The 57,671-nt window shown below is 37.0% G+C and carries 60 protein-coding genes and 3 pseudogenes (2 of these 63 only partly in view); 25 read left to right on the top strand and 38 right to left on the bottom strand.

The features are described from left to right. Positions 1-249, bottom strand: partial view of a carboxyl-terminal processing protease CtpB gene (gene ctpB / locus FJR04_RS03930; protein WP_168492002.1) — the 5' portion only. It extends 1,086 nt beyond the left edge of the window; the window shows 249 of its 1,335 coding nt (coding positions 1-249); the start codon lies at positions 247-249; its stop codon lies off the left edge, out of view. Between the two features lie 319 nt (positions 250-568). Here ctpB and FJR04_RS03925 point away from each other — a divergent pair, with 319 nt between their 5' ends. Further along, the gene (locus FJR04_RS03925) at positions 569-1,267 is read left to right on the top strand and encodes a YdcF family protein (protein WP_168492001.1); all 699 of its coding nucleotides are present in this window, start codon (positions 569-571) and stop codon (positions 1,265-1,267) included. A 98-nt stretch (positions 1,268-1,365) separates the two neighbouring features. Here the strand turns inward: FJR04_RS03925 and FJR04_RS03920 are convergent, their stop codons facing one another. Both FJR04_RS03920 and FJR04_RS03915 read right to left on the bottom strand, forming a co-directional pair. Continuing rightward, a complete protein-coding gene (locus FJR04_RS03920) occupies positions 1,366-2,619 on the bottom strand; it encodes a hypothetical protein (RefSeq protein WP_168491999.1) in 1,254 nt (417 codons plus the stop codon). A gap of 386 nt (positions 2,620-3,005) precedes the next feature. Next, complete coding sequence (locus tag FJR04_RS03915) at positions 3,006-4,019, bottom strand: LysR family transcriptional regulator (protein WP_168491997.1); 1,014 nt, start codon at positions 4,017-4,019, stop codon at positions 3,006-3,008. A gap of 227 nt (positions 4,020-4,246) precedes the next feature. Here FJR04_RS03915 and FJR04_RS03910 point away from each other — a divergent pair, with 227 nt between their 5' ends. The 3 genes from FJR04_RS03910 (at position 4,247) to FJR04_RS03900 (ending at position 8,199) form a co-directional block, all read left to right on the top strand. Next, positions 4,247-4,963: an NnrU family protein gene (locus FJR04_RS03910; RefSeq protein WP_174763497.1), complete on the top strand. Its 717-nt coding sequence runs from the start codon at positions 4,247-4,249 to the stop codon at positions 4,961-4,963. A gap of 384 nt (positions 4,964-5,347) precedes the next feature. Then, entirely contained in the window at positions 5,348-5,734 is a 387-nt protein-coding gene (locus FJR04_RS03905; protein ID WP_168491996.1) for a co-chaperone YbbN, read from the top strand. A 386-nt stretch (positions 5,735-6,120) separates the two neighbouring features. Beyond that, positions 6,121-8,199, top strand: coding sequence for an NAD(P)H-quinone oxidoreductase subunit 5 (locus FJR04_RS03900; RefSeq protein WP_168491995.1), 2,079 nt, complete (start codon positions 6,121-6,123; stop codon positions 8,197-8,199). Between the two features lie 149 nt (positions 8,200-8,348). Here FJR04_RS03900 and FJR04_RS03895 read toward each other — a convergent pair whose 3' ends face one another. Continuing rightward, on the bottom strand, positions 8,349-10,343 hold the full coding sequence (locus FJR04_RS03895; RefSeq protein ID WP_168491993.1) for a hypothetical protein: 1,995 nt from the start codon (positions 10,341-10,343) through the stop codon (positions 8,349-8,351). Between the two features lie 576 nt (positions 10,344-10,919). Between FJR04_RS03895 and FJR04_RS03890 the strand changes: the two are divergent. The 3 genes and pseudogenes from FJR04_RS03890 to FJR04_RS03880 all read left to right on the top strand — a co-directional run. Then, positions 10,920-11,174 (top strand): annotated as a pseudogene (locus tag FJR04_RS03890) (DUF4258 domain-containing protein); the annotation flags it as partial. After that, complete coding sequence (locus FJR04_RS03885) at positions 11,174-11,398, top strand: type II toxin-antitoxin system MqsA family antitoxin (RefSeq protein WP_168491989.1); 225 nt, start codon at positions 11,174-11,176, stop codon at positions 11,396-11,398. The pseudogene FJR04_RS03890 and the gene FJR04_RS03885, both read left to right, overlap by 1 nt. A gap of 197 nt (positions 11,399-11,595) precedes the next feature. Continuing rightward, complete coding sequence (locus FJR04_RS03880; RefSeq protein ID WP_168491987.1) at positions 11,596-12,534, top strand: DUF4351 domain-containing protein; 939 nt, start codon at positions 11,596-11,598, stop codon at positions 12,532-12,534. An 84-nt stretch (positions 12,535-12,618) separates the two neighbouring features. Here FJR04_RS03880 and FJR04_RS03875 read toward each other — a convergent pair whose 3' ends face one another. After that, positions 12,619-12,942, bottom strand: coding sequence for a hypothetical protein (locus FJR04_RS03875; protein ID WP_168491674.1), 324 nt, complete (start codon positions 12,940-12,942; stop codon positions 12,619-12,621). Positions 12,943-12,988: 46 nt separating this feature from the next. Next, positions 12,989-13,570, bottom strand: coding sequence for a hypothetical protein (locus FJR04_RS03870; protein WP_168491985.1), 582 nt, complete (start codon positions 13,568-13,570; stop codon positions 12,989-12,991). 306 nt (positions 13,571-13,876) lie between these two features. Between FJR04_RS03870 and ndhD1 the strand changes: the two genes are divergently transcribed. Further along, entirely contained in the window at positions 13,877-15,451 is a 1,575-nt protein-coding gene (ndhD1, locus tag FJR04_RS03865; protein ID WP_168491983.1) for a photosynthetic/respiratory NAD(P)H-quinone oxidoreductase subunit D1, read from the top strand. 186 nt (positions 15,452-15,637) lie between these two features. Here the strand turns inward: ndhD1 and FJR04_RS03860 are convergent, their stop codons facing one another. From FJR04_RS03860 to FJR04_RS03850, 3 genes are all read right to left on the bottom strand, one after another. Continuing rightward, a complete protein-coding gene (locus tag FJR04_RS03860) occupies positions 15,638-15,880 on the bottom strand; it encodes a DUF4327 family protein (RefSeq protein ID WP_104387094.1) in 243 nt (80 codons plus the stop codon). Between the two features lie 424 nt (positions 15,881-16,304). Continuing rightward, positions 16,305-16,694 carry a 30S ribosome-binding factor RbfA gene (rbfA, locus tag FJR04_RS03855; RefSeq protein WP_168491981.1) on the bottom strand — a complete coding sequence of 130 codons (390 nt, stop codon included), beginning with the start codon at positions 16,692-16,694 and terminating at the stop codon, positions 16,305-16,307. Positions 16,695-16,819: 125 nt separating this feature from the next. Next, positions 16,820-17,026 (bottom strand): DUF751 family protein, encoded by a 207-nt coding sequence (locus FJR04_RS03850; RefSeq protein WP_168491979.1) that lies wholly within the window; start codon positions 17,024-17,026, stop codon positions 16,820-16,822. A gap of 197 nt (positions 17,027-17,223) precedes the next feature. Between FJR04_RS03850 and FJR04_RS03845 the strand changes: the two genes are divergently transcribed. Beyond that, positions 17,224-18,051 carry a DNA adenine methylase gene (locus FJR04_RS03845; RefSeq protein WP_168491978.1) on the top strand — a complete coding sequence of 276 codons (828 nt, stop codon included), beginning with the start codon at positions 17,224-17,226 and terminating at the stop codon, positions 18,049-18,051. Between the two features lie 132 nt (positions 18,052-18,183). Here FJR04_RS03845 and FJR04_RS03840 read toward each other — a convergent pair whose 3' ends face one another. Beyond that, positions 18,184-19,404: a HetZ-related protein gene (locus tag FJR04_RS03840; RefSeq protein ID WP_168491977.1), complete on the bottom strand. Its 1,221-nt coding sequence runs from the start codon at positions 19,402-19,404 to the stop codon at positions 18,184-18,186. 387 nt (positions 19,405-19,791) lie between these two features. Continuing rightward, complete coding sequence (locus FJR04_RS03835; RefSeq protein ID WP_168492144.1) at positions 19,792-20,451, bottom strand: L-threonylcarbamoyladenylate synthase; 660 nt, start codon at positions 20,449-20,451, stop codon at positions 19,792-19,794. A 212-nt stretch (positions 20,452-20,663) separates the two neighbouring features. On the opposite strand from FJR04_RS03835, the gene larC reads away from it, so the two are divergent. Beyond that, positions 20,664-21,968: a nickel pincer cofactor biosynthesis protein LarC gene (gene larC / locus FJR04_RS03830; protein WP_168491975.1), complete on the top strand. Its 1,305-nt coding sequence runs from the start codon at positions 20,664-20,666 to the stop codon at positions 21,966-21,968. Between the two features lie 214 nt (positions 21,969-22,182). Here larC and FJR04_RS03825 read toward each other — a convergent pair whose 3' ends face one another. The 3 genes and pseudogenes from FJR04_RS03825 to FJR04_RS03820 form a co-directional block, all read right to left on the bottom strand. Next, entirely contained in the window at positions 22,183-22,785 is a 603-nt protein-coding gene (locus tag FJR04_RS03825) for a hypothetical protein (protein ID WP_168491973.1), read from the bottom strand. Positions 22,786-23,388: 603 nt separating this feature from the next. Next, positions 23,389-23,493 (bottom strand): annotated as a pseudogene (locus FJR04_RS26590) (VapC toxin family PIN domain ribonuclease); the annotation flags it as partial. A gap of 499 nt (positions 23,494-23,992) precedes the next feature. After that, positions 23,993-24,586, bottom strand: coding sequence for a Uma2 family endonuclease (locus tag FJR04_RS03820; RefSeq protein ID WP_168491971.1), 594 nt, complete (start codon positions 24,584-24,586; stop codon positions 23,993-23,995). Between the two features lie 250 nt (positions 24,587-24,836). Here FJR04_RS03820 and FJR04_RS03815 point away from each other — a divergent pair, with 250 nt between their 5' ends. Both FJR04_RS03815 and FJR04_RS03810 read left to right on the top strand, forming a co-directional pair. Next, positions 24,837-25,073, top strand: a complete 237-nt coding sequence (locus FJR04_RS03815) for a DUF2281 domain-containing protein (protein WP_168491970.1) — start codon at positions 24,837-24,839, stop codon at positions 25,071-25,073. Then, a complete protein-coding gene (locus FJR04_RS03810) occupies positions 25,070-25,489 on the top strand; it encodes a type II toxin-antitoxin system VapC family toxin (RefSeq protein WP_371717166.1) in 420 nt (139 codons plus the stop codon). Before FJR04_RS03815 ends, FJR04_RS03810 begins: the two co-directional genes overlap by 4 nt. 223 nt (positions 25,490-25,712) lie before the next feature. Here FJR04_RS03810 and FJR04_RS03805 read toward each other — a convergent pair whose 3' ends face one another. From FJR04_RS03805 to FJR04_RS03765, 9 genes and pseudogenes are all read right to left on the bottom strand, one after another. Further along, positions 25,713-26,054 (bottom strand): hypothetical protein, encoded by a 342-nt coding sequence (locus FJR04_RS03805; protein ID WP_168491968.1) that lies wholly within the window; start codon positions 26,052-26,054, stop codon positions 25,713-25,715. Positions 26,055-26,077: 23 nt separating this feature from the next. Next, a complete protein-coding gene (locus FJR04_RS03800; protein ID WP_168491966.1) occupies positions 26,078-26,446 on the bottom strand; it encodes a papain fold toxin domain-containing protein in 369 nt (122 codons plus the stop codon). 288 nt (positions 26,447-26,734) lie between these two features. Next, positions 26,735-26,953 (bottom strand): annotated as a pseudogene (locus FJR04_RS26585) (type II toxin-antitoxin system HicA family toxin). Beyond that, positions 26,954-27,172 (bottom strand): type II toxin-antitoxin system HicB family antitoxin, encoded by a 219-nt coding sequence (locus FJR04_RS03790; protein WP_168491964.1) that lies wholly within the window; start codon positions 27,170-27,172, stop codon positions 26,954-26,956. A 264-nt stretch (positions 27,173-27,436) separates the two neighbouring features. After that, a complete protein-coding gene (locus FJR04_RS03785; RefSeq protein ID WP_168491962.1) occupies positions 27,437-27,850 on the bottom strand; it encodes a PIN domain-containing protein in 414 nt (137 codons plus the stop codon). After that, on the bottom strand, positions 27,840-28,076 hold the full coding sequence (locus tag FJR04_RS03780; protein WP_168491960.1) for a hypothetical protein: 237 nt from the start codon (positions 28,074-28,076) through the stop codon (positions 27,840-27,842). Before FJR04_RS03780 ends, FJR04_RS03785 begins: the two co-directional genes overlap by 11 nt. 247 nt (positions 28,077-28,323) lie before the next feature. Continuing rightward, positions 28,324-28,530 carry a YgiT-type zinc finger protein gene (locus tag FJR04_RS03775; RefSeq protein WP_168491958.1) on the bottom strand — a complete coding sequence of 69 codons (207 nt, stop codon included), beginning with the start codon at positions 28,528-28,530 and terminating at the stop codon, positions 28,324-28,326. Between the two features lies 1 nt (position 28,531). Beyond that, positions 28,532-28,852, bottom strand: a complete 321-nt coding sequence (locus FJR04_RS26440) for a DUF4258 domain-containing protein (RefSeq protein WP_217359211.1) — start codon at positions 28,850-28,852, stop codon at positions 28,532-28,534. A 60-nt stretch (positions 28,853-28,912) separates the two neighbouring features. Further along, positions 28,913-29,176 carry a type II toxin-antitoxin system ParD family antitoxin gene (locus FJR04_RS03765; protein ID WP_168491956.1) on the bottom strand — a complete coding sequence of 88 codons (264 nt, stop codon included), beginning with the start codon at positions 29,174-29,176 and terminating at the stop codon, positions 28,913-28,915. Positions 29,177-29,372: 196 nt separating this feature from the next. Here FJR04_RS03765 and FJR04_RS03760 point away from each other — a divergent pair, with 196 nt between their 5' ends. Together FJR04_RS03760 and FJR04_RS03755 are read left to right on the top strand one after the other, a co-directional pair. Continuing rightward, positions 29,373-29,588, top strand: a complete 216-nt coding sequence (locus tag FJR04_RS03760; RefSeq protein ID WP_168491954.1) for an addiction module protein — start codon at positions 29,373-29,375, stop codon at positions 29,586-29,588. A 7-nt stretch (positions 29,589-29,595) separates the two neighbouring features. Then, the gene (locus FJR04_RS03755; RefSeq protein WP_168491952.1) at positions 29,596-29,892 is read left to right on the top strand and encodes a type II toxin-antitoxin system RelE/ParE family toxin; all 297 of its coding nucleotides are present in this window, start codon (positions 29,596-29,598) and stop codon (positions 29,890-29,892) included. A gap of 151 nt (positions 29,893-30,043) precedes the next feature. Here FJR04_RS03755 and FJR04_RS03750 read toward each other — a convergent pair whose 3' ends face one another. The 4 genes from FJR04_RS03750 to FJR04_RS03735 form a co-directional block, all read right to left on the bottom strand. Beyond that, positions 30,044-30,385 carry a hypothetical protein gene (locus FJR04_RS03750; RefSeq protein WP_168491950.1) on the bottom strand — a complete coding sequence of 114 codons (342 nt, stop codon included), beginning with the start codon at positions 30,383-30,385 and terminating at the stop codon, positions 30,044-30,046. Positions 30,386-30,486: 101 nt separating this feature from the next. Then, entirely contained in the window at positions 30,487-31,044 is a 558-nt protein-coding gene (locus tag FJR04_RS03745) for a hypothetical protein (RefSeq protein WP_168491948.1), read from the bottom strand. Continuing rightward, complete coding sequence (locus FJR04_RS03740) at positions 31,044-31,592, bottom strand: hypothetical protein (protein ID WP_168491946.1); 549 nt, start codon at positions 31,590-31,592, stop codon at positions 31,044-31,046. The genes FJR04_RS03745 and FJR04_RS03740 overlap by 1 nt, the downstream gene beginning before the upstream one ends. Positions 31,593-31,709: 117 nt before the next feature. Then, the gene (locus tag FJR04_RS03735; RefSeq protein ID WP_168491944.1) at positions 31,710-31,925 is read right to left on the bottom strand and encodes a hypothetical protein; all 216 of its coding nucleotides are present in this window, start codon (positions 31,923-31,925) and stop codon (positions 31,710-31,712) included. Positions 31,926-32,327: 402 nt separating this feature from the next. Between FJR04_RS03735 and FJR04_RS03730 the strand changes: the two genes are divergently transcribed. Then, positions 32,328-33,869: an ABC transporter substrate-binding protein gene (locus tag FJR04_RS03730; protein WP_168491943.1), complete on the top strand. Its 1,542-nt coding sequence runs from the start codon at positions 32,328-32,330 to the stop codon at positions 33,867-33,869. A gap of 323 nt (positions 33,870-34,192) precedes the next feature. Here FJR04_RS03730 and FJR04_RS03725 read toward each other — a convergent pair whose 3' ends face one another. Then, positions 34,193-36,406 (bottom strand): phosphoketolase, encoded by a 2,214-nt coding sequence (locus tag FJR04_RS03725; protein ID WP_168491941.1) that lies wholly within the window; start codon positions 36,404-36,406, stop codon positions 34,193-34,195. 606 nt (positions 36,407-37,012) lie between these two features. Between FJR04_RS03725 and FJR04_RS03720 the strand changes: the two genes are divergently transcribed. After that, positions 37,013-38,395, top strand: coding sequence for a cytochrome P450 (locus FJR04_RS03720; protein WP_168491939.1), 1,383 nt, complete (start codon positions 37,013-37,015; stop codon positions 38,393-38,395). A 265-nt stretch (positions 38,396-38,660) separates the two neighbouring features. On the opposite strand, the gene FJR04_RS03715 is transcribed toward FJR04_RS03720, so the two are convergent. Together FJR04_RS03715 and FJR04_RS03710 are read right to left on the bottom strand one after the other, a co-directional pair. Next, complete coding sequence (locus FJR04_RS03715) at positions 38,661-38,918, bottom strand: hypothetical protein (protein ID WP_168491937.1); 258 nt, start codon at positions 38,916-38,918, stop codon at positions 38,661-38,663. A gap of 126 nt (positions 38,919-39,044) precedes the next feature. Beyond that, entirely contained in the window at positions 39,045-39,305 is a 261-nt protein-coding gene (locus tag FJR04_RS03710; RefSeq protein ID WP_168491934.1) for a hypothetical protein, read from the bottom strand. Positions 39,306-39,984: 679 nt separating this feature from the next. On the opposite strand from FJR04_RS03710, the gene crtO reads away from it, so the two are divergent. The 5 genes from crtO (at position 39,985) to folP (ending at position 44,920) form a co-directional block, all read left to right on the top strand. Beyond that, a complete protein-coding gene (gene crtO / locus FJR04_RS03705; protein WP_168491932.1) occupies positions 39,985-41,679 on the top strand; it encodes a beta-carotene ketolase CrtO in 1,695 nt (564 codons plus the stop codon). A gap of 578 nt (positions 41,680-42,257) precedes the next feature. Next, positions 42,258-42,653: a hypothetical protein gene (locus FJR04_RS03700; RefSeq protein ID WP_168491930.1), complete on the top strand. Its 396-nt coding sequence runs from the start codon at positions 42,258-42,260 to the stop codon at positions 42,651-42,653. Between the two features lie 15 nt (positions 42,654-42,668). Further along, positions 42,669-43,094, top strand: coding sequence for an HNH endonuclease signature motif containing protein (locus tag FJR04_RS03695; protein ID WP_168491928.1), 426 nt, complete (start codon positions 42,669-42,671; stop codon positions 43,092-43,094). 172 nt (positions 43,095-43,266) lie between these two features. Further along, on the top strand, positions 43,267-43,992 hold the full coding sequence (tpiA, locus tag FJR04_RS03690) for a triose-phosphate isomerase (RefSeq protein ID WP_168492135.1): 726 nt from the start codon (positions 43,267-43,269) through the stop codon (positions 43,990-43,992). A gap of 85 nt (positions 43,993-44,077) precedes the next feature. Further along, positions 44,078-44,920, top strand: a complete 843-nt coding sequence (folP, locus tag FJR04_RS03685) for a dihydropteroate synthase (protein ID WP_168491927.1) — start codon at positions 44,078-44,080, stop codon at positions 44,918-44,920. Between the two features lie 6 nt (positions 44,921-44,926). Here folP and FJR04_RS03680 read toward each other — a convergent pair whose 3' ends face one another. The 6 genes from FJR04_RS03680 to miaA form a co-directional block, all read right to left on the bottom strand. Further along, positions 44,927-45,787 carry an SPFH domain-containing protein gene (locus FJR04_RS03680; RefSeq protein WP_168491925.1) on the bottom strand — a complete coding sequence of 287 codons (861 nt, stop codon included), beginning with the start codon at positions 45,785-45,787 and terminating at the stop codon, positions 44,927-44,929. A 352-nt stretch (positions 45,788-46,139) separates the two neighbouring features. Next, on the bottom strand, positions 46,140-47,414 hold the full coding sequence (gene iscB, locus FJR04_RS03675) for an RNA-guided endonuclease IscB (protein WP_168491923.1): 1,275 nt from the start codon (positions 47,412-47,414) through the stop codon (positions 46,140-46,142). Between the two features lie 371 nt (positions 47,415-47,785). Further along, complete coding sequence (locus FJR04_RS03670; protein ID WP_168491921.1) at positions 47,786-48,028, bottom strand: hypothetical protein; 243 nt, start codon at positions 48,026-48,028, stop codon at positions 47,786-47,788. 187 nt (positions 48,029-48,215) lie between these two features. Next, a complete protein-coding gene (locus FJR04_RS03665; RefSeq protein WP_168491919.1) occupies positions 48,216-48,698 on the bottom strand; it encodes a hypothetical protein in 483 nt (160 codons plus the stop codon). Positions 48,699-48,889: 191 nt separating this feature from the next. Further along, entirely contained in the window at positions 48,890-49,198 is a 309-nt protein-coding gene (locus FJR04_RS03660; protein ID WP_168491917.1) for a hypothetical protein, read from the bottom strand. Between the two features lie 42 nt (positions 49,199-49,240). After that, entirely contained in the window at positions 49,241-50,137 is an 897-nt protein-coding gene (gene miaA, locus FJR04_RS03655; protein ID WP_168491915.1) for a tRNA (adenosine(37)-N6)-dimethylallyltransferase MiaA, read from the bottom strand. A 215-nt stretch (positions 50,138-50,352) separates the two neighbouring features. On the opposite strand from miaA, the gene gyrB reads away from it, so the two are divergent. The 3 genes from gyrB to rpoD all read left to right on the top strand — a co-directional run bounded on the left by gyrB (position 50,353) and on the right by rpoD (position 54,628). Beyond that, entirely contained in the window at positions 50,353-52,290 is a 1,938-nt protein-coding gene (gene gyrB, locus FJR04_RS03650; RefSeq protein WP_168491914.1) for a DNA topoisomerase (ATP-hydrolyzing) subunit B, read from the top strand. A gap of 846 nt (positions 52,291-53,136) precedes the next feature. Then, positions 53,137-53,331, top strand: coding sequence for a hypothetical protein (locus tag FJR04_RS03645; protein ID WP_168491913.1), 195 nt, complete (start codon positions 53,137-53,139; stop codon positions 53,329-53,331). 121 nt (positions 53,332-53,452) lie between these two features. Continuing rightward, positions 53,453-54,628 (top strand): RNA polymerase sigma factor RpoD, encoded by a 1,176-nt coding sequence (gene rpoD / locus FJR04_RS03640; protein ID WP_168491911.1) that lies wholly within the window; start codon positions 53,453-53,455, stop codon positions 54,626-54,628. A gap of 53 nt (positions 54,629-54,681) precedes the next feature. Here the strand turns inward: rpoD and FJR04_RS03635 are convergent, their stop codons facing one another. Together FJR04_RS03635 and FJR04_RS03630 are read right to left on the bottom strand one after the other, a co-directional pair. Beyond that, positions 54,682-54,915, bottom strand: coding sequence for a DUF1198 domain-containing protein (locus FJR04_RS03635; RefSeq protein ID WP_168491909.1), 234 nt, complete (start codon positions 54,913-54,915; stop codon positions 54,682-54,684). Positions 54,916-55,124: 209 nt separating this feature from the next. Next, entirely contained in the window at positions 55,125-56,033 is a 909-nt protein-coding gene (locus FJR04_RS03630; RefSeq protein WP_168491908.1) for a lipopolysaccharide assembly protein LapB, read from the bottom strand. 276 nt (positions 56,034-56,309) lie between these two features. Between FJR04_RS03630 and FJR04_RS03625 the strand changes: the two genes are divergently transcribed. After that, positions 56,310-57,671, top strand: the 5' portion of a protein-coding gene (locus FJR04_RS03625; RefSeq protein WP_168491906.1) for an elongation factor G. Its footprint extends 669 nt past the window's final position; only the first 1,362 of its 2,031 coding nucleotides appear in the window; its start codon is at positions 56,310-56,312; its stop codon lies off the right edge, out of view.

Below are 57,671 nucleotides of genomic sequence, written 5' to 3'. Positions count from 1 at the left end.
GGTATAATCTTTACTTAATAAACTCTGTCTGATTGCTTGCCAATCTTGTTGATTAAATTTTCCATCAACATATTCACGATTTACAACCTGCCAAACTTCGTCAACTAATACTTTGGGACTATCTTGCAAAGCCGCATGAACGTAGCGTGTCCAACCTTGACTGAATACAGATAGAGTCGCAGTTGTGGCGATCGCTCCACCAATCAAAGCTGCTTGGAGGGGTGAGTAACGTTTCGCAGATTGGTTCATATATATATCAGATGAAATAGTTGTGTTTTTGACAGTTTATCCATCAGGAAATCCTGATCTCTTGTAGTTTTTCTATTCTAATCATCTCTACACTTGATCCATGTTTTAGCCTTTTGTGAATGATGAGTAGTATATTCTCTTTGGATGTTAACAAATATGGTTTGAGTTGATCACTTTTCTATATAACAACACAACCAAATGTATGAAAAAAGCATTAGTAACATTCGTAAATGCTTAATTATCCTTTCTAAGATACCACTTTCTTTTTTTTGTAGCTGTGATTTCTATCAATAGATAATTAAAGTTTTATTAGTTATTTATGAAACATAAATTAACCCTGAACTTATTAATTACTCGTCTGAGCAAATTTCATAAATTGTGGCGCTTGTTACAGAAATTATTGTGGGGTTTAAGACTACTCCTAATTAGTTGGCTGGTTTTTACTACTATAACCTTAGTTTCTGCTTCTTTAAAGCCAGTAGACGCGTTTTTTGTGTTGGGTGGTAGTATTCGTCGAGAAATTCATGTCGCTCAACTAGCTAAACAATCTCCCCACATCCCTATTTTAATTTCTAGTGGCTCTCAAGATCCTTGTATTTGGTTGATTTTTCAGCGTGAAGCCGCAGGTTTTCAACAGGTCAGTTTAGAAAATTGCGCTAATTCTACTTTTGATAATTTTTACTATGGAACACCTATTTTACGGAATTGGGGAATACATAAAGTAAAATTAATTACTTCTGGTACTCATTTTTTTCGAGCTAATTTAATGGCGCGGATTATCTTGGGTTCTCATGGGATTTGGGTAGAATCGGCAGTTGTCAAAGAAAAAGGCGTTCCTGCTAATCAGGAATATTGGTACAAAACTATTTTAGATGTTATTCGTAGTTTGATTTGGGCGATATTAAGTCAATTTATATATCCCCAATGTTCACATATTATTAAATTAGTAGATGTTGATATGTCTTTTTGGGAACAAAAGGGGTTTCGCTGTGAACATCAAGGGGGATTAAATAAATAAGCGATCGCACAAATATCTCTTTATCAATCTGAGAAACTGTGATTATGCTTCTTTCAGTGGTGGAGGCGATCGCTCTAAAACTTAGTTTAATGTCATAGTTATAATGTACTACAACTAGGACCTGTAATGACACCTCTAGCAACATCAGGACCTTTAGCCGCTACATCAATTATTCCCTCAGAATATCTTCTATCTAGTGTTACAGAAAATACTCCTTTTTTAAAGCTCTTGCCTGGTTGCCATTTAATCCCGCCAATTTTTGCATTGGGATCTAATCTCACAAACTCGGCTTTTGGAGTTGCACCGATAACTTTAACGCAACTTGGTAAACCTAATACCCAATTACTTAAATCCCTAGAACGTGGTAATTCTTCCATATAATAAGACCAAGTAGAAGTATTACCTCTGTAATTTACCCCTAAATAGTTAATACGGAAATCATTCATCAAAGTAATTGATTTATTATTTGTGGATGTGGCAACTGTTGTTCCTGTTGTTGAAGTGTTGGTCGTGTTGAAAGTGGAACTGTTAACAGTTTCTGTAAATGTCGTGTTTGTATAGCTAATATTAGTTAACTCACTAATACTACGAATTTCAGTAATATCTCTAGCATTCCAGATATTTTCAAATACTACTGTTTGATCCCTTTGGTTGGCTAAGTCATAACGAATTTGAGCTACAACTTTCAATTCTGTATTTGATAAATCAATATTACGTGATTGCAGTTGGTTAAATTCAATTATTTCCGGTTGTAAAATGAATTTTCCTGCTTGCTTTTCAATTAGTCTTGCGCCTGTATTGCTATAAACTTGTACCCACCTATTTTGTCTTTGGGCATATACAGTGTAAACTGCATTTGCATATCTAGTCACGGGTTTTTCGAGAATATCCATTTGGATAACTAAAGCCCTTTGACGCGAGTTATTTAACTTTCCACATTTCAGATATGTACTCCAATTGTTCTTCCGAAAATATTTGGTTGAACGATTTTTTTCTCTACGATATTCTCTGTGACGCTGGTTATTTCTTCTCTTCTTATCATCATCGTCATCGTTATAACGCTGGTTATTTCTTCTCTTTTTGTCGTCATCGTCGTCATCGTCATCATCGTCATCACGATTCCTATTTCTATCCTTATCTTTATCTTTATCCTTATTTTTTTTCGCAAGTAATAAATTTAATTCTTGCTTTTCCTGTAACTGAGGTGATGATGAGTTAGCTTCTTGTAGATTCTCTAATTGAGAAGTGACAGAAAAAACCTCAGAGGGAAAAGACACAGCAGCTAAAATAGACACACTGGTAAGGGTAAAAGTACCTTTACTCAAGAAAACTAACAAAGTTTTAAGCGACATAGAAATCCTTATGTATGTGAATTGACATTTGTACTGCTATATCAAGAAATACAGTACACAGAGTTTACGGAGTTTCTATTGAAACGACTGCCTATCACAGACATAAGTTCCTCAGTCTATTGCATGGCTAACTCTTCGAGAATCCTGTCTTTTTAGAACTAGGGAGTATTAACAATGGATAATTGTCAATTGGTTAATTTGGCTTGAAACCTCTTTTTTCCCTTACTTTCAAGCCTTTAGTACATAACGACGTAAGTAACCCAACCATTAAAAATTTGTATAAAGCTTTTTTTAATCTGCTTTTTAATTTTTAATTGTTAATTCCGCCCTGCGCTATAGTCTTTAGGGATGGGTAATTATCCATTGTCAATTGTTAAACAAGATGTTTAACTGAGGTCAGAAGAGTTAGATGTTGCTATATCCAATGTATTGACTACAAGATTCATTTGTGACAACTTCAACATATCCTGAGTCCAGCCGGGGTTAGCAAACTGGGGTAATATTTCTTGACTAAAGGCTTCTGCCGCTTTGGATCTATAGCGGTTAGGGTTCAATATTAACCAAAGTGTGCGCTTCACGACAACACCTTCAATAGGAGTACGGTGGAGAACACCCATTTGTAATTCTTTAGCGATCGCCGAAGTAGAGACAAAAGCAGCACCTAGTCCCGATTGGACAGCGTTTTTAATAGCTTCGATGGAATTTAGTTCCATTTCAAACTTAAACCGCCTCGTGTCAATATCACAACGAGCTAAAACCTGATCAATAACTTTGCGGATAGTTGATTGGGAGTCTAGCGCAATGAATTGTAGTTTATATAGGTCTTCTTTTTGGATTGTTTCTAATTTAGCAAAGGGATGGGAAGTCGGTAAAATCAGTGCTAATTCATCTTCAGCATAAGGAACAGTTTTTAAAGATTCCCCTAATTCAGCGGGAATTTCCCCACCAATTATCGCCAAATCAACCTGTCCATTGGACACACTCCAAGCCGTGCGTCTAGTAGAGTGGACGTGCAGTTGTACCGCTACATCTGGATATTTTTGTCGGAATAAGCCAATCATTTTTGGCAACAGATAAGTGCCAGTAGTTTGGGAAGCACCGACAATCAAAGTCCCACCTTGGAGATTTTGTAAATCCTCAATAGCGCGGCAGGTTTCCTGACATAAACTGAGGATTTTTTCCCCATAGTTGAGGAGTAGATGTCCCGCTTCAGTCAATTGAGCGCGACGGCCACCTCTATCGAATAGGGGGACATCCAGTTGCCGTTCCAGGTTTTGAACTTGCAAACTGACAGCAGGTTGGGAGACGTAAAGACTATCAGCAGCACGCTTGAAACTCCCTTCTTGGGCGATCGCTTTGAGAATCCGTAACTGATCTAAAGTAAAAGGAAGGTCAGACATAAGGCTTAACCTAGAAACGGGAACAGGAGCAAATTTAAAAATAAATCACGGTGAATAGCTTTCTGGCTAGGCATGATTTATGGCATTGTTAACATTTGAAGACTAAATCCAAAAAAGACATTATCATAACATCTTGACAAAAATTCTCCTATGTATAATCTGTTAAAAGTCAAGATGTTTACCAATAGTAGCTTCTTCCTCACAGAAATTTGAATTGAGTTTTATTTATGATGCCCAATCCTTGGTTTACCTCCAGTCATTTTGTCATGCTGGGGTTGCAATTAGCTTTTGTGATCGCCCATAGTGGAGGTGCGGCTGTGCGTCCTTGGGCAGAAAAATATATTGGACCGAGGCTTTATCGCATTGTCTTTGCATTAATCAGCCTCCCCTTGGCTGTGTTATTAATCGTTTACTTTTTTAATCATCGGTATGATGGCTGGCAACTTTGGCAAGTACAAGGTATACCGGGTGTGGGAACATTAGTGTGGGTACTATCAGCAATATCTTTTTTGTTTTTATATCCTGCTACCTTCAATCTACTAGAAATTGCGGCTATTCAAAAGCCCCAAGTTCATCTTTATGAAACAGGGATTATCCGTATTACCCGTCATCCCCAAATGGTAGGACAGGTTATTTGGTGTATAGCTCATACCCTGTGGTTAGGTACTAGCTTTACCCTTGTCACTTCCATGGGTTTGATACTACATCACTTATTTGGAGTATGGCATGGCGATCGCCGTTTAAGTCAACGCTATGGAGAAGCCTTTGCAGTCGTCAAACAGCGGACTTCTATTATCCCCTTTCAAGCAATTATTGATGGCCGTCAATCTCTCAATTGGCAAGAATTTCTATGTCCTGCTTATGTAGGCGTTATCATTTTCACTGGTTTGTTATGGTGGTCTCACCCCTTGTTATTAGTGGCAACAAGTAGGATAATATGGTAGTTTAGTGTGATCCCCATGATCTACAAAAAATATAAATTTAACAAAATTTTGTGCTGATCACTTGCTACCAAAACAATGTACGATAAACTTAAACATCTATCATTAGACTGTTTTTCACCGGGATTAGGAAAAAAATTTGTTCATTAAACTCTGGCGAAATCTACACCCGTAAACAAAAAGTAGCCTTCTACCTTGGTGAAAACGGGAAACAAAAATCAATCAGGATCTGAACATTGAAAACAGCCACCGTGAATGTCGCGCTGGCTTTTTTGTCAGCAGGAAAACATACTGACTTTAATTTTGGTACTCAGTAATTGGTAATTTGTCAATTACTCCTGCTGACAGCTAATTTTGATATAAAAACCTTATAACTCAAGAGGCGTCATGGTGTTGTCGGTTAGTGAACAAACATTTATTCAAGAAGTTTTAGAATCTCCAGTTCCCGTTTTAGTTAATTTTGAAGCGCCCTGGTGCGGACTATGCCGAATTATTCACCCGCTTTTACTAAAATTTCAGACCCAATGTGGTAATGAAATCAAGTTAGTGGGAGTCAACGCTGATCAAAATTTCAAGTTGTCCACTACTTATAGACTCAAATCACTACCGACTTTACTATTAATTGAAAAAGGTATAGTCAAACAACGTTTAGAAGGGTTTCGTAGTAAAGAAGATTTACGTCTAGCCTTAGAAGCAATTAAACTCAATTATACGAGTTACGAAAAAATTGATATAGCAGAAGTCAGGAATCAAGAGTCAGGAGTTAGGAGGTAAGAGCAGGGGAGCAGGGGAGCAGGGGAGCAGGGGAGCAGAGGGGCAGGGATGCGAAAGAATTTTGCCACTGACAACGGACAACTGACAACTGACAACTGACCAAATCTAAAACCATGCTTAATACCCCACCCAAAGGGTATCGGGTGGGGTATTTTATCCTCAAGGGTGTGTGTCACAATTATTAACAGTTCTGAATGATTTCAGTTAACTGGAGGTTGAAGTGCGAAAATTCAAGTTAACTAGAAGGTACTGGGCGATCAGAAGCAGTGGAGGTTAGTAAATAATTCCTAGTCTCTAATTCCCAGATCCAAAACCTCACCCAATTGAATTTTCATTTTTTAACCTTCTCATTTCTTAGTACAGAATTCTAAAAGTAGGCGTTAGTGATGGAAGTAATCTATCAGTATGCCTGGCTGATTCCAGTATTACCTCTCTTGGGAGCAATGCTAGTCGGTCTAGGGCTAATCTCGATCAATCAGGTGACAAACCGCCTGCGACAGTTGAATGCTGTGGTAATTATCTCCCTAATGGGAGCAGCTATGGGGCTGTCGTTAGCTTTGCTGTGGAGTCAATTTCAAGGCCATGCGCCTTATCTTTGGACGATAGAATGGGCAGCAGCAGGCAATTTTCACCTGACGATGGGCTACACTATTGACCACCTGACAGCCCTAATGCTGGTGATTGTAACAACAGTAGCCGTTTTGGTGATGATTTACACCGATGGCTACATGGCGCATGACCCAGGTTACGTGCGGTTTTACGCCTATCTCAGCTTATTTGGCTCTTCCATGTTGGGTCTAGTGGTCAGCCCCAACCTAGTACAAGTTTACATTTTCTGGGAACTGGTAGGGATGTGTTCCTACCTCCTAGTGGGCTTTTGGTACGATCGCAAAGCCGCAGCAGATGCCTGTCAAAAGGCATTTGTCACCAACCGGGTGGGTGACTTCGGTTTACTATTGGGGATTTTGGGGCTGTTCTGGGCGACAGGCAGCTTTGATTTCATGATTATGGGCGATCGCCTCTCCAACCTAGTAGAAACCGGTTCTATTAGCAATTTCCTCGCCATTGTCTTAGCGATTCTTGTCTTCCTGGGACCTGTGGCTAAATCTGCCCAATTCCCCCTCCATGTCTGGCTACCAGACGCAATGGAAGGTCCTACCCCCATTTCCGCCCTGATCCATGCGGCAACAATGGTGGCGGCGGGTGTATTCCTAATCGCCCGGATGTACCCAGTCTTTGAAAATATCCCAGCAGCAATGAACGTAATTGCTTATACTGGGGCATTTACCGCGTTTTTGGGGGCAACTATCGCCATTACCCAAAACGACATCAAGAAGGGTTTGGCTTATTCCACCATTTCCCAACTTGGTTACATGGTGATGGCTATGGGTGTGGGTGCTTACAGCGCCGGTTTATTCCACCTGATGACCCACGCTTATTTTAAAGCGATGCTTTTCTTGGGTTCTGGTTCGGTAATTCATGGCATGGAAGCAGTTGTTGGTCATGACCCTGTATTAGCGCAGGATATGCGTTTAATGGGCGGACTGCGGAAATATATGCCCGTGACAAGTTTCACCTTTTTGATTGGTTGCTTGGCGATCGCGGGGATTCCTCCCTTTGCTGGTTTCTGGTCAAAAGATGAAATTCTCGGTGCGGCTTTTGCTGCTAACCCCTTCCTGTGGTTTATTGGTTGGGTGACAGCAGGGATTACAGCTTTTTATATGTTTAGAATGTATTTCTCAACATTTGAAGGTAAATTCCGGGGTAATGATGAGAAAATCAAAACCCAACTCAAAAATGCTGCGGCTGCTTTAGCTGAGAAATCAGGGACAGCAGAACTAGTACCTAATTTTGGTCCTGGGGCGATGAAAAAAGGTGAATTGGAAAGTCATTCCCATGACTCCCACAGCCATGAGCCTCATGAGTCTCCTTGGACGATGAGTTTACCGTTGGTGGTATTGGCTATTCCTTCAATGTTGATTGGTTTGGTGGGGACTCCCTACGCCAATTATTTTGAGCAGTTTATCTTTCCTCCTAGCGAAACTTTAGCGGAAGTTATGGAAAAGGCTGCGGAGTTTGACCCCCATGAGTTTTACGTGATGGCGGGTAGTTCTGTGGCGGTTTCTGTAATTGGGATTACTTTGGCTGTGTTGATGTATTTGGCTCGCAAAATTGATCCGAGTGCGATCGCTAAAAACATCCAACCGCTATACGATCTATCTTTGAACAAGTGGTACTTTGATGACATTTATCATCGTGTCTTTGTTCTCGGTTTGCGTCGTGTGGCTAGACAAGTGATGGAAGTTGATTTCCGTGTTGTTGATGGTGCTGTCAATCTCACGGGGTTCTTTACTCTTGTCAGTGGTGAAGGTTTGAAATACCTAGAAAGCGGTCGGGTTCAATTCTATGCCTTGATCGTTTTTGGGGCTGTTTTGGGCTTGGTGATTGTTTTTGGTGTTACCTGATTTTAATGGGGCGGTTTGTCCGCCCCTGGATAAGGTTTCGCGCAAAGTCGCTAAGGAGCAAAGTTAATGAACCACGAAGGAGCGAAGGAAGCGAAGGAAGAGACAAAGAGAAATTTGGGTTGGGGTTGAAAAGAGGGTGCTAAAATTATTTACGATAAAGCCCAATTTCTAAACTTATCCATTTGATTATTTTTTACGGCTTCTAAGGCAATATTTGCATCAATTACCATTTCTCGAAAATAAAATTCCAAAGGCATAATTTCATCATCGTTAGAAGTCTGATAAATTTTATATTCAATAGCATATAACAAGGAGTGACAATATTCTCGGCTACGTTTTGCATAATAATCTAAGAGCTTACTTTTGGTACTACTAGAATGAACAAGCATATTACGAATACGATAAATGTTATAAACATCATCTTTGAGTTCAATAATTTTTTCAATTAAGTATTTTTCACAATCATCATTGTTATAAAAGATTTTATTTAATTCATTTAATCCTGGAAATACTTTGTTTTTAGTATCTAGTTGTCTTTTTATTTCGGGAAGTTTTTCTATAAACTTAGCTAAAAAATCTATTGTATCTTTATGAGCAGATAGATATTCTCGTAATTCATTATTTATAGACTTTCCTATTTCCAATTCATCAAATGAAAAAGGTGAAACAAAAATAAGTGCAGCTTGTCTTACTTGATGAAATAAATGAAATTTTAATTCACTCAATACAAGGAGTAATTGCACTGTTCTAATACCATCACCCTCAAGCCATAAATCTATAGTTTCTTTAAAAGTCTTATTTTTTGATAGTTTATCAGATATTTTAGGAAGTCGTTTAGAAAGTATTTTAGAATCTTCAGAAAATTTTTCTACAGCAAACCATGAATTTAATATTTCTTGAGGACTTTGTGAAGTTTCAGTTGCTTGTCTGTACCAGTCAGTAGAAGATAACCATTTTGCTATAGTTGGATGACATCTATTTTCAGAAGATATCCACTGACCAACTCTTTGTAGATTATTTTGTTCGTCAATAGATTTAGGTGTAATAGTTTGTGTCCTATCCATCCTTGGAAATTTCAAGCTAAAACCTCGAATTTCTCCTTCTGGAGTATTACAAATAATCCAGTCCTTTGATAAAATGATGGCTTGCTCTTTCCTTTCTCGATGTGAAAGGACAGCTATAGTTCTTTCAGCCATTTGTTGAGCTTTAATTCTCATAAATTTACTATCCACACCTCTCATATTAACTGCAACACAGTAATTAGAATTACTTTCTAGACTTAGAGGGTCTTTAATATATGTTCCATCTATTTTAGGACGGTAAAATTCAACATTACCTATCTTAATTTTTTGTTTAAAATCTACACCTTTTATGCTGAAAATAACTTTATATGCTTTAGGTTCTAGACAATAAATTTTTTGTAAAAAACTCACCCTTTGTTTAACAGTTAAATTCTCATAATAATTTATAATTTCTTCCCTATATTCATCAATATATTTTGTATCTCTTGATGGTGATCCAAATACCATTGGATACAAAATATCTTTATCAGAGGAGGTTAATATCTCTTCAAATTTTTCAAATTGCTCATCTAATTGTGTTCTTAAATCAGACATCCCCTTGGTATTAAATAATATAATTATTGTATCTACAAGAAATTCTATGTGATTAGAATTTAATTTTTCTTCAATCAATTTTTCATATAAAATTTTAATAATTTCTCCAAAACTATCTTCTGATGTTAATTTATTTTCTATACGTTGAATTAATATTGGAATATCGTCTAATTCAAATTTGTGATTATCATCAGAAGATAAAGCTTCAGCAAGAAAATATAATTCTTGGTTGACTTCTTGCGTCCATTGTCTTTTGATTTTGTCTAATTCTTCAATCTGCTCTTTTTTAAAAATACAATAACTAGCAATTTGCATTTTAAAAAACTTTTTAGCATAAGCATTTTTAGAAACCCTATTTTTATTATTATCTATTTCTTCATGTAGATCGTTTAGAACAAATAATAAATGACGACTATAATCTCCTTTTATGTTGTTTTCAATAGCATCACATCTTTCTTTCCATATTTGTTTTAAAATTTCAATATTTTTGATGACGTATTCAGGTGCATCTGATAAAGTCCAATCCATAGTTTTAGTTAAGATGAAAATAGAGTACGGACAACATTCTACTACTTTATTTTGAAATAACAAAAATTGTTACAAAATATCATATTCCTTTGGTTCTGCAAGTTATTTTGGTTTTTAGTCTGTAGGGTGCGTTAGGAGCGCGAAAATATTATAAAATATACATTAAATTATGAATGCGACGTAACGCACATTAATTCATGAGATTAGATATAATTAATTTTGGTGCGTTACGTAACGCTTCCACACCCTACTGTCTGAATCAGGATTTCCAGGATTTAAGGATGTTCAGGATGTATAAAAAAACTAATTTTTAAAACCTGAAATATTCCCAGATAAATATTCATAAAAAATCCTGTAAATCCTCTAATCCTGGATATCCTGATTCAGACAATTAAGCATTTTCAGGATAAAGAAAAAAACTTATCTTTAAAATCTGAAACATTCCCAGATAAATATTCATAAAAAATCCTGTAAATCCTCTAATCCTGGGTATCCTGATTCAGACAAAATAATTTATAATTAATTAAGATTAAAAAATAATTCATGTATTGTTAAAATACCAACTTCTCCCGTCATGCTATCCAACAAATGTTTTATCGTCGCATTAGCAAAAAAGAAGTAGAAACTGTAATTGCTTATGGACAAATAATAGAAGAAAATCCTGATGATACACCATACCCCAGTTATTTAATATTAGATTTTGTAGAAGGTAAACCGCTTCATGTTGTATTTTCCTACGATGAAGCTACAGATACAGGATATGTAGTAACAGCTTATATTCCTGATGTTAATATTTGGTTAGATGGTTTTACAACTAGGAGAAAAATATAATGAAATGTGTAATTTGTAAACATGGAGAAACTAAACCCGGTTTAGTCACCGTCACCTTAGAAAGAGATGAATGTATTATTGTCTTAAAAAAAGTTCCCGCAGAAATTTGTGATAACTGTGGTGAATATTATTTAAGTGATGCAGTTACAGAACAAGTTTTAGAAAAAGCAGAATTAGCAATTACTAAAGGAGCAGAATTAGAAATTATTAGATATGCAGCTTAAATTTCTTCTTTGCTTCTTTGCTCCTTTGCTCCTTTGCGTATTTGCGCGAAACTAAATCTTAGAAATCTCAACAAAGTCTCACTCTGAAATTATTAACAATAAATAAACATAAATAAACATCCTGTAAATCCTAAAATACTGGATATCCTGATTCAGACAAATATGATATTAAAAATATATCATCTACCACGTCAACAATGACTAAAAAACCAGAAAGATCAGATCAAGATAGTCCTTGGAAAGAAATATTAGAAGCATATCTTCCCCAAGCTATCGAATTTTTCTTCCCAGAAACATCTGCATTAATTGACTGGAATAAACCCTATGAATTTCTCGATAAGGAATTTCAACAAATATCCCGTCATGCAGAACAAGGAAGAAGATATGCTGATAAATTAGTTAAGGTGTTCGCTAAAAAAGGTGGCGAAATTTGGCTATTTATCCATTTGGAAGTACAAGGTACATCAGAAGACATCTTTCCTCAAAGGATGTTTACCTATAATTTTCGCATTTTTGACCGTTTTGGTAAACCTGCCATTAGTTTAGCAATTTTATGTGATCCCGATCCCAAATGGCGACCGACGGTATATAGTTATAATTATCCTCACACCAAATTAAACTTTGAGTTTGGGATAGTTAAATTATTAGACTATCAAAATCGCTGGGAAGAGTTGGAAAGGAGTAATAACCCTTTTGCTATAGTGGTAATGGCACATCTCAAAACCCAAGCAACAACTAAAAAACCACAGGAACGGAAAAACTGGAAATTTCAACTCATTAGAAGACTGTATGAAAAAGGTTTACAGGAAAAAGACATCCGTAACCTTTACCGCTTTATAGACTGGGTAATGTTATTACCAAAACCATTAGAAAGGGAATTTTGGCAAGAATTTAAAGCGTTTGAACAGGAGATCACTATGACTTATGTTACCACCGGTGAACGCATTGGTTATGAAAAAGGTGAGCAAAATTTAGTTCTGAAACAACTTAAAAAACGTTTCGGAGAAATCTCAGAAGATATTCACCAAGCAATTACTGAATTATCTATTGATCAGTTAGAATCTCTGGGAGAAGCTTTATTAGATTTTACTGCTGTTGATGATTTAATCAACTGGTTGCAACAAAATCAGGAGTAATAAATAATAGTGTTGAGGTAGATGATTAATATTTTTCTGTATTTCATTCTACCCAACCCATCAGGATTTTAGATAAAAAGCAAATCACCAAATTACCTCGCATCCTGGAACATAATCACGGATATTTCCCCAAACTTCATCAGGATTAATTGCTATTTCTTCCTCTATTAATTCTTGCCGAAATTGTACTATAGATTCCCAAAAACTTGATTCTTTATCCATTGGTTTTCCAAGTTCTTCCAAAAACTTGCTTTTACCATCTTTTGGAGTACCTGGAATCACTAGAAATTGTTTTTTAGTTTGCAAACCTTCCAGATATTCTCTCAAATGTTCTGCAACTTTATTTTGTAAATCTTCAGATAAAGATTCCATCATTTTAACTACAGTCATAATTGCTGGAGATGACATAATCGAATTTCCTTTTCAACCTTACCAATCTATTTTAATAAAAAACCTAACTGCATCCTTCTATATATTCCACTTCTGGTAGTTTACCTGCTCTGTATCTAGTCACACGCTGACCATCAGTTTCAAAAATAACTCGATATTTTTGTTCAGCTTTATTTCTGGGTATAAAAGTTAGATAATGTCCCTTTTGATTATATTCATGGGGTGTAACTTGAATTTGTCCAGGGTAAAGTGATTTAATTCGCGCTTCTGTATCACCAATTTTTGCACCAGAAACGGTAGTAATTTTGGGGTTGTCTACATCTACTCTAGCAATAACATCGCTAGTAACATATTTCATCCGACTTTTAACATCATCTTTTGTCACCATAAATGACACACCTGTGAGTTCTCCCTCTGTTTGTAGGTAGTAACAACTATCACTACCAGCGTAACTAACCGATAAACGAGTATTAGCAGCAACAGCAGCTTCAGGAAGATTCATCCCTATTTTTACTGAACCAATACCATTGATAGTTACTTTAGCTTGACTGGTGAGTTTTGTCTGGGCGATGACTGTTCCCACCGTGACAGCAAAAACTGTGAGGGTGATAGTCGCAAAAGTTAGTAATTTGGTTTTGTTCTTCATTTATTTCTCTATTTATGCTGGTGGTATCAAGAGTCTGACTTTCATCGTGTATTTTTAGCGATGCCTGTATTCCATCGCATAAATACCAGTTTAGCGGCTTTTGGAGGGTAAATTTTTGACTTGACTGGGAGTATTCCAATCCAGATTCTCCACACCTAACTGTCAAAAAAGACTCCTCAACAAAAAAACAGGGTATTGCCAATTTAATTAAATCAACCTAACAATGAAGGGAAAATTGCCAAAAAGCTGTTAGTTAATAACTAGTGACTTTTTGCCAAACATGATTTTAATTGCAGATTGATTGTGATGAATATAGCTAATTTCCCGTGGCTGACAACGATTATTTTGTTCCCAATAGCCGCATCACTACTACTTCCTATCATTCCAGATAAAGACGGCAAAACAGTACGCTGGTATTCCCTCATTGTCGGGCTGATAGATTTCGCGCTGATTGTTTATGCTTTTTATACTGGGTATGATTTCTCTAACCCCGATTTGCAACTGGTGGAGAGTTATCCCTGGGTTCCCCAATTGGGTTTGAATTGGTCTCTAGGGGCTGATGGCTTATCTATGCCTCTGATTCTCTTGACTGGATTCATTACCACCTTGGCGATTCTAGCAGCTTGGCCTGTGACACTAAAGCCAAAATTATTTTTCTTTTTGATTTTGGCCATGTATGGCGGCCAGATTGCTGTGTTCGCTGTCCAGGATATGCTGTTATTCTTCCTGGTGTGGGAATTGGAACTTGTACCAATTTACTTCCTACTGTCAATTTGGGGAGGTAAAAAGCGCCAATATGCAGCAACCAAGTTTATTTTATACACTGCTGGCGGTTCGCTGTTTATTTTGCTGTCTTCCTTGACAATGGGATTTTATGGCGATACGGTGACTTTCGATATGCGATCGCTCGCCTTGAAAGACTATGCCCTCAATTTACAACTTTTACTCTACGCTGGCTTCCTCATTGCCTACGCTGTCAAGTTGCCAATCATTCCCCTCCATACCTGGCTACCAGATGCCCACGGTGAGGCTACAGCGCCTGTGCATATGTTACTAGCGGGTATTTTGTTGAAAATGGGTGGTTATGCCTTAATTCGCATGAATGCCCAAATGCTCCCTGATGCTCACGCTTATGTTGCCCCTGCATTAGTGGTTTTGGGGGTAGTAAATATTATCTACGCTGCTTTAACGTCTTTTGCCCAGAGGAACTTAAAACGGAAAATTGCCTACTCTTCAATTTCTCACATGGGCTTTGTTCTCATTGGTATTGCCTCTTTCACCGATTTAGGGTTAAGTGGGGCAGTTTTACAAATGGTTTCTCACGGATTAATTGGGGCAAGTTTGTTCTTTTTAGTCGGTGCAACTTACGATCGCACACACACCTTGATGTTAGATGAAATGGGTGGTGTCGGTAAAAGAATGCGGAAGATTTTCGCCATGTTTACAACTTGTTCAATGGCATCTTTAGCATTGCCAGGAATGAGTGGTTTTGTCGCAGAATTAATGGTATTCGTCGGTTTTGCCACAAGCGATGCTTATAACCCAACATTCAAAGTAATTGTCATTTTCTTGATGGCGGTTGGTGTAATTCTCACCCCAATTTATCTACTTTCAATGTTGCGCGAAATTTTCTACGGTCAAGAAAACGAAGAGTTAGTTTCTCACCAAGCTTTGATTGATGCTGAACCCCGTGAAGTCTTTATCATTGCTTGTTTGTTGATACCCATTATCGGTATTGGTTTTTATCCCAAGTTGCTAACACAAATGTACGATGCTACAACTGTACAATTGACAGCAAGATTGCGTGATTCTGTCCCAACTTTAACCGCTGGGAAAGCATTGGAAACTGTTTCTTTAAATGCACCAATAATTGGTAATTAATTCGTAACTCCAGCTACGAATTATGATCAGGGTGGGTTTAATACCTGCCCTTTTTTATCTTTAAAATTCAATTAATATTTTGGGCTTGCTGAATTAAAATAGAAAAAAATATACCTGTCTATAGTTAGGATCTACAAACAAGTATGGTAAAAAAAATAACAGCAGTTTATTAAATAAACAAAATTATTAGTCGTTGTCCCATTCTTCGCGTCCGATTAGATCACCAATGCGATCGCGTAGTAAAAAATCACACTTTTCTAATTCACATTCCACACAAACCCACTCTCTAGCTGGAATAAACTGGCAAAGAGTATATATTGGTTGCTGACGACCAACCATTCCCCTTTCCACTAACCGACGTGCTTCATCCTGAATAACGTCCAGAGAGTAGTAATTGTAATTGATAGAAGGCACCGTATTCACACTCATGGTTTTTACTCACAAAATTACATTTAGATAGCGTTCCCGTTATTAACTAGGAACAAAGATGGCAATAATTAAACCTGTCTCCAGGGTTTTGTAGTTTGCTATACGGAACTATTATCATTTTGACGCTATACATCTCTAAATTATCTAAAGAAATGTTAAGTTTGTCAAGAAAACATGACAATTATGCTATTTGAGCTTCATATTCCGAATATTAGAGGAGCTAATTCTACAATTATCCAGCCTAAATATTGCCATTTTCAACATTTTTCATATTAACCTGTGTAAAAACCATTAAAAGGATTTATCTTTGCTGTAACGCTACCTGTAATAATATATATGGAGTTACAGACTTCAACATCTATCCTAAGATACAAGATTTATAACACCCATAATTATCTCAAAACAACCAGAAAATCACCGGAAATTAATCAGCCATATCTTCATCCACCTTTAACGATGTTCGTTCCTGTTCCAGTTGATTTAGCAAGTTCAGCACTTTAGTACCTCGTTCGATAGAGTGATCTTCCAGAAACTGCACTTCTGGAGTGCGACGTAATCTCACTCTAGCTCCTAGTTCACTGCGAACGTAACCTGTAGCTGACTTTAAACCAGCCATTGTTTCCGCCTTAGCTTCTTCTGTCCCATAAATGCTGACGAAGATTTTGGCGTGTTGTAAATCCCCAGAAACATCTACATCAGTGACACTGACCATTCCTGTACCCACACGGTCATCTTTAATACCGTTGAGTAGCATTTGGCTAACTTCCCGTTTAATTAATTCAGCAACGCGGGAAACGCGGCGATTTGTAGCCATATAAATTCCGCCTTCTCACAGAGGTTAAACAACATGATTCTAAATGCAAGTTAGAGCGGACAGTGCTTGAGATTGATAAAATCAACAGCAACAGTCCACTAGACTAAACCTTTTCTGGTGCTAGTCTAGATTGTATTCAACCCCAACATTGCCCGGAGGGTAAGTGTTACGAAAAAAAGACCGCCGGCAAAAAAGCCTATAATAGCAATTAGCGTTAGTGGACGTTTCAGCAGTGGAAACAGCGGCTCAAGGGTGTTTAGAAAAATGCCCAAGACGATACTAATCAAGTATCGAGGGTAGCGAAAGACGTTATCCCAAAATCCATCAAACATTTGAATTTAGACTGCCTTATTATAGAGTTTAGGTTTGTTTACAGTTTTTTGTTTAACCTAATTGTAATATATAGCCATCCTATTTGATTTATGATACTTTACAAAGTAGACAACAGAAAAAAATAATCAGTAAGTCATTCTGGCAAGAAGCAACTGGAGTTATATAACAGATAATTTTTCAGCTTAACTGCAATTAGATGGTAAGTCAAATCCCCAAACAAACTTACCCCCGGCCATTTTTAAAGTGGGCTGGGGGTAAAACTAGACTGATTTCACAATATAAAGACTATTTTCCCAAGCATTATCATACCTACTATGAACCATTTTTAGGTGGTGGCGCAATTTTTTTCTCTATGCAACCATCCAAAGCAGTTTTAAGTGATATTAATGCAGATTTAATTACTACCTATCGGTGCGTTAAAGATAATATTGAGGAATTGATTACTCTGCTACAAAAGCATAAACAAGAACATAACGCAGAATATTACTATGATGTCAGAAATAATCATAGTAGTAAAGATTTAGAAATAGCAGCTCGATTTATTTATCTCAATAAAACTTGTTTTAATGGACTATATCGGGTTAATTCCCAGGGAAAATTTAATGTACCTGTGGGAAAATATAAAAATCCTGGTATTTGTCAGGAAGAAGTTCTGCAAGTCGCATCTCAAGCACTAAAAGGAGTAGAGATAAAACACGCTAATTTTGATGAAGTGCTAAATTATGCAACTGGCATTAATGACTTTGTTTATTTTGATCCCCCATATTATCCTGTCAGTAAAACTAGTAATTTTACAGCTTATAGTCATTTTTCCTTTGATGAGAATCAGCAAATAAAACTCAGGGATATCTTTGCAGAATTAGCTGATAGGGGCGTAAAAGTTATGTTATCTAATTCCGATTGTCCATTTATTCGTGACCTTTATAGTGATTTTTCTGTTCACACAATATTAGCCGCTAGATCAATTAATTCTAATGCTCAAAAGCGAGGAAAAATTACTGAAGTATTAGTAACTTCTTATTAAAGATTATTGTAGGTTGGGTAGAACGAAGTGTGGCGAAGCCATAACCTAACATTGTAATATCTAACATTTTCATGAAAATGTTGGGTTTCCTTACGTCAACCCAACCTACTGAATTGCTGAATCTCCTTAACTTTAATTGCTTTTGGCTTCAGCATGACCGTTACGAATAGACCATGCTAATTCTAACATTTGCGTCCAGCGTTTTTGGAGTTGTTTAGGAGTACACTGAACAGCTTTAGAGATAAGTTGATCACTTTGACAAGCAGTTTTCAATTCAAAAATTTGCTGTTGTTGTGGTGTGAGTTGATTCCAAAAAATATCCCATTGCTGGGAAGTTAAACCTAACTTGTGTTCCAAACCAGCACCCAACCATTGATGCACTAATTGCCATTGGTGTTGTTTAGCAAACTTCTCAACATGATACTTAAATCTTTGTTGTAAATAATCGCGTTGACGACTAGTTAAACCCAGAATTTGGTCAATTTCCGGTGCTGAAAGGTCTTGGAGTTTGAGAGTCAAGTAATCCATGCAATCAGATTGTCCTTGAGACTCCAGGTATTTCATCAATTCGGTAATCACACGATTGCGTTCCGACTCCTCGGAGGGGTCAAAAGTAGGCTTGGCAATCATTTGTGAGCGAATTTGCTGCACTGCTACATTACGTTGATAAGATTCTGCTTCTTCTGTTTTAGCAGAATCCACAGCCATTTCAATATCTACAGTAGTTTCTTGAGGTTGACGACGGGCAAAACCTTGAGCGCGTAAAACAATTAACTGTTGATTAGCACCACCAGGTAAATTAATCCGGCGTTTGGCATACTGTTCTGTAAACGCCATATACTCCGCTAATTGTAGCTGAGTCCGGGGGGTGTAGTCTTCAGGTAATTCAGTTTCTCGACGAAAAGCTTTAATAGCTTCGATATAAAAAGCCTGTAAAAAATCTTCAATGAGATTGTAACGAGCCTCAAAGCCTAAATCTGAGCCAGCAACAGTAACGTGACGATAAACGATCGCGCCCAAACTGCTATGTAATTCCACACGTCCTTGTTTAGCACCGAGTTGGTAGTAACGCAAGCACTTTTGTAAACGATGTCTTCCTAAAGTAATTTGCCAAGACTGAATTTGTCCTGAGTTTTGAATGCGGGAACTTTTATCACATATCCGTTCTACTTCTTTGGCTATCCGCTGGACTACAGCTTGCACACCAACTGATGTAGGTTTGACTTGAGATTGCATTTCATCGGATAAAAGTTGCACCAATGTATCGGTGTTAGCAACAGACAATTCTTCAAGAGAAATATAGCTATTAAAAGCAGATGTAGAATTAGGCAGATTGGCGATGTTAGCTTTCATGACTTTTCTGTAAAATTGGTATTGCACCTTAACTCAAACGCAGATACAGCATTTAAGGCCAGTCACATTAGCGAGAATCTTTGAGAATTTATTCTGTGAAGATTCATCACCTGGACTGCTGATATGTAAACACTGTAGGAAATTTCCAAAGTTAAGGGCTTGTTAATTGTGTCGCTTTTTTCTTTAGCAACTAAATCAAAGATGGGATAGAAATATTCACTCTTAGGTAAAAATAACCGAAAGCCTAGTCATGATTAGGTTTGCTGGAATTTCATGACTGGGGATTCTCATGCCTGTGAGTATGACAATTTCAAAATTGGAGTAAGGTAATCATAAATTAGCGCAACCGAGTCCAAAACAAAGGGTTGTACGCATAAAGCTTTATTCTTAAACCCAAGCAGCTACAGCTTCCCAACCTAAACCCCTCCGTATAATGACTGGTTCTTCGTCCGTCAAGTCTAAAATGGTAGACACTTGATATGTCGGTTCTTCAGCAGTGTCAATAATGATATCTACCAATTTATCCAAATGGTCATATAAATCTACCCGTGACAAAATTGGTTGTGGTTCGTCTTCAACTATTTCCTGGTCTTCGTCATTGACTCTGACATGAGCCGAAGTGGAAATAATTGGGTTTCCTAACGCTTCCAGTAATGCCAAGCAAACGTTATGATTTGGCACTCGAATTCCTGTGGTTTTGCGTTTGGGACTTTGCACCAGTCGTGGTACTAGTTTGGTAGCAGGGAGCAAAAATGTGTAGGGTCCTGGTATTAACCGCTTCATAATCCGGTAGGCTGTATCACTTACGAAGGCATAAGTCGCCACATTGGAAAGTGAGGGACATAAAAATGTCAAAGGTTTATCATTTGCTAACTGCTTAATTTGCCGCACTCTTTCCACCGCTGACTTCGCATTCAAATCACAACCAATTGCATAAACTGTATCTGTAGGGTAGAGCATGATAGCGCCACCTAATAGCGCCAACTTTATCTCCTCTATTCGGCGGCTTTGAGGATTATCAGGATGAATCGTGAAAATTTTGGCCATAATGGGGTTGGTGATTGGTGATTGGTAATTGGTGATTGGTGATTGGTGATTGGTGATTGGTGATTGGTGATTGGTGATTGGGTAAGAGTTTTCTTCTTCCTGACAACTGACAACTGACAACTGACAACTGACGACTGACAACTGACAACTGACAACTGACAACTGACAACTGACAACTGACAACTGACAACGAACGACTAACAAATAAATTTATGAATAAAATCGCTTATATTCAATGTCCGACAGGGGTTTCTGGTGATATGTGCCTGGGGGCGTTAGTTAGTCTAGGTGTGCCTTTGGAGTATTTGACAGAAAAACTCAATGGCTTGGGACTTGAGCAGGAATACCGATTACGGGCAGAATTGGTTCACCGTCAAACTCAACAAGCGACTAAAATTCATGTGGATTTGGTTGATCATCACCATCATGATCACCATGAACATAATCATCATCACGGCCGACATTTGCCAGAGATAGAGGAGATGATTCTCAAGGGGAAATTGCCAACAAGAGCGGAAGCTTGGAGTTTAGCTGTATTCCGACAGTTAGCAGTAGCTGAGGGGGCTGTTCATGGCATTGCACCTGAAAAAGTTCATTTCCATGAAGTGGGGGCTGTAGATGCGATTGTGGATATTGTTGGTACTTGTTTAGGGTTGGATTGGTTGGGTATTGACAGCGATCGCCAGGGTTGGCCTTTGCTATACTGTTCTGCTTTCCCTACGGGAGGTGGAACTGTTCATGCTGCACATGGACTCATGGCAGTACCAGTACCAGCAGTGTTAAAGCTGTGGGAAATGCGGGGTTGTCCAGTTTATAGCAATGGTATTGACAGAGAATTGGTAACACCAACGGGGGCGGCGATCGCTACTACCTTAGTTCAAAACTTTGGTTCACCTCCACCAATCACTATCAAACAGGTAGGATTAGGCGCAGGTTCTCTAGATTTACCCATCCCCAATATACTACGGCTCTGGTTTGGTGAAAGTGAATCTTTACAGACTGATAACTGTGATCTGGCGGAATATTCCCCAAATTTAGAAACCATTACTGTACTCAAAACTCAAATAGATGACTTAAATCCCCAAGTATTCGGTTATGTATCTGAAGCTTTATTTGCTGTTGGTGCTGTGGATGTCTTTACCCAACCAATAGGAATGAAAAAGTCACGTCCCGGAATTTTGTTAACTGTTATATGTCATCCAGGGAAGTTAGCTAGTTGTGAAGAGGTGTTATTTCGAGAAACTAGCACTTTAGGGATTCGCCGCACTACTGAACAACGGGCAATTTTACAACGGGAAATTCAAAATGTGGAAACTGGTTATGGGACAATAGCTGTAAAATTTGCCTGGACAGGAACAGCTACAGAAAAGGTAATTACTAATGTCCAACCGGAATATGAAGATTGTGCAGTTTTAGCACGAAAACATAATATTCCTTGGCGAGAAATTCACAGATTAGCACTTCAGAATTGGCATTTATTACAAAAAAAGGGAACAGATAAGAAATTTCAGTTATGAGTTGAAAGCTCAGTCAAAAAAGATGTTTTTAAAAGATGCGATTTCCATCTCATGTTTAAAAACATGAAATTTTCTGTTCCTTATTGTCCAGTCCCTGTTCCCTCTCCTCACAGATAACTTTTTCAGCAAACCCTAATTATGCAAAAATGTAGATAATAATATAGGGTGAGCAATGCCCACCCTACAAATGATCTCCCTTGTTTTGAGATAAATTTTAATCAGCGTTTCTCATACTCCTTTTGAATACATCTGTCGTATCCTCTCCTGTTCGCTGAATATTTTTACCCATATCTTCAGCACCTCGCTGCACACTCTTTGTTAAATCTTTAGTAGCATTCGTAACATTTTCCTGGAGGTTTTCAATTCCTCTTTGAGTTCCCTTAGTTACACCTTCTCGCAATTCTTCCGCTGAACTACCTATATCCTCACCTAGACGTTTCACTCTTTCATCTAAGGGTGTTCCTTCCTGATAATTACGAACAAATTGCTCTCGACTATCAATTCCTTTTGTTTCTACATTTCTTTTAGCCTGGTTTATTAAATCTTCTGCTCTATCTCTAGCTTCTTCTTCTGCTCTTTTTGCTCTGGAATCTATATCACTAAACTTATCAGTTCCCACTGGATAAGAAGGAATTGGATAATTTACTGCGGGATCATATCTTTGTGCATTTGGTGGTTGTCCTGGCGGTTGGTTTGGCTGTGTAGCTATTCCTGGACGATTACAAGCTTGTACTAAAAATAGGAAAGTTACTGCCAAAAAAACTGTCAAAACTTTGAGGGGGCGTAGGTTTTGCAACCAAGCAATTACTGTTTTCATATTCCTCTCCTTTTCTGGTTTTGACCTAATTCACAATTAATCAATATTAAATTGAACAGCATATTTTCGCTGATTTTGATTGAATTTAAAAACAATCTTAATCACAGAAAAGATATTTATCTTTGCATATATCGCATTGTATAGCAGTTAGATTCAAAGTTTTATCTAACTATAGGGAGAGATTTTTATTGATTTTGATAAGCTTGATATATGTATGTGGCTATTCGGTAGTTGCTATGCCAAACTATTAGCTAGACTCACTAAGTAATATTAAAATATGTATCAATAACTGACTAAAAATATTGTATGGGTTGACATATAACGAGCATTTATTATTATCTATAAATACAATTCAAATTATTTTTAGATAAACTTAAACTTACGAACTAGATGCTTATTAAATTGGCATTTTGTTGAATAGTTAGCCAAGAGTATTAACTTGCATACTGGCAATTTTGTGAAAAGGCTTATTTACTAATTTTAGCCTATGGGTAGGAGATTTGATTTAGTTCGGGTGATAATTCTTAGGTGTATCAGTTTCTAACAAAACAGCAGATTTTCAAAAGGATAAGTTTGCTTCCAACGATAGGTATTAAAGTCACGCTAATCTACTGAAAAAATGCGTCCATGTCCTAAATCTTCTGCTAAAATTACTAGGGAAGCATCAGATAAATCCATTGGTAGATTAGCATATTTTTCGATTAATTGAATAATTTGCGGAGTATGATGAGGTTATAAATTATAGCGGTATGCACTTGAGTGAGATACAGTCAGCAAATCGCAAAGCCTGTAGGGGCGCAGGGTCTGCGCCCTCGATTGTATTGCATCCTAGCGATAACCGCTATAAAAACTGTAAATAATTCTTGTTCCAGACTATTTAAAAAAGTAACTTGAGCTTTAACTCCTAATTTGAGTAAAATTTTTCGGTATGATTATATTATAAACTACGCACCAAAGATCCCCGACTTCTTTTCAAGATTTTTCTATCATATCCATAACCAATCTTAGAAGTCGGGAATCTAAATCTGGTGAGGTGAATGTTTCCAGGTATATCTGTGATGGTTCTATTGTCTTCTCTTATTTACATGATAGTTGGTGATGGTTGGGTGAGATGATGTGGATAGATACAGGGTTTTTGGGTTGTAATTTAGTGTTATTAATCGTGGGTATTGTTGGGTTTCCTTGTGTCAACCCAACCTACAAATTACTATTTTTTAATACCTTTAATAAATGCTGTTCTTGCATCAATAATGGAAGGCATTAAAACACAACTTGCCAATAAATTTATATCTAAAGATGGCAATAATTCACTTTGATTAATTTGCTCATAATTATCATTTTTGAGATGATAGAGAGACAATTGATTATTTTCCCAAAACCAAACTTCAGTAATATTAAACCGCTTGTATTTTTCTAATTTATCAATACTGCCACTTGTAATGTTAATTTCAATTGCTAAATCTGGATTTTCTTTTTTTTCTCCGATGTAATAAGATTCGTCAGGTTCAAAAGAAGCATTCTTTTCTTTTGCGCGACGAGTAGCACTACCTACTGGGATAAAGTTTATCCCTTTTTCAAAAAGATATGCTTCTATCAAAATAGCGATAATTTTTTTGATATTTTCGTGTTGTTCACCAAGTGTCATAAATTCGATGTACCCATCAAGATAAGTTATCCGCAAATTTCCTGCGTCTGCGGTTAAGGTTTCTATTATTTCAAATTCCTTCCAGGTGTAATAACCAGGTAGAAGAAATCGCTGTTCGGAAATTGTGGTGGTTTTGTCTAGGATTTGGAGAGTCATAGTAATTTTATGGTTATGACTTTAATCTTGATTATAACTCATGGTCAGGTGATAATTGTCAGGTGAGGTGAATGTTTCCAAGTGTATATGTGATGTTTCTATTGTCTTCTCGTATTTACATGATAGTTGGTGATGTTTGGGTGAGATGATGTAGACCGATACAGGATTTTCGGGTTGTAATGAGTGAGGGATGTGATAAAATATAAAAAGCAGAGCAGTAAATATTAATTTATTCTCAAGGACAAATCAAATGACCGTTGAAGAAATAATTATAGATAAGGTAAAAATATTACCTCCTGATAAACAACAAGAAGCCTTAGATTTTGTAGAGTTTTTGTTAGCTAAAATGCAAAAACAAGGGGTATCTAATCAACCCAAAAAATCAGGTATTTCAGCTTTAGCTATGGCTCAAGAATACGTTGGTTGTGTGGAAGCAGCCGAGGATTTATCTACTAATAAAGATTATATGAATGGTTACGGTGCATGATGAGGGGATGTGTTTTACTAGATACGGATCCATTGGTGGCTATAATTAATCGTCGTGATCAGTTTCATGGTTGGGTAACATCACAATGGGATAATATTGAGCCTCCTTTATTAACTTGTGAAGCTGTAATTTCTGAGGCTTGTTTTTTGTTGCGAAATGTTTATGGTAGTCAAGATGCTGTGATAAATTTGGTGAGGAATGGAGTTATTAAAGTACCTTTTAATTTGGATGATGAAGCTGTAATTATTGGTGAACTTCTCAAGATTTATCAGTCTGTACCGATGTCTTTCGCTGATGCTTGTTTGGTGAGGATGTCTGAACTTTATAATGATAGTTTTTTGTTAACTTTTGATAGTGATTTTCTGATCTATCGGCGCAATAAAAATCAAGTTATTCCTGTAATTATGCCAGAATAAGAGGATTTGATTTAGTTTGAATGATAATTCTCAGGTGAGATGAATGTTTCCAGGTGTATTTGTGATGGTTCTATTGTCTTCTCTTATTTATATGATAGTTGGTGATGGTTGGGTGAGATGATGTGAACAGATACAGGCTTTTTGGGTTGTAATTTAGGATTATTAATAGTGGGTATTGTTGGGTTTCCTTGTGTCAACCCAACCTACGCCGTAATTTTTATGGTCATGAAACTAGTTCATCAATTTTTGCTATTTCGTGATTTTTCTGATTTTGATAAAATTCTTCAAACAAGGTAAAAAATCTATCTACTGCGCTTTTTTCATCGGCTGAATGGAAGAGAAGAATACTTGACCATAATTGACCTGTTTCTACATTGAATTTCTGTCTTATCCATTGTAAAAAAGTTTGAAATTCTGTTTCTTCTGCTGTTAAGGGAATACCAATTTCTCGACGGGCAAAATAGTATCCATCTAAAAATGCTTGGAGGCTAAAAATAGAATTTTTACCTATATACATTGCAGGTCTTTTTTTGATTTTTTGCAGTAAGTTGTAGAGATTATCCATGTTTAACTCACTAAGTTTCTAGGTTAAAAGTAAGTTTCTGTGATTTGAAACTCTAATCCTGCATCTAATATAGGTGAATAGAGATTCTGTATCCAGTTTAATCGGGTAATGCCTTGATGGTGAATATTGTCAAAAACAAGTTCTCCGTCATTTATCTCAATTATAACACCTTCATGATGACCAGTGGTGGCAATCAATTCTCCAATACTATCATTATAAATTCTGCCATAAATTGGATCTTGAGAATTTGTATTTATTTTAATATGTTTACCATGAATATTTTGTCTGATTAAAAACTCTTTGATTGCTCTAGCACAGGGTATACAATCAAATATTCCGTAACTACTGGCAATTGCTATAATTTGTTGATAGATGATATCCTCTTTATTCAAAATCACTCCGGTTGTCAAATTTTAATATTTCTACCCTAATTACTACTGATTGATAGTTAAGGGAGTATTAAGTTATTTTTTATATTGTAAACCAGAAGATGCACAAAATAGGATTTGATTTTGTTTGGGTGATAATTCTCAGGCGAGGTGAATGTTTCCAGGTGTATCTGTCATGGTTCTATTGTCTTCTCTTATTTACATGATAGTTGGTGATGGTTGGGTGAGATGATGTGAACAGATACAGGGTTATTAATGGTGGGTTATGTTATTGCTAACCCACCGAGAGTATTACTTATTTCCTAAAAATTCATCTACGGTAATTCCTGCTTGTCTAATTAAACTTCTGAGTAAACCTGGTGCTAGTTCTTTATGATTAGGAACTGATAAAATGGGTTTTGATTCGTGCTACAGTATGATATGACTTCCGGTTTGATGATCTACAGCATAGCCAAATTTTTCCAAGATTTTGACTGTTTGTTTACCGGAAATATTTGATAAGCGTCCCATTTATACTACTACTTCCCCTACAAATGATTGAGATTCTTTGGTTAAATAGGGTTTACCATGTTTTTCTAATACGTGAAGATAGCCTTTGATAGCATCTTTGATATTTTCTATTGCTTCATCTAAGCTTTTACCTTGACTGACACAACCAGGAAGTTCTGGTACTTCAGCAACGTAACCTAGATATTCTGAATCATAGGTGAATATTACTTGAAATTTCATACAGGAGGGGTTTGTATATTTGTGTGCTGATTATTAATATATCTAATTTTCTTGGCTAGTTGTTCGAGGATTTGATTTTGTTCGGGTGATAATTCTCAGGTGAGGTGAATTTTTCGGTGGTGTATCTGTGATGGTTCTATTGTCTTCTCTTATTTACATGATAGTTGGTGATGGTTGGGTGAGATGATGTGAACAGATACAGGGTTCTTAATGGTGGCTTATATTGTTGTTAAGCCACCCTACAGGAATTAAAAAGATATGAAATCAAACAAATGGATTGATAATTCTTACTTTATTCTCTATTAGTTGATTATGTTGCATATCTTCTGAGTAAATAATGGAACATTGACTTAATAAAGCTGTAGCTATAATCAAACTATCCCAATAAGAGTAGTTATATTTTGCATTGATTTCTAATGCTTGTATAACTTCCGTTGTGTTAATTGCCTGAACTGGAAAAGTATTCACTATATCTGATATGATTGTAATAGCATCTGTTTTTGATGCGAATTTCTTTCTAGTTAAAACATGAAATAATTCTCCTAAAACCTGAGTGCTAACTAACAGGGATGAAGAATTATGTTTGATGATTTCTACAACTTGCTGGGATTTTTCTGGCGGATTTTTAGCATAGAGATAAATCCAGAGATTGCTATCGAGAAAAATTTTATCTGTCATAAATTTCTTCTCGATTAAATTTGTAGTCTGCGGGAAGTGGGAAAGAGTAGTTATTAACTCGCGCTAAGAATTGCTGTATTTTCGATTCTTGAGAATCTATTGGTTCTGTAGATTCGCTGGGTTCAAGAATCATAATTTGTATGGTTTTACCTTCTAATTCAGAACTTAGTTTTTCATTTAAAATAAGTTCACCATTGGTACAGGTTGCTTGGATAATTTGCAGCATTATGAATAACCTTAAATCCTATATAAATTTTTTCGGTATGATCCTATTACAAACTATGCACCAAAGATCCCCGATTTCTTTTCAAGATTTTTCTATCATATCCATAATCAATCTTAGAAGTCGGGGATCTAAATCAGGTGAGATGATGTGAACACATACAGGGTTTTGGGTTATAATAAGTGCGTTATTAATAGTGGGTATTGTTGGGTTTTCTTGCGTCAACCCAACCTACTAACTAAGGTGATGATCAACTTACTAAATCGGCTGTTTCTCGATCTAAAATGGTGAGGGCTTCTTGAATTAATTCGACTTCATGAGTTTCAAAAAGTGATTCACCACATTGATCACAAACCCATGCTGGAATTGCATCCCAAGAAATATGATAGCCTTTTCTATCAATGGTAAATGGGGCTGTTCCTCGGTGCATTTGTCCTTTACAATATAAGCATTCCATTTTAAATTCTCCTTGTGAAATCAGATGACCATTGTGTTGAATCAGGAATGTAAGCGGTGATAATTGCTAAATATTCGTCTTTGGGTGAACAAACTACGTGAATTGCTCGGTTATTTTGTCCAAAGCCTAATATCAAACAACTATGACCTCCTGTATCTTCAGGATAGTCTTCTATGACTTCTCCTGTCATCACAATTGACTGAATTTCTTTGGTTGTAATCATGCGTTCTGGACGTGATATTTGTCGAATGGTGTGAGGAAGAAATAGAAGGCGTTTGGCTGCTGCTTCTTTTATACGTTCATGAATGTTATCAAATGACACATTAAGTTGTAGATAATTTTTTCTAGAGTGTAATTTTAAACTATATTGCAAACATCATGGCTAAATTGCACTTTGACGTTTGTTAGTTTTTTCACGAACTGCTTGACGAATATCTTCCCAATCTTGAGCAGTCATTTCTGTTGAATTTCCTGAGTTTAATCCTTCTAAGAGCATGGTTTGTAGACGTTCGTTTGCTCTCTGTTTTTGGTCTTGTCGCACTAATTCCCGAAAATATTCACTGACGCTGCTGTAACCACCTTGCGCTACCTGTTCTTCTATATAATCGCGCATGGTGTCAGGTAAGGAAATATTCATACTTTTCATAATGTGATTTCGCTAAATCTACTTTTTTATATTATGGCAGTTGTTGTCATTTTCTGCCATGATAACAGTGATGATTTGTAAAGTATTGTAAATATTAATCAATGACTTTTCAAAATCACCAAATTTAGTTTCAACCTAACCTACTTGCTAATGATGAGTTAAAATAAAAATATTGTCTACTCAAGTGGGAAGATTTATGGAGAACTTACTACCTCAAAACATTTTACAATTAAGCATTGCCGAAAGAATCCAATTAGTCCAAGATATTTGGGATAGTATCACTGTAGATGCTGATAATGTAACTATTAGTGATGCTCAAAAACAGGAATTGGAGAGACGTTTAGAACTTTATTATCAAAATCCTCATCAAGTTTCTAGCTGGGAGGAAGTGAAACAGAAATTTAATCGTTAGTTAATATATGACTTACAAAATTTTCATTACACCAGAAGCAGAACTTGATTTAGAGGATGCTTATAATTGGTATGAACAGCATACTGTTGGATTAGGTTCTGAATTTATTCGTGTTGTTGATGCTAGTTTTTCAACTATTCAACGTAATCCTTTTGCTTGTCCAATTGTTCATGAACAAGTTAGAAAAAAGTTAATTCGCAAGTTTCCCTATGGATTACTTTACATTATTATAGATGAAACAATTTCTATTATTGGTTGTTTTCATGTTAAACGTGATCCGCAACAATGGGAAAGGCGTTTATAAGATTTAATTCAGGTGATAATTCGCTCTATTAACCCCTCATAATGGTTGAGTGAGATAATGTAAACAGATACAGGGTTTTTGGGTTGGAATTTAGCATTATTAATTATAGGTATTGTTGGGTTTTGTCAACCCAACTTACTAGCTTTTATTTTCATGAAACTAATTCATCAATTTTTGCTGTTTCGTGATTTTTCTGATTTTGATAAAATTCTTCAAACAAAGTAAAAAATCTATCTACTGCGCTTTTTTCATCGGCTGAATGGAAAAGCAGAATACTTGACCATAATTGACCTGTTTCTACATTGAATTTGTGTCTTATCCATTGTAAAAAAGTTTGAAATTCTGTTTCTTCGGCTGTTAAGGGAATACCAATTTCTCGACGGGCAAAATAGTATCCATCTAAAAATGCTTGGAGGCTAAAAATAGAATTTTTACCTAAATACATTGCAGGTCTTTTTTTGATCTTTTGCAGTAAGTTGTAGAGATTATCCATGTTTAACTCACTAAATTTCTAGGTTAAAAGTAAGTTTCTGTGATTTGAAACTCTAATCCTGCATCTAAAATAGGTGAATATAGATTCTGTATCTAGTTAGGTTAATTAATAGCAACAGAAGACTCAATAACTGATGACAAGAAACCCTTAATTTCTTGTATTAATGGATGTTGTTGCAATATCTTAATTTCATCATCATTTAGATTTCTAAGTATTTTGTCATTTAGTGACTGTTTTTTACCTAAGATTGCCTCTAAAAATTCTTTAGGTTTACTTTGAGCAAATTGCCATTCTAAATCATTAAATGGATCTTTTGTTTTTGCTATTTTTTCAATTAATGATTTATCCTGTAAAAATATGGATTCTATTTCTGGAACTGCCAGAGAAACTTGAAAAGGAATACCAGATGATGCTTGATTTAATACATAATTAATTAAATCTTGCTTTTCAAATACTTGAGATTCGTTATTTGTATCTGCATCTATGACAAGAGCAACTGGTGTTTTTCGAGTAGCAAGCAGTGAACTAGCTAAAGAACGCGCTCTATAAGAACTTGCACCAGGTATAAATTTGATGTCTTTAATCAAATTTTTTGGTAGTAATTTCTGTAAAATTTCTATATCTCTATCTCTTTCTGTAAGAATGTATGCTAGTGTCATTAGAAACTCTCCGTTGTAACGTCGTAATTGGGGATACATTTTTGAACACAAACACGATATTTTTTGACTAGAAATTCACATATACATTTCTTTTCTAGTGAATATTCAATTTCTTCTCCTCCCCATAATAGAATAGTTTGAGGAGCGACAAACCCAGTTAAAGTTACTGTGGCTTCTGTAAATCCAGTTCGACTAAATACGCTACCAATCGCTGTTGCCGGTCTTCGTAGTAATTGATTTCGTAGTTTAGCTATGGGTTCAATATTAACCTCTTCAGTTGTATCTTTACATTCTATCAGGCAGGCTAGGCTGTTTGTATATACTACTCCATCAATTTGTTCTACTATTTTACCTTGAATTTTCACAGTATAAGGCCAAGCTATATCAGCACCATCAAGTTCAAATGCACGTAAAACCAAATATTCTAATGCTTTACCTGCATCCCAAAACTTTGAGGTCTTTTTTGTTTTAATTTCTGACCATAATTTTACTAAATCATCCCAATTATAAGTAGTAATTCTTGTTTGATATTCTGCATCTGTGGTCATAATTCCATTTCGAGTGTATTAATTTATTGACGATTTAATATTATACTACCAGCACGTAAGCTATTTATTCTAGGATTTGATTTAGTTCGGGTGACAATTATCAGGTGAGGTTAATATTTACACGATCGCCCTAAACATCCCTAGTAATGGTTGAGTAAGATAACGTAAACAGATACAGGGTAATGTTTTCGGGTTTTCATGTGCGATCGCTCTAGTAATCCCTAATAATGGTTGTGTGAGATAATGTAAACAGATACAGGGTAAGCTTTTCAGGCTGCGATCGCCCCAGTAATCCCTAGTAATGGTTAAGTGAGATAATGTGAACAGATACAAGGTTTTTGGACTGCGGATCGCCCCAGTAATCCCTAGTAATGCTTGAGTGAGATAACGTAAACAGATACAGGGTAAGGTTTTCAGGTGCGAACTGCTTGCAGCAGCGCTTCGCTATCGCTCTACTAATCCCCAGTAATGCTTGAGTGAGATAACGTAAACAGATACAGGGTAAGGTTTTCAGGTGCGATCGCTCTAGTAATCGCTGGTGATGGTTAAGTGAGATAATTTGAACAGATACAGGGTTTTTTGGCTTTTCCTCTTGATTCTTTTTGTTTTTACTCTGGCTGGTTCTTTTTTTGTAGCGATCCACTTGACAATTAAGACAGTGGCTACTTGCTAAATGTTGTTAGATTTGCTAAATGTTGTAGAATTTTATCAAAAATCACATACGGGGGGCTAAAAGTGGTAGGGGAAATACTCGAAGTTATAACGCAGCTGTTTGATGTTACGGAGCGGTTAAAACAGGCTACAGATGAAAGGCGCGAGCGCATTGTGACATACTTCCACAATATTGAAGAATGTCTCGTACAAATTGCAAAAGACCTCCAAGATAATCAAGAGCCTCTTGTAAACTGGGAAGAACTTCGAGTCTATGCTTCGGAGCTAACACAGACCATTGGTGAAGAGATAGGTCAACAGAGAGCAAAGCAACTAACTACTCTCCTGCAAAAGACCATAAGTAATACGCCTGTTGTAGGTAACCAACAAGATATCCAAACTATACTGACTGCAGCTGGCACATTTAGAGGGCTGGCATTTTCAATTGCAACTAATCCTTCAAGTCCTCCAGTTAGTTCTTCATCTTCACATAATTCACATCATTTCAGTCGCAGAACTTTTGCCTCTATTTCTGGCGCTACAGCGATCGGATTAACAGCTGGTTGGTTAACTGGTATGAATCGCTCTAATTCATCTGGCAATACTACATCTTCACCTGATCTATTTCCATATGTCTCATGGAAAATGAATACCTTCTTAAGCGACAATGTTAGCAACACTATCCTTTATGAAGCTCCAGAAAAATTCTGTAACCTGATTAGACAAATGACTGGTGGTCGCTTTGAGATTAAGCTAGAAAGAACCGGAGAAACTGGTGAAATACTCAGAAAAGTTGATCAGGGCGAAATACAGTGTGGCTATAATGCAATTTACTACACACCAAGATATAGATCCCTCATGTTTGGTTCTGCAATTCCTTTCGGTTTAAATCCACAAGAACAGATTATTTGGCTCAGTTATAAAAAGAACCCTAACGATGAATTGACTTACATACAATCAATTTATAAAGAGAAATTGGGTTTGAATGTAATTCCTTTTGCCGCTGGAACAACGGGAGGACAGATGGGAGGGTGGTTTAAAGAAAAGCTAAATTCTATAAATGATTTGAAAGGAAAAGTCATGCGTATTCCGGGATTGGGTGCAGAAGTTTTTCAAAAATTGGGCATGACAACACATGATCAGTTGGGTACACCAATTTCAGTAGACGAGTCTGTAAGGAGACTTAAAGAAGGAAAATTTTTGGCTGTTGAGTGGACTGGTCCCTATGATGATATGCAGTTAGGACTACATAAAGCAGCAAAGTTTTATTACTACCCTGGTTGGTGGGAAACAGGTACTGTAGCAGATATCCAAGTCAATTTAGAAGCTTGGAAAAAACTACCTTCCCAATATCAAGAAATTTTTAGGGCTGCTTGTCATCAAGTGTATATAAATACATTAGCTGAATATGAGCATAAGAATAGTCAGGCATTGAAAGAACTGTCTAACAATGGTGTTGAATTAGTGGAATTTAGTCAACAAATTCTGCAAGCAGCACAAAAAGAAACTAAACTATTGCTGGACATCTACTCACAGCAAGACCCAATATTTAAGGAAGTTTATGATGAGTGGAATAAATTTAAAGAGCAAATTCAATCATGGTCTAAATTAAACAAAATTGATTGAGGCTGAAAATCTATAGAACTCCTATTTGGATCATGAGAAAATATGTAGATTAAAACCGGGAATTACAAGAGTTTCAGGTATTTTCTTTCTCACAAATGATTGATTTAGGATTGCTATGTTTGTTAATTGACAAAACGCGATCACTCTATTAGATTAATTCAATGTGTGAAGCGATAGCTGCGCTCGTCGTAGGCATCACTTATCCTAGCAATACTGTAGCCAAAAAAAGAGCTAGTAGGATGCGTTAGGATAAAATCCATAACGCACCCAAACATTAATAACGGTGCGTTACGCTATCGCTAACACCCTACAGAAATGTTATCTTAATGCACCAACTCAATAGCCCGCTTAGTCAACGCTTCCGCCGTCAAACCATTAAAAGCCATCAACTCACCCGCACTAGCCGTAGTTTCCCCACGCTTCCAGGCAAAAGAATCACGCTGAGAATTACTGCGTAACATGATTGGTTCTAACATCGCCGCAGCGCCACCTGTCACACCAATTAAGGCATCTCCACCAAACAATTGCTCAAAATCGGCATCACTTAAAAAACCGTTATCAGGTTCAGAACAAGTATCCCAAGCAGTATCATGAGGACGATATAAACGGCGGGGATTGATAATAGAAACAATCTTCACACCAATACCTTCAGTTTCTAAAAAAGCCGCCGCTTCAAACACAGGAATTAAAGTCAAATCGCCAATTACAGCAAATACAACCGTCTTCCCACCAGCCACTTCATGTAATAACACCGCACCATCATTTAAGCCTTTTTCAGTTTGGGCAAAGGTGCTACGAATTGGCAAAGGAGACTTACTAGCAGTAATGACAATGCCCTTATTTTTTGTTTGCAAAGCCCAGTTATAACAGACTTGAATACTGTTAGCATCTGGGGGAAATAATGGGAAGACATTTCCTGTTCTCATCAAAGAAGCAAAATAAGCTTCAATTTCTGGTCTTTGGTGAGTCCAACCGTTGCGTCCTTGTTCTAAAGCCCCCGCAGTAAATAATGTAATTGTCGAGGGAGTTTGACGGCGTAATTCTGCCATTGCTTGGGTGACAGTTTGCCAAATTGGTAAACCATTGATCGCAAAAGATTCGTAAGAACACCACAATGTTCTCGCACCCATTAAGGATAAACCAGCCGCTAAACCTGCACAAGCATCTTCGCTCAAAGGTTCGTAAACTTGACCTCCTGGGGCTTGATGATAGGTTTCATCTGTGGTGGGGTGAATGATTTTTAATGCTTCATTAATATTACCAATTCCTGAAGCGGCGTTACCATCGGCGTTAGTCACAAGGAAGTTTTTATCTTTATTTCCTACTACTCCCACTAACTTACCCATCACAGTTGTCGCAACTTGAGGAACTGCCCCCACTTTAAATTCTTCTAATGGTAATTTACCTAAATCTGCTAAAGGTAATTCAAATTCTGTCACCACAGTTTTAGCCGCCGGTCCACCTCCTGCACGTTCGGCATTGGTGCGGACTGTTTGCCATGCTTCTACAGATAAAGCCCGATTTTTTAAAGCTGTAATTATGTGGGGTGCATCCAATGTATCTTTAGGATAGAGGTTGTGTGATTTTGCACCTAAATCATGAACTCCTGCACCTTTGAGTTGTTTGATAATAAATACGGTCAATTTGCCGCTAAGTGCTGAACGTGCAGCTTTATCCATGCCTACTAATACCGCTTTGGTAAATTCTAGGCGGTTCTCAAAGGAAAATGCGGTACTATCAACATATTCACCGGCTTGGTTTTGGTCGTCAAAATCTTTAGCATTGACTAATACAACTTCGGCAAAACCGTTACCTTGCCAGTAGGCTATCATCTCTGCGTTGGTTTTTAGAGATACCATGCTGTGGTGTTCTTGGCTGTAACCGTTCCACACTAACACGGGTAAGAAGTTGGTGACGGTGGGGTAAGCGGTGTTGAAATGCGCCATTGAACTCATGATATAAGGTTCACCCAGTCCCCCGTCTCCCACGGTGAAGGGGAAGAGTTTATCACGGTGCAACAGTGCTGCGGCCATGGCGAAATGTTGTCCTTGTCCCAGGGGTCCAGCCGGTGCGAGAATACCGGGAATGTAGCCGGAAAGGTGTCCTAATAATCCATGCTTTTCTCGAAAGCGATCGCGCAATTGTTGTACTGTAGAAATGCCCATGTCTTCTAAGGAACGGTCTAAGAACATGGCGCTATAGAAACCGGGGGCGTGGTGTCCGACTTCGGTGATAATGTTTTTATGTCCCAGCATGACCAAAGCTGCATAAGCTTCCGCTTGGCTGGCAAAACCGCCGGGATGTCCAGAAGCCTTACTAGCAGTGACTTGTAGGGTTAGGTAGCGCAGGGCATCAGCCGCTAGTAGAGTTTGATATACTGCATTTGTATCTGTTGGGGATGCGATCGCTACTTTACCAGATTCTATAACTGGATTTGCACCATATTTTTCAAAATTTGGCAATGCTTCCCCAAAATATTGTATTCCTTCACAAAAATTGGGAACTGCGGAAGCTGCCTTTGTCGTAATTGCTGTCATGCTGAGTACCTTAATAAAATCGTAAAAACTTGAGTTTCTGGTTTAATGTAATCAAAATTTTACATCTTTGAGGATCTAATAGTTAATTGCTTTTTTGCAACATCACCATAAGTAGGTTAAATAGTTACCCCAAATAATTACGATTTTTCGGTTATTCTGTCTTTGTTTGAAGAATACTGATTAAATGAACCACGAAGGAGCGAAGTACACGAAGAAAGAAGGGAAGAAGGAAGAAAGGTAATTTTTCATTGGGGAGGGGGTAGTTTGATAAAATAAGGGTTAATACCAATTTTATGTGAGGCTGCATAGGATAATAATTATCCATATTTATCTGCGGTCAATTATTCTGGAAATATTATTATCTTAATTTGATATCACACAGTTATCGTCAGCCAGTCAGAGTCATTGTGAAAAATCGTCAGTTATTGATATTTAAATTGTACTTAAAGGTTGTCGTCAGCAATTTTATCAAAAGCTGGGGATTGAGCATAAGTTGATTAACTTTTAGGTTTTTGTTTCGTGCAAAGTTCTAATTACCCCCAAAGGGTTTATAGTTAAAGTTGAGTTATTCTATAATTACTTGTGTGATCATATCAGGAGAAATGTATGCAAATACTACCGGGACCAAAAGTACCATCTACTATTCAAGTTTTAAACTGGGTATTCAGACCCATGAGTTTTCTGAGAGAATGTGCTAAAAATTATGGAGAGCTTTTTGCTCTGAAATTACAGAGTAATTTACCACCAATTCTATTTGTTCATTCTCCTGAAGCTATGCAGCAGGTATTAAGTAATGATCATAAAGAGTTGGAAGCACCAGGAGATTTGAATAGTATTTTTGAATATTTATTGGGCAAAAATTCTGTCATTAGTCTTAATGGTAAAGCTCATCAACGTCAACGTCAATTAATTATGCCTCCTTTTCATGGGGAAAGAATGCGAAATTATGCGGAATTAATTGAAAGCATTACCACAAAGACTATCAATAAACAACAAAAAAATCAACCTTTTAATATTAGAAATGTTTCCCAAGAGATTACTCTTCAGATCATGATGGAAGCTGTTTTTGGTATTTATGAAGGAGAACAGGCTGAAAAACTCAGAAATCTCCTTTGTGAAATTATTGAACAAAGTAGTGTTCCTTGGAGAGTTTCTTTTCTCTATTTTCCTAAATTAAAAGATGTAATTGGTATTTCGGAACTTTGGAAACAACAACTGAAGAAACAGGAACAAGCTGACCAACTCATTTATCAGGAAATTCAAGAAAGAAGAGAAAACTTTGATCCTCAGCGGACAGATATTCTCACTTTACTGATGTCTTCTAGAGATGAAGATGGTCAACCTATGAATGATGAAGAATTAAGAGATGAATTAATGACTTTATTATTCGCAGGTCATGAAACTACAGCTACAGCAATTTCTTGGGCTTTTTACTGGATTCATAAACTCCCAGAAGTTCGCGAAAAGTTATTAGCAGAATTGGATAGTTTAGGAGAAAATCTTGATTCTAATACTATTTTTAAATTACCTTATTTAACGGCTGTTTGTAATGAAACATTAAGGATTTATCCTGTAGCAATGCTAACTTTCCCCAGAAAGGTAAAAACACCTATTTCTATTTGCGGTCATCAACTTGAACCAGGTACAGTTATCATGGGTTCAATTTACTTAACTCACCAACGGGAAGATATTTATCCTGAACCTCAAAAATTCAACCCAGAACGCTTTATCGAAAGACAATTTTCTCCTTATGAATTTATTCCTTTTGGGGGTGGTTCAAGACGTTGTATAGGTTTAGCATTTGCTCAAATGGAAATGAAATTAATATTAGCTAAAGTTTTGAAAACATGGTCAATGCAATTAGTTGATACCCAAGAAATTCAACCTCAACGACGGGGTTTAGTCACAGGTCCAAATGGTCCTATTAATCTAGTAATTGAAAATCTCCGTCAACCAGTATCTACAAAGTTAGAAAAAGCGACAGTTTAATACAGCATATTAGCAGAGTGCGTCAAACTAGTACAGCTTGGCAGAATTAAAAATTAAAAATTTTAAAAGCATATTAAACAGGTTTTTTAATTTTTAATTGTCTGGTTATTTCCGCCTTGTTGTACTAGATTATGTGCTAATAACCCACAGATTTATCTTAACGGGTAACAAGGTGGTTAAACAGCTTGTTTCATAAAGGATAAACACCCTTTAAAACCTCTTTTTTAGTCACAGGAGTTAAATAAGAATTACTATTAGCAACTGATTAAACTATCAAATAGACATCTGTATCTGAAAAATCAATTGTTAATATCTTGTTATCGTAAAAACCGAATGGGGTGAGATATGTACCTATTAAGCTATTTAAGCTATTTAAACCATCATCAATAATTTTATAATTACTACTCCATAAAGGAATAACCATATTACCTCCTGATGTTGACTCCATTTCCTCTAAAGTCAGTTTATGAAAAAGTCTATTCACTTCAACAGAACTTAATTCAGTATTCATGATTGCAGCCATTGTCTTAATTTACTAATCCAGAAATGAGCAGATATGAAAATTTATGAGGGGTAAAATCTGTGAAAACAAAAACCCTAAAAAAATGTTTTACCCTCAACTATAAATTTTGTAATTACACATGATTAATTACCAAGAATTTATGATAATGTATATAGCCCTGGAATAGTCTATAGTGTTGACCTTATTATCGCGGATGGTAGTGCTCTTATCTATGCCGTTCCTGTCATTTTGTGAACCAATTAAGTTTCCTGTCATAGCCGATATAAAATAATTATTAATACTCCCACCACTACCACCCGATACAATCTCTGCTTCAGTCGGCGATAGTTCACGAAAAAGGCTTTCGGCATTATTAGATTTTAAGTCTGCAATTACTATTTTCTTCATTTTTTTTATGCTCTTACTCAAGAGTTAGTTTTTCTTTTATGTTTTGTACATAACTAAATTTAAAATAATCTAAATATTCGATAGATATAAAGCTTTATGCACATGAAATTAAGACATAAATCACAGAGTTTTGTCTGAAAATTTCACCTTTATATGTTGAAATTATTAAATTAACATGATAGGATATTTCAATATCAAAAATATTTTTAGATGTTATGTAAAGACATAAACCACAAAATTTTGTCTGAAAATTTCACCTTTATATGTTGAGATTATCACATTAAAATAATACAAAATTTTAAAATAGTAAAGTTTGATGCACCTGCTTTTAGGACATAATTCCAAGAATTTTGTCTAGAAACTTATACCTTTGATAATAATTCTTGGGACATATTTCCCTGTTGACATCTTGCAACCCTAAACTCTCATCCTGGCTTCTATCACCGATAACTCGTGTATTTATCTGCAAAGATGCTATTATCATTTAATCACCAACATATTTTTGATATTTGACGTATCAAAATTACGTACAAAACCAGAAACAAGATCCCGTATTTCTTGCATAGATTGGGTATCCATATTCTTTTTAACTAATTGTTATTAAAATTTTTAATAATTTAGTTGCAATTTGCTGTAAATATAATAATATGAAAAAACCAGGTTTTTCTGTCATAAAAATATGCAAGAATACGATGTTATCATTATCGGTGCTGGACACAACGGCTTAGTTTGTGCAGCTTATTTACTCAAAGCAGGTTATAGTGTCCTACTACTAGAAAAACGTTCCGTTCCTGGTGGTGCAGCGACAACAGAAGAATGTATCCCAGACAAAGCACCAGGATTTAAATTTAACTTGTGTGCCATTGACCATGAATTTATCCATTTGGGTCCAGTTGTTGAAGAATTGGAATTAACAAAATATGGCTTAGAATATCTAGAATGTGATCCAGTTGTCTTTTGTCCTCACCCCGACGGTAAATATTTTTTAGCTCATAAATCATTAGAAAAAACCTGTGCAGAAATCGCTCGTTACAATGAACGAGATGCTAAAAAATATGCCGAGTTTACAGATTATTGGCAACGGGCAATTAACGCCATGATTCCTATGTTTAATGCCCCACCAAAATCAATTATAGATATTTTTGGCAACTACAATTTTCAACAAGTTAAAGATTTATTTTCTGTAGTGGGTTCTCCAGCCAAAAGCTTTGATTTTGTGCGGACAATGCTCAATAGTGCTGAAGATATTCTCAATGAATGGTTTGATGAAGAATTTTTGAAAGCACCCCTATCTAGATTAGCATCAGAATTAGGTGCGCCACCTTCTCAAAAAAATCTCGCAATTGGGGTAATGATGATGGCCATGCGTCATAATCCTGGTATGGCTAGACCTCGCGGTGGTACGGGTGCTTTGGTGCAAGCATTGGTGAAATTAGTTAATAGTAAAGGTGGGGTAATTCTCACAGAGCAGCACGTGGAAAAGATTTTAATTAATGATGCTACAGCAGAGGGTGTGAGGGTGGCTGGTGGTCAAGAATATCGGGCTAAATATGGAGTAATTTCTAATATTGATGCTCAAAGATTATTCTTACAAATGACTGATAAAAATGATATTGATGCAGTTGATCCTGATTTATGGGAAAGGTTAGAACGCCGCATTATCAACAACAATGAAACTATCCTGAAAATAGATTTAGCATTAGATGAACCTTTGCATTTTTCTCATCATGATCATAAAGATGAATATCTCATTGGTTCAATTCTCATTGCTGATTCTATGAATCATGTAGAACAGGCTCATAGTAAATGTACATTAGGTGAAATTCCCGATTCTGACCCATCTATGTATGTCGTCATGCCTAGCGCCCTTGACCCCAGTTTAGCACCACCTGGTAAACATACTGTATGGATTGAATTTTTTGCTCCTTATCAAATTGCTGGTGCAGAAGGTACAGGTTTAAAAGGGACGGGTTGGACTGATGAATTGAAAAATAAAGTTGCAGATAGAGTAGTTGATAAATTGGCGACTTATTCGCCAAATGTGAAAAAAGCAACTATCGCTAGAAGGGTAGAAAGTCCAGCAGAATTAGGAGAAAGATTAGGTGCATACAAGGGGAATTATTATCATATTGATATGACGATGGATCAAATGATATTCTTCCGACCTTTGCCAGAATTAGCCAATTACAAAACCCCCATTGATAATCTCTTTTTAACTGGTGCAGGAACACATCCAGGTGGCTCAATTTCGGGTATGCCAGGACGCAATTGTGCGAGGGTATTCTTGCAGAATAAGCAACCCTTTAGTCAGGCTTTAAAGGATGCTGGAAACTCTATTAAGTCTACAGTTGGTTCTGTATTTGGGATTAATTAGGGTAGAACTTACCCATTAACAAAAAACCGAAGTATAAATTATCCAAAAGCCACATTTTTCGTAAGGGTTTAGCAGTGCTAAACTCTTACTTTTTACGATCAATATAATCATTGATTAAAATTAGGACTTACGCAAAACAGGAAGTAGGGGTAATTCATGAATTACCCCTACGCAAGAATCAGGTTTTGACTTCAATCTTGCGTAAGTCCTAAAAATATGAAACAACCTATTTTTGGGAAAACATCAAATAATTAATTTGTAAAGTATGTAAGTCCTTAATGAGAGGATTAACTAAAATAAATTGTTTTTTATCCAAATATTGTTTATTTAGAAAACTAAGTGTATAATATTATTACGGTTATGTAGGTTTGATTCATGCGAATGGTTTAAGATCAGAAATTCAATATATAAAACAGATATATGCTAAAAAATGAGATAATACTTTTATTAAGTATTTTAAAGAACCCAGGAATGACGAAAATCGGGAAATAAAACCTTGATAAATCTAAAGTTAATAGAAAAGGATATACTTAAAATATTAATAGTTTTATTAATGTAAATTACAATGGGAGTAAAATATGCCCACTGAAACAGTAACTCTCCAAATCCCAGAAATTATCTATCAGCGATTAGTTAATACTGCTAATGCTACTCAACGTCCCTTGCAAGAAGTAATGCTTCATGCTTTACAAGTTGGTAGTCCACCAGCATGGGATGATGTACCAGAGGAATTTCAAGCTGAAATTGCAGCATTAGATAAGCTAGATGATAATACTCTTTGGCAAATTGCCAATAGTCGGAAAACAGCAGATGATATGGACAGATATAACATCCTGCTTGATCATAACTCTAGGGGTATACTTACGGAAGTAGAACGATTAGAGTTAATGTCACTTCGACATGATACTGATTTATTTATGTTACGTAAAGCCCAAGCAGCAGTATTACTTAATTGGCGAGGATATCGGCTATAAAATTCTTAATTTATTGTGTCTACATATATTTCTGAAAGTTTAAGACAAAAAATTATAGATAGCGATAAATCACGTTGCTGCTATTGCTTAACATCTGAGGAAAATAGCGGTATTCCTATGACTTATGATCATATTCACCCAGTTTCTAAGGGTGGAGAAACAACTTTTGAAAATCTTTGTTTAGCTTGTCGTTCATGCAATGAATTCAAAAGTGATGCAATTGAATCTATAGATCCTTTGAGTGGTGAAACTATACAACTTTTTAACCCTCGTAAACAAAAATGGTCTGAGCATTTTGGATGGAGTGCTGATGGTACAAGAGTAGAAAGTGTAAATGCTATTGGTAGAGTCACAATAGTTAAGCTCCGGATGAATAATTCAGTAATTCTTGTTGCTCGGAAGCGTTGGGTAATGAGTGGTTGGCATCCTCCGCTTGATTGATAGTATGTAAACAATAACTTATACAGCATCTAAGTTAAAAGACAAACACTCAGGCTGTGTTACTACTGACTACTGTTGCGGTAACTCAGTGAATTCTGCTTTATGAATAGTTCTAAAAAGTAGTACAGTAAAAAGTGCATCTAGTAGCATTAAAATTTTGATTAAATCACCTGTGCGGAAAATCGTTATTGCTGGTAACTGGAAAATGTTTAAAACCCAGGCAGAATCCGCAGACTTTTTAAGCGGATTTTTGCCTCACCTGGAGGAAACCCCCTCACAACGAGAAGTGGTACTGTTTCCTCCCTTCACCGATTTAAGCTTGCTGTCTAAATCCTTACATGGTAGTCGTGTAAATTTAGGCGCACAAAACGTCCACTGGGAAGAGAATGGAGCATATACGGGCGAAATTTCTGCTTCTATGCTTACGGAAATTGGTGTACGTTATGTCATTATTGGACACAGCGAAAGACGGCAATTCTTCGGAGAAACAGACGCAACTGTAAATCTCCGTCTCAAAGCCGCCCAAAAGCATGGACTCACACCTATTCTCTGTGTTGGGGAAACCAAACAACAACGAGATGCAGGGGAAACAGAATCCATCATTAGCACCCAGTTAGAAAAAGACTTAGTAGACATCGATCAAACCAGCTTGATCATTGCTTATGAACCAATTTGGGCTATTGGTACTGGTGATACCTGTGAAACCAAAGAAGCAAATCGGGTAATTGGCTTAATTCGCAGTCAATTAACTAATCCCCTAGTTCCTATCCAATATGGCGGTTCAGTCAAACCGAATAATATTGATGAAATTATGGCACAACCAGAAATTGACGGCGCTCTTGTTGGAGGAGCTAGTCTAGAAGCTGATAGTTTTGCCAGAATTGTCAATTATCAATAATGGGGATTGGGGATTAGGATAATTGACAATTAACAATTGACAATTGACAATTATCAATTATTAATTATCAATTTGGATTATCTATATGTCTAATAACTTAACCATCAGGGAACGCTGTTTTATTTGGGGAAAGCGAACTTATATTATGGGGATTTTAAATGTTACCCCTGATAGTTTTAGTGATGGTGGCAAATTTAACACTACATCAGCCGCTTTAAACCAGGCAAAAACAATGGTTGCGGCTGGTGCTGACATCATTGATATTGGTGGACAATCTACTCGGCCAGGAGCAGAGCAAATATCCCTAGAAGTTGAACTTGAGCGGGTGCTATCTGTTTTGGAGTTGCTACGTCCAATTATTGATGTGCCTATTTCAGTGGATACAACTAGATCGCAAGTAGCTAAAGCTGCTATAGCTGCTGGAGCAGATATAGTAAATGATATTTCTGGGGGTACATTTGACGCGGAAATGTTGACAACAGTTGCTAGTTTAAATGTGCCTATTGTGTTAATGCACATCCGGGGTAATCCCCAAACTATGCAAAAACTGACTGATTATGAAAATTTAATTTCTGATATTTATAATTTTTTATCGCAGCAAATTACAAATGCGATCGCTGCGGGAATTGATGAACATAAAATAATTATTGATCCTGGTATTGGTTTTGCTAAAAATCATCAGCAAAATTTAGAAATTTTTCGCCGCTTGCGATCGCTCAAAAACCTCAATTCCCCTATTTTGGTGGGAGCATCCCGCAAAAGTTTTATCGGTAATATTCTCAACCAACCAGATCCAAAATCACGGGTTTGGGGAACAGCAGCAGCTTGTTGTGCAGCCATTTTTAATGGTGCAGATATTCTCCGAGTTCACGACGTTCAAGAAATGCAAGAAGTGACTCTAGTCGCAGATGCCATTTTTCGTAATTAGTAATTATTAATTAACTCCATTCCCATTCCCATTACCGTTAGCAGGGTTTTTACCATGATTTTCTTGTACTGGATCAGCAATCAATTCCTGGAACATTTCAGTTGAGTTAGCAGGATCTACAAATACGATTTTGGCATTATTGCTTGCACCCAGTTTTTGACTCGCATCTACGTAATCTTGAGCAACAAGATACCGGAGAATATCCTTACTTTCAGGATGAATACGCAAGGCTTCAGAAATTATTTCTATGGATGTTTTAGTTCCTTCCGCCCGTTTAACTGCCGCTTGTCGTTCCCCTTCCGCTGCTTCTATGGCTGCTTTCTTTTTAATTTGGGCATTTTGTTGCTCTTCCATTGACTTGCGGACAGTTTCTGGTGGGGTGATACTTTGAATATCTAAACGGATAATTTCAATTCCCCAAGTAGCTGCGATGGGAGTCAACGCGCCTAATATGCTTTTATCCATCTCCTCTCTAGACATATTAGTATCCTCCAAGGAGTTCTGGGCAATATTTTCCCGGAGGTTAGTTGTCGCTAAGTTTGTCAGCCCCTGTTGTAAGTCATCAATAGCATAAAAGCTTTTTTCGATATCTTTAATGCGCCAATAAAGAATTGCATCAACTTCTAAGTAAATTCCGTCTTTAGTAATCACATTTTGCGGTTTAATATCTAAAAGCTGCTCTCTAGTTGTATCCTCCATCACTATCTGATCAATGATGGGAATAATCATGTGAGGACCAGGGTTAAGTTTGCAATGATACCGCCCCAACCGTTCCACTAAAGCAACATTTCCTTGATTTACCATCTTTACAGATGCCAAACCATAACCGACTAGGGCTAGAATTATTATTAAAATGATTGGGTCCATATATTCTCCTCTTGTAGCTTTAGGTTAAATTGATTGTCAGGGTTATAATTATGCGTATATTAGCTATGACACTCCTAACCCTGCTGTCGTGGAGAGTGGTGATACCGAGAATCACTTCTTAGGCTTTTTCTTTCCACAACAAAGCTGACATTGAGGAGTTTTTCCATAAAATGATAAACCTGCGCTCATATTATAGGCGATCGCTCCACTTAAGTAGTTAGATAAAATTAAATTCATTGGTGGAAGTCAGGAAACAACCTATGTAATTCATAAAACCTCGTGGGAAGCGAGAAACTCAGTCCCTTTAGGGCTGAGAGGGAAGCGGCTCAAGGGATTTTAATCCCTGTCAATTCTAAAATGCGTAATTGTAGCCATCTTTGCGGTGAACAATTTTGCAGCATTTATAACTAATACCCTGAACTAATTTTGATGCGGAAATATTGAAAGAACCTGTTGCTCTAACTGCAACACGACCAATATATTTACCGATTTTCTTGCCAGTAGTAACAATTGCTTTCACAATATCACCTGTCTGAAAACCTTTAACAAATTTAATTCTAGGTACATATCGAGATGGAAAACCAAACTTGTCAGTTCGACACATTTGACGAGTCCCATGCCCTGTTGCTTTGATTAGCAAAGGCTTGTTTGTGAAAATTTCTAATTCTCCAATTTGCCCAACACAAGCGGCATCTAGCCAATGAGTTTTAGGAAAGTTGAATTTGGTTCGGTTGAACTTAGTTTGACCACCAGAACCAGTGGAAACAGGTAAACCAGTTTCTTTGAGTCGGCTAAACAATGCCCAACGGGTAGAGTTCACAGCCGCCGCATCTTTTAAAGGTCGTTTTGCTTGTGCCAGAATACATTTGAGAAGATCCGGTTTCTTAGCCAGGAATTTCTCAACATCCTGAGTGCCTTTTTTGATATTGCACTTCTCGCAAGCAAGACAAAGATTAGAAATCCGATTAGTGCCACCTCTGGCTTTAGGATGAATATGCTCAACTTGCAAGGGAACATTCTCAATCCCACAGTAAGCACATTTTCTCTTCCATTTCTCAAGTAGATACTCACGGACTTCGTACCCGAACAAAGTGCCTTGCTGATATTCAATACCTGATATTTCTGGATTGTCTATTTGTTGCAAGTCAAACCTGACAAGCTCTTGAGATATCCTTGTGAGCGGAGCAAACTTAATGAGTTTGTTGACCCAAGTTAAGGTAGTCTCAACACGATGCTGCAAACTTGGAGCTAACCAATTTTTTGTCCGGGTTCTATTCAAAAATCTGGCTTGACGATAGCGAGTATGGCGGTTTCGTCTCCCCCTGCGAAGTGAACGACGGGATTCTAGGGACGCTTTAATTGCACTTCCTCGATTAGAAAGTTCTGCACCAAAAATGATTTTCTCTCCCTGAACCAATGCTATGCCCGTAGTTTTTGAACCAGGGTCTATTTTGAGTTCTATCGCTTGGTTAACAACATCTGAGCATGACTTGTTTAAGATGATAGTAAAGGGGTACATCCTAAATACAGCAGCTTTTCCAGAATCCAATAATTTCCTTGCTACCGAGGGATGACAAGGGCTTAAAGGTTGTTTGTTTGTGTCGATAACTAATGCGTAATTTGACATTTCTGCCTCTCTGATTTCTCAGGTAATGTTCGCTTCGACCTTGTTATCTGAGTTTGTTAGGCTTGTAACACTGTTTCAGTGACTTTAAAACTGTTTAATTACAAACGACAGAGCGGAAAACTAGCGTCGCATTCTCCGGTGTCTTGACTCAAATAACGGCTACCATAAGACTACGCTCAGGGTGGTCTGGTCAGTACAGCTTGCTTGATTACTCTTACAAGCTCAGTGGCTTTAGCCCTGAGTTACTGACTCCCTCTCGGTATTTACTAATTACTAATTTAACGGGAAAATATCTTCTCACCGGATTTTTAACTAAATAAATTATTGATAATCGGGTAAAAAATATGTTACAAAATTTAATGTCTTCTGTGCTATTTAGCTCGCTTATCTTTACCTATTAGTAAAACGAAATAAAAGCTTTTCTTGAAAAATGGAATTGATATCCTGATATTAACTTGATTGGGATTATTAACACGCTTACCAAATATACGTTTTAGTTCTGTTAATTGATCATCTGTAAAAGTGCTGGCTATTTGCGGTGGAATCTGAGCTAAAAACTTTTTGATTACAGGATCTGTCTTCAATGAGTTTTGATTTAAATCTGGATCAGACATATTAATCCAAGTTGCTACTTATCTAGTTAAAGCTGGTAATTGGTAATCGGTCAAAAAATCTTAGTCTTAATCCTGGACATTATCTCGACTTCGCGGTAGTTGAGCGGAGTCGAAACTCGATAACCACCTGATGCAGAGAATTTCCCTAAATAGCAACTGATATTATTAGGTCATTATAACACACTACTTAAAAGTCAGGACTGTGTTCATCATCCCAACACTTATTATTATTCCATATTCTACCAGTTTTTTGGCATTCATGTTCATCATCAATCCAAGGAATTGACGTGGTGTGAGGAGTATAGGTTGATGGGATATTAATTGCAGGTAATACAAAAAATAATACTGTGAATATAGAAGAAAAGATAACACCTAAAAAACCGCTCAAGAATAAGATATTGATCGGTGTAAGAATAGGATATAAACTTTTTTCTTGACGTAAGCGCACTTGTGAACGTCGTTCTTCACCGGCTAATAATACTAGATATAATTTTAGTCCAGGAATAGGAAATGAAATTCGCCAATTTATAAAATGATTAGCCTGACTACGCTCACAAAAACCTCTATAAATGGCTTCTATTTGTTCATCTGTTAAAGTGGCTAATATCTCTGGTGAAATTTGACTGATAAGTCTTTTAAAGTTTGGATCATTCCGTCTTGTTTTTTTCATAAGAATGTCTGACAACTAAGAAAGTTAGTGTTTTTACAAGCAAGATAAGAACTTAAAAATTAGGTTATGAATCTACCTTTTGAATAAAAATTTAAGCTCTTGATAATTAATCAGTTGGGGATATTGCTGGAGGAGCTAATATACGAGAGCGAAATTAAAAATTAATAATTAAAAAAGCAGATTACACAAGCTTATTGAGAACTTTTAATGGTTGATTTACTAGCTACAGATCCATCACTGTTTGTGAACACTACGCTTATTAAAAACGCAGTAATGCTATTTAACCCATTTATATTACCGGATTCGGGTATTGCTAAATCCGCCAGTCTTACAGAATTTATCTTTTGACGGGGGGAATTCCTGAATGCTGTTTTGATAGAACCTGTATATAGAGTTGCTGTCCATATTACATATATTGTCCAAATGCCAATATTAACACCAGTATCATAATATAATAATCCTAATTTAGGCAATAGTGAATTACTTAAAATTAACTTCATTATAACTTTATAAATAGATACGCAATAATGTTCAAGAATTGATTAGGAACTGAGAAATCTCTGAATTCGTTGGGATACTTGTTCTGATAAAGTTAAACTATTAGCATCAAACAATTCAATTTTCAAACAGGATCTAAACCAAGTCCGTTGACGTTTAGCAAATTGTCTTGTGTGTAAAACAATTAACTCTTTAGCTTCATCTAAAGAAATATCTCCAGCTAGATATTGCTTTATTTCTTGATATCCTAAAGTGTTTAATAAAGTTAAATCAGCACCATATTTCTGACACAAATATTCAACTTCACCAACTAAACCATCTGCAATCATTTGTTCAGTTCGCCTACAAATTCTGACATCTAAACGTTCCGCATCACAATCTAAATATAAGTGCAGAATCGGATACGGAGGTGGGTTCTCTCCCTGTTGTTCAGAAATCGGACATCCCGTGACATAATATACTTCTAAAGCTCTTAAAGTCCGCACCAAATCGTTAGGGTGAATTTTTTGGGCGGCGACTGGATCAACTTGTTGCAACATCGGGTAAAGTTGATTTTGACCTAAAGATTCGAGTTGCGATCGCAATTCCGGTTGTGGTGATACTCTCGGAATCTTCATCCCTTGCACAATAGAACGGATATATAAACCAGTACCACCAACTAAAAACAGAGGCTCAACTTTCAAACTATTAATTAAAGCTTGTGCTTGCTCCTGGTAATCTGCTACTGTCATAGTCTGAGTCGGTTCACAAATATCAATTAGATGATGTGGTACTAATTTTTGTTCTGCCAACGTTGGTTTAGCTGTACCAATATCAAATTCACGGTATACTTGACGGGAATCGGCACTGAGAATTACAGCACCCAACTTCTTTGCTAAACTCAAAGCCAAACCGGATTTACCCGTCGCCGTCGCTCCAGAAATTACAATTAATTTAGTCATTAGTCGCTTCTCTCCAATTAAAAATTAAAAATTAAAAATTAAAAATGTAGAATTCACCGTTTTAATTCTTAATTGATAAAGGGTTACAACCCCTATGAAAATTTATCATCAAATTGCGCTACAGACGGCAGGAAGGCTTTTATGTTATAATGTTGGGGTGATTTGACTTTTTTCGCCTTTTGGCGATTTTAACCCCAAGCATCAGGAGAATTTTCATGACGAGCAGTTACAGTGCCGATCAGATTCAAGTTCTGGAAGGTCTGGAAGCCGTCCGCAAACGACCAGGGATGTACATTGGTACTACAGGTCCGCGAGGACTTCACCATTTAGTTTACGAGGTAGTGGACAACTCTGTTGATGAAGCTTTGGCGGGTCATTGTACCCATGTTGAAGTAGATATCAATGCTGATGGTTCTGTCACCGTAACAGATGATGGTCGGGGTATTCCTACCGATATTCACCCAAAAACTGGGAAATCGGCTTTAGAAACAGTGTTAACTGTTCTCCACGCTGGTGGTAAGTTTGGTGGTGGTGGCTACAAAGTTTCCGGTGGTTTACACGGGGTAGGAATTTCTGTTGTTAACGCCCTGTCTGAGTTTGTAGAAGTTACGGTTTGGCGAGATCACAAGGTACATACCCAGCGATATGAACGGAGTTTCCCCGTTACGGAATTGGTAGCGAAACCTTACAAAGAAGATAGAACTGGTACTTCTATTACCTTTAAACCAGATACACAAATTTTTACCACGAGCATAGAATTTGATTACATTACTTTATCAGGACGCTTACGCGAGTTGGCGTATCTGAATGCAGGTGTCAGAATTATTTTCACGGATCATCGTTTAGAAATTCTCAAAAGCGACACACCGAGAATAGAAACTTACGAGTACAAGGGTGGTATTAAAGAGTATATCGCCTACATGAATCGTGAGAAGCAACCTCTCCATGAAGAAATTATCTATGTGCAGGGGGAACGTAATAACGTCCAGGTAGAAGTTTCCTTGCAGTGGTGTACTGATGCTTACACAGATAATGTTCTAGGTTTTGCTAATAATATTCGGACTATTGATGGTGGTACACACCTAGAAGGTTTAAAAGCAGTTTTAACTCGGACATTAAATGCGATCGCTCGCAAACGGAATAAAATTAAAGAAGGTGAATCTAACCTCAGTGGTGAACACGTTCGGGAAGGTTTAACCGCTGTAATTTCTGTTAAAGTCCCAGATCCGGAATTTGAAGGACAAACTAAAACTAAACTGGGAAATACAGAAGTTCGCGGTATCGTAGATTCTTTTGTCGGTGAAGTTCTCACCGAGTATCTAGACTTTCATCCTGGTGTAGCTGATTCAATTCTCGATAAAGCTATTCAAGCCTTTAAAGCCGCTGAAGCTGCCCGTCATGCACGGGAATTAGTACGTCGGAAATCTGTATTAGAGTCTTCTCCTCTCCCTGGTAAATTAGCAGATTGCAGTTCCCGTGATCCTTCGGAATCGGAAATATACATCGTAGAAGGCGATTCAGCGGGTGGAAGTGCAAAGCAAGGACGCGATCGCCGGACTCAAGCAATTCTCCCTCTGCGTGGTAAAATTCTTAACATCGAAAAAACCGACGATGCCAAAATCTATAAAAATAACGAAATTCAATCGTTAATTACAGCACTCGGTTTAGGTGTCAAAGGTGAAGAATTTAATGCCTCACAATTACGATATCATCATGTAGTGTTAATGACTGATGCTGACGTAGATGGGGCGCACATCCGCACCTTGTTATTAACTTTCTTCTATCGTTATCAACGGGCGCTGATTGAACAAGGTTTCATCTATATTGCTTGTCCTCCACTCTACAAAGTAGAACGGGGAAAAAATTATCAGTATTGTTATAGCGAACGGGAATTGCAACAGCATCTAGGTACTCTTCCCAGCAATGCTAACTATACCATTCAGCGTTTTAAAGGTTTGGGAGAAATGATGCCCGAACAACTGTGGACAACCACCATGAACCCAGAAACCCGTACCCTCAAACGAGTGGAAATTGAAGACGCAGCCGAAGCAGATCGCATCTTTACCATACTTATGGGCGATCGCGTCGCACCTAGACGGGAATTCATTGAAACCTATGGTTCTAAACTCAATCTCACAGATTTAGATATCTAAGGGTAATTGGTAATTGGTGATGGGTAATTGGTAATGGGTAATGGGTAAGAATTATTTACCCGAACCCCTGCCTATTTCCTGTTACCTGTCACCTATTCCCTATTACTTTTTCACCAAAAATCATAAATTTTCCTCACAAAGAAGCAAAGCATTTGCTATGCTGAGATAGCGTAACTAAATATGATCTCCAAAACCAAGAAAATTTACTAAGTATAACCAAATTTTTTATACCCGATGACAGCAAATTTCTGAAAACACCCAGTGTGGGAATATGTAGCTGACATAGATAGATTCACTTAAAAATCTTTCTCAGCAACTCTAGCAACAATATTATTTATCAACTGATTAAAATATCGTTGTATACAATAAGAACAGTTTGTCAAGTTGCACAGGGTAGAAATCTCAACTCTGCGCTAATGTGTGAATAAGGTGAAATCTTAATTCATTCACCAGCCCACTAAAATATCCACAATCTTAACTCCCTAGTTCAGATTATTGGTATAGCATAGACAAGGGTTAGTGCCTGGAAACAAGCACAGCGAACCAGCTAATAGTGAATATGTAGAGTTGGTTTAACCAGCACGAATGCTTACAAACCACAACCCGCCGTCGGGTTTAGTTAAAGCAGTACATAGACACTATATTTTCAGTTGTGAACAATTTGTATAAGTTTTATAAAGCAGCAAGTGTGCCTACCTTTCAATTTAATGAGAATGCCACTGCCAAACCAACAAGTTTTCGACAAGATTTAATGGTGTTATCACCATTTTTAATATCTTTTTGATAAAGGTGGCTTTGTATGACTGCATGAATTCATAAATAATGCACAAAAAGAGTGCAATTTTTGTGAAACAGGCTACAATCGGAACAGTATTTACAGTTAAATCTGTCAAACGTCATCCAAATTATGTCCGCATGATCAAACTTTTTGCAGAACATGAATCTAGTTTTATAGATTCAGTCAATCAAAAGTTAAAATGCAGCATTTCCCGGTATGACTATTACAAAAGTAAACAAGCCTGCCTTAAACAGGCAAAATAGCACCGAAAATATTTTAGGGTGATCAGCCAAAACCCGATTTTCGGTTTATAGATTACTTAATGCCAAAAGTAATCAAAATGTCTTGAGTAACTGATTCTGCAAGGAGCATGAGGAACGCGGCATGAACCAGGCTAACAACGTACTCGATAATATTTATCAGCCTGACCTAGAAATGATAAATCCGCCGGAGATCGAATTAGAAGAACTCTTAATAGAAGAAGAAGAAGAGGACTTATTGCTGACAGATGATGGCGAAATTGATGATTTTTTAGAGCCTCAGTCTGATGAGGACGACGCAAAGTCTGGAAAAGCCGCTAAATCGCGTCGTCGGACACAAACCAAGAAAAAGCACTACACCGAAGATTCTATTCGTTTGTACCTGCAAGAAATTGGGCGGATTCGTTTGTTACGTGCAGACGAAGAAATTGAACTAGCGCGAAAAATTGCCGATTTACTAGAACTAGAACGAGTGCGGGAAAGGCTTTGTGAACGCCTAGAACGCGATCCTAGAGACAGCGAATGGGCAGCAGAAGTTTCATTACCATTACCAACCTTTCGTTATCGTCTGCACGTTGGCCGCAGAGCGAAAGACAAAATGGTACAGTCGAACCTACGGCTTGTAGTTTCAATTGCTAAAAAATACATGAATCGTGGCTTGTCTTTCCAAGACTTGATTCAAGAAGGTAGTCTTGGTTTGATTCGTGCTGCTGAAAAATTCGATCACGAAAAAGGCTATAAGTTTTCTACCTACGCTACATGGTGGATACGTCAAGCAATTACTAGAGCGATCGCTGATCAATCCCGCACAATTCGCCTCCCAGTTCATCTTTACGAAACCATTTCCCGGATTAAGAAAACTACAAAACTCCTATCCCAAGAAATGGGTCGCAAACCCACAGAAGAAGAAATTGCTACTCGCATGGAAATGACCATCGAGAAACTGCGATTTATTGCTAAATCAGCCCAGTTACCAATTTCCTTAGAAACACCTATTGGTAAAGAAGAAGATTCCCGTCTAGGTGATTTTATTGAATCTGATGGAGAAACACCAGAAGATCAAGTTTCTAAGAACTTACTACGGGAAGACCTAGAAAAAGTCCTAGATAGTCTTAGCCCCCGTGAAAGGGACGTTTTGAGACTACGTTATGGTTTAGACGATGGCCGCATGAAAACCCTCGAAGAAATCGGCCAGATTTTCAACGTCACCCGCGAACGCATTCGTCAAATCGAAGCCAAAGCACTCCGTAAATTACGCCACCCCAATCGGAACAGTGTACTGAAAGAGTATATTCGGTAAATGTTGGGGGCGGGTTTAAATCATTAACCTCTTAAACCTGCCCCTAGCATTCACTACATCTTTCCTTGCTGCATAACCTCTTGCAGGTGATGACGAATTTCGTGTGCTTGTTCAATTTCTGACTGACGTAATTTTTGGAAAAGTTCTACACAAGGTTGAGAATTAGCGTCCTTTGCATCTTTGATATAATTTTCATAAGCTTGAACAGCTACGGCTTTATTGTGCAGGACACTGATAAAATCATACTCTAAGTTGCTAATGGGTTCTTGAGTTTTAGTTTTACTCATGTTTCTACTCCGTTAGTTGTTGATAGCAATTCCCATGCAAGCGAGGTACAATGAGAAAGAATTAACCACAGATGAACGCAGATAAATTTGTACCTCATTAGACTAAGAAAAGTTATAATTAATTTCTACTTGTTCCCTTAGAGTTATTCATCTGTCTAAAAGCTGAGAAAATACTATATTCTGACTAGAGATATTTCGGCAGAACTTTTCTACTTATTCAATTTTTGTGCTTGTTGTAATAACTGTTGGGAATTTTTCACCCACTGTAAATTACCTTGAATATTATATAAATCTCTAGCATATTGGAAAACTTGGACAGCTTCCTTGTATTGCTTTAACTGCATGAAAACTAAACCAGCCCCATAATAGGAATTAGCATAATTAGCATTAGCTGCGGCTGATTTTCTAAAAGCGGCCAAAGCCTCATTTAATTTACCTTGATTAAACAAAATCGAACCAATATTATAGTGTGCTTCTGCATATTTGGGATTAATTTTAATTGCTTGATTAAAAGCTACCTTTGCTTCATTAATCTTACCTTGTTGTAAATAAGATATACCTAAATGATAAGAAGGTTCTGGCGCATTTTGACTATAGGTTCTGGCTTTTTGAAAAGAAGCGATCGCCTCTTTCCAATTTTTTTCCTGCTGCCTAACTAACCCCATGTTATAATGAGCAAAACCTAAATTTGGATTTAATTGCAAAGCCTGATTTAAATAATCTTTCGCCAATTTTAAATTATTTCCTTCTAATAACGCCCCACCTAAATTTGCAAAAGCTAAAGCAAATTGAGAATCAGCTTGAGTCGCTTGATAAAAAGCATCCGCCGCAAGTTGTAACTTTCCCGATTGTCGTAGTGCTAAACCTAAATTGTAATGTGCTGCTGCTAATTGAGGATCTAGTTTAATAGCTTGACGAAAAGCAGTTATTGCATCTTCTAACCTTCCCGATTGAATCGCCTGTAACCCTTGATTTAAATAGTTGATAGCTGCTTGGCTTGTAGATTGTGCCAGCATGACATTAGGGTGAGAAGTAGAAAATACTGGTTTGATATTCACACCTAATAAAAACAAACTGATTATCCCCAAGACAGGATATTTAATTAATGATAATTGCATTGATTTTCCACCAAATCACATCTTTTCTGACGATAAATAAATAAAAAGGTTGAGAATTTACGAAATATTTTACAAATATTTGATATTGAGTATCAAATTTAGTGATAATTAACACTTCTTCAAATAGATTATTACAACAAGCTACAATTTTTTATAACCGAGATTAAAAGTAGGATAATAAAAAATTGAACCAGGAATAATTCTCCTGAACAAAAAATGAATTACTCCTGAAAATATACAGAACGCGGTTGAGGGAATCACCGTAAAGGAGGATTTATGAACGAAAAAGTAAAATCCGGTTCGCGGAATGTAGCAATTGTCGGACCTTATTTAAGTGGAAAAACCACATTGCTAGAAAGCTTATTATTTGTCACCGAAGCGATTTCTCGTAAAGGTAACATCAAAGATGGTAACACAGTCGGAGATAGCGCCAACGAAGCACGCGACCGACGAATGAGCATAGAAGTAAATACCGCACATACAGATTATCATGATATTCACTTCAATTTTATTGATTGTCCCGGTTCAGTAGAATTTGCCCAAGAGACATACAATGCTTTAATGGGAGTTGATGCCGCAATTGTCGTTTGTGAACCCATGCGCGACAGAGTTCTCACCTTAGCACCCCTATTTAAATTTCTAGACGATTGGGAAATTCCCCATATCGTTTTTGTGAATAAAATGGATAGGGCAAATATTCATGTTTTAGAAACATTAAACGCCCTGAAAGCAGTTTCTAGCCGTCCCCTCGTCGCCCACCAATACCCTATCATGCAAGGGGAACAACTCACAGGATTTATTGATATGGTAAGTGAAAAAGCCTATCAATATCATGCCGGCGCACCTGCTGATTCTATCCCTTTTCCAGAAGAATTAAAAGTAGAAGAACATATAGCCAGAGCAGAAATGTTAGAAGCTTTGGCAGATTTTGACGATCATTTACTCGAAGAAATTTTAGAAGATATCGAACCACCTCAAGAAGAAATTATCAAGGATTTAAAATTAGAATTAGGTGCAGATTTAGTAGTACCTGTTTTCTTTGGAGTTGCAGAACAAGATTATGGTGTTAGACCTTTATTAGAAGCACTATTGCGGGAAGCGCCAGATCCAGAAACGACAATGGCAAGGCGTTTAGAAACAATTAATGATGTTCCCATAGCGCAAGTTCTCAAAACCTTCTACACTCCCCAAGGTGGAAAACTTTCCCTCGTGCGAGTATGGCAAGGAACATTAACTGATGGTATTGTTTTAAATGGTATTCGTGCTGGTGGTCTTTACCGTTTAATGGGACAACAACAACAGCAAATTAATCAAGCTGTAGCTGGCGAAATTGTTGCTATTAGTCGGTTAGAAGGAATTAAAACAGGAGATACAATTTCTCCAAATTCCCAGGTAACAACATTACCAAAAGCAGAACAATTAAAACCAGTTTTTGCATTAGCCATTACACCAGAAAAACGCAATGATGAAGTCAAACTTAGCAGTGCTATTACTAAATTATTAGAGGAAGATCCTTCTTTAGCTTGGGAACAACATAGAGATACTCAGGAAGTGATTCTTTGGGGACAAGGGGAAATACATTTGCAAGTTGCGTTAGATAGATTACGCCGCAAATATAATTTACCAATGTCTACTCGT

This window comes from Anabaena sp. UHCC 0204 (assembly GCF_009711975.1).
Classification (GTDB): domain Bacteria; phylum Cyanobacteriota; class Cyanobacteriia; order Cyanobacteriales; family Nostocaceae; genus Dolichospermum.
This window is presented reverse-complemented; position numbering and strand designations above follow the sequence as displayed.

Bases quoted from the DNA above. Each gene is read 5' to 3' on its own strand.
- FJR04_RS03925 (WP_168492001.1), top strand. From the start codon at position 569: ATGAAACATAAATTAACCCTGAACTTATTAATTACTCGTCTGAGCAAA.
- FJR04_RS03920 (WP_168491999.1), bottom strand. From the start codon at position 2,619: ATGTCGCTTAAAACTTTGTTAGTTTTCTTGAGTAAAGGTACTTTTACC.
- FJR04_RS03915 (WP_168491997.1), bottom strand. From the start codon at position 4,019: ATGTCTGACCTTCCTTTTACTTTAGATCAGTTACGGATTCTCAAAGCG.
- FJR04_RS03910 (WP_174763497.1), top strand. From the start codon at position 4,247: ATGATGCCCAATCCTTGGTTTACCTCCAGTCATTTTGTCATGCTGGGG.
- FJR04_RS03905 (WP_168491996.1), top strand. From the start codon at position 5,348: ATGGTGTTGTCGGTTAGTGAACAAACATTTATTCAAGAAGTTTTAGAA.
- FJR04_RS03900 (WP_168491995.1), top strand. From the start codon at position 6,121: ATGGAAGTAATCTATCAGTATGCCTGGCTGATTCCAGTATTACCTCTC.
- FJR04_RS03895 (WP_168491993.1), bottom strand. From the start codon at position 10,343: ATGGATTGGACTTTATCAGATGCACCTGAATACGTCATCAAAAATATT.
- FJR04_RS03885 (WP_168491989.1), top strand. From the start codon at position 11,174: ATGAAATGTGTAATTTGTAAACATGGAGAAACTAAACCCGGTTTAGTC.
- FJR04_RS03880 (WP_168491987.1), top strand. From the start codon at position 11,596: ATGACTAAAAAACCAGAAAGATCAGATCAAGATAGTCCTTGGAAAGAA.
- FJR04_RS03875 (WP_168491674.1), bottom strand. From the start codon at position 12,942: ATGTCATCTCCAGCAATTATGACTGTAGTTAAAATGATGGAATCTTTA.
- FJR04_RS03870 (WP_168491985.1), bottom strand. From the start codon at position 13,570: ATGAAGAACAAAACCAAATTACTAACTTTTGCGACTATCACCCTCACA.
- ndhD1 (WP_168491983.1), top strand. From the start codon at position 13,877: ATGAATATAGCTAATTTCCCGTGGCTGACAACGATTATTTTGTTCCCA.
- FJR04_RS03860 (WP_104387094.1), bottom strand. From the start codon at position 15,880: ATGAGTGTGAATACGGTGCCTTCTATCAATTACAATTACTACTCTCTG.
- rbfA (WP_168491981.1), bottom strand. From the start codon at position 16,694: ATGGCTACAAATCGCCGCGTTTCCCGCGTTGCTGAATTAATTAAACGG.
- FJR04_RS03850 (WP_168491979.1), bottom strand. From the start codon at position 17,026: ATGTTTGATGGATTTTGGGATAACGTCTTTCGCTACCCTCGATACTTG.
- FJR04_RS03845 (WP_168491978.1), top strand. From the start codon at position 17,224: ATGGTAAGTCAAATCCCCAAACAAACTTACCCCCGGCCATTTTTAAAG.
- FJR04_RS03840 (WP_168491977.1), bottom strand. From the start codon at position 19,404: ATGAAAGCTAACATCGCCAATCTGCCTAATTCTACATCTGCTTTTAAT.
- FJR04_RS03835 (WP_168492144.1), bottom strand. From the start codon at position 20,451: ATGGCCAAAATTTTCACGATTCATCCTGATAATCCTCAAAGCCGCCGA.
- larC (WP_168491975.1), top strand. From the start codon at position 20,664: ATGAATAAAATCGCTTATATTCAATGTCCGACAGGGGTTTCTGGTGAT.
- FJR04_RS03825 (WP_168491973.1), bottom strand. From the start codon at position 22,785: ATGAAAACAGTAATTGCTTGGTTGCAAAACCTACGCCCCCTCAAAGTT.
- FJR04_RS03820 (WP_168491971.1), bottom strand. From the start codon at position 24,586: ATGACTCTCCAAATCCTAGACAAAACCACCACAATTTCCGAACAGCGA.
- FJR04_RS03815 (WP_168491970.1), top strand. From the start codon at position 24,837: ATGACCGTTGAAGAAATAATTATAGATAAGGTAAAAATATTACCTCCT.
- FJR04_RS03810 (WP_371717166.1), top strand. From the start codon at position 25,070: ATGATGAGGGGATGTGTTTTACTAGATACGGATCCATTGGTGGCTATA.
- FJR04_RS03805 (WP_168491968.1), bottom strand. From the start codon at position 26,054: ATGGATAATCTCTACAACTTACTGCAAAAAATCAAAAAAAGACCTGCA.
- FJR04_RS03790 (WP_168491964.1), bottom strand. From the start codon at position 27,172: ATGAAATTTCAAGTAATATTCACCTATGATTCAGAATATCTAGGTTAC.
- FJR04_RS03785 (WP_168491962.1), bottom strand. From the start codon at position 27,850: ATGACAGATAAAATTTTTCTCGATAGCAATCTCTGGATTTATCTCTAT.
- FJR04_RS03780 (WP_168491960.1), bottom strand. From the start codon at position 28,076: ATGCTGCAAATTATCCAAGCAACCTGTACCAATGGTGAACTTATTTTA.
- FJR04_RS03775 (WP_168491958.1), bottom strand. From the start codon at position 28,530: ATGGAATGCTTATATTGTAAAGGACAAATGCACCGAGGAACAGCCCCA.
- FJR04_RS03765 (WP_168491956.1), bottom strand. From the start codon at position 29,176: ATGAAAAGTATGAATATTTCCTTACCTGACACCATGCGCGATTATATA.
- FJR04_RS03760 (WP_168491954.1), top strand. From the start codon at position 29,373: ATGGAGAACTTACTACCTCAAAACATTTTACAATTAAGCATTGCCGAA.
- FJR04_RS03755 (WP_168491952.1), top strand. From the start codon at position 29,596: ATGACTTACAAAATTTTCATTACACCAGAAGCAGAACTTGATTTAGAG.
- FJR04_RS03750 (WP_168491950.1), bottom strand. From the start codon at position 30,385: ATGGATAATCTCTACAACTTACTGCAAAAGATCAAAAAAAGACCTGCA.
- FJR04_RS03745 (WP_168491948.1), bottom strand. From the start codon at position 31,044: ATGACACTAGCATACATTCTTACAGAAAGAGATAGAGATATAGAAATT.
- FJR04_RS03740 (WP_168491946.1), bottom strand. From the start codon at position 31,592: ATGACCACAGATGCAGAATATCAAACAAGAATTACTACTTATAATTGG.
- FJR04_RS03725 (WP_168491941.1), bottom strand. From the start codon at position 36,406: ATGACAGCAATTACGACAAAGGCAGCTTCCGCAGTTCCCAATTTTTGT.
- FJR04_RS03720 (WP_168491939.1), top strand. From the start codon at position 37,013: ATGCAAATACTACCGGGACCAAAAGTACCATCTACTATTCAAGTTTTA.
- FJR04_RS03715 (WP_168491937.1), bottom strand. From the start codon at position 38,918: ATGGCTGCAATCATGAATACTGAATTAAGTTCTGTTGAAGTGAATAGA.
- FJR04_RS03710 (WP_168491934.1), bottom strand. From the start codon at position 39,305: ATGAAGAAAATAGTAATTGCAGACTTAAAATCTAATAATGCCGAAAGC.
- crtO (WP_168491932.1), top strand. From the start codon at position 39,985: ATGCAAGAATACGATGTTATCATTATCGGTGCTGGACACAACGGCTTA.
- FJR04_RS03700 (WP_168491930.1), top strand. From the start codon at position 42,258: ATGCCCACTGAAACAGTAACTCTCCAAATCCCAGAAATTATCTATCAG.
- folP (WP_168491927.1), top strand. From the start codon at position 44,078: ATGTCTAATAACTTAACCATCAGGGAACGCTGTTTTATTTGGGGAAAG.
- FJR04_RS03680 (WP_168491925.1), bottom strand. From the start codon at position 45,787: ATGGACCCAATCATTTTAATAATAATTCTAGCCCTAGTCGGTTATGGT.
- iscB (WP_168491923.1), bottom strand. From the start codon at position 47,414: ATGTCAAATTACGCATTAGTTATCGACACAAACAAACAACCTTTAAGC.
- FJR04_RS03670 (WP_168491921.1), bottom strand. From the start codon at position 48,028: ATGTCTGATCCAGATTTAAATCAAAACTCATTGAAGACAGATCCTGTA.
- FJR04_RS03665 (WP_168491919.1), bottom strand. From the start codon at position 48,698: ATGAAAAAAACAAGACGGAATGATCCAAACTTTAAAAGACTTATCAGT.
- FJR04_RS03660 (WP_168491917.1), bottom strand. From the start codon at position 49,198: ATGAAGTTAATTTTAAGTAATTCACTATTGCCTAAATTAGGATTATTA.
- miaA (WP_168491915.1), bottom strand. From the start codon at position 50,137: ATGACTAAATTAATTGTAATTTCTGGAGCGACGGCGACGGGTAAATCC.
- gyrB (WP_168491914.1), top strand. From the start codon at position 50,353: ATGACGAGCAGTTACAGTGCCGATCAGATTCAAGTTCTGGAAGGTCTG.
- rpoD (WP_168491911.1), top strand. From the start codon at position 53,453: ATGAACCAGGCTAACAACGTACTCGATAATATTTATCAGCCTGACCTA.
- FJR04_RS03635 (WP_168491909.1), bottom strand. From the start codon at position 54,915: ATGAGTAAAACTAAAACTCAAGAACCCATTAGCAACTTAGAGTATGAT.
- FJR04_RS03630 (WP_168491908.1), bottom strand. From the start codon at position 56,033: ATGCAATTATCATTAATTAAATATCCTGTCTTGGGGATAATCAGTTTG.